This is a genomic window from Bacteroides sp. PHL 2737, assembly GCF_004115325.2.
Classification (GTDB): Bacteria; Bacteroidota; Bacteroidia; order Bacteroidales; family Bacteroidaceae; genus Bacteroides; species Bacteroides hominis.
The window spans coordinates 4,729,060-4,786,730 of record NZ_CP040630.1 but is presented as its reverse complement, the minus strand read 5'-3'; the positions used below and the strand labels follow the sequence as shown (position 1 = coordinate 4,786,730).

The following is a 57,671-nucleotide window of genomic DNA, read 5'->3' as shown; positions in this document are numbered from 1 at the left end:
AAAGGTGCTTCAAAAGCGGCAGTCCATCTCCATCAACCGGCAGGATGTTTCCACCTCCATCAACACGCAGATGGACGCGCTTATCCCGCCGAGCAAAATTTCCGGCTTGACGCAGGGGATGTTCGTCGGTTCGGTGTCCGACAACTTCAACGAGCGTATCAAGCAGAAGATTTTCCACTGTGAGATTGTCGTGGATGCCGAGAAAATGAAGCGCGAGGAGAAAGCCTACAAGCCGATACCCGTCATTACCGACTTCGCGGACGCGAACGGCAACGACTGCATGAAGGAAATGGTGAAGGCGAATTACAGGCGCATCAAGGAGGAGGTGAAACAGATTGTCGCCGACGAGTTGGAGCGCATCGCTGGTGACGAGAATCTGAAACATCTGTTGCAACAGAAATAATATATAACAACAAGATGTATCAGACTCCCGTTTTGAGAATTACTCCTGCTACAGCTATCTGTGACAGGAGTAATTTGTAATTCTTTATATTGAGCATTATGACTATATTAAGTTCAACTAACCATTGCGGCCGTGTTATTTGAAACTTCATTCATTACCTCATTTAATGATTGGGATTTAGATAAAGTGGCTCTTTCTATTTTGAGCTTATCAAGCAAATATTTCAGCCTACGTTCCACCTCATTTGTTATTTCACTCCATTTTTTTACATAGAGGCTATAATTACTGTCATTTTGGACTAAACCAGTAAGCTTATTTATGACCCTTCGACCTACAATATCATCATAGTCTTGTCCTATCAAAATGAAAGTCCAGAACTCATTAGCATCATTAAAACAATCTTGTTTTAGAATAACATCCATATATTGTTCTAATTGATTTAACTGTTCTGATTTTAATTGTTTTATAGTTGTCGGATTTTTGATTTCCACAACTATATTATGAGGTCTCCCATCCCTAAAATCAGTACCAGTAAGAAATAAATCCATTTCTTTGTATTTATTAGGGTGAGCAATATATTTTTTCTCGCTAACTCCACGCAGAATATAAATGTATTTTCTTAAAGCCTCTTCAAATTTGACCTCTTCCGCACATACCATTCTATATTCTTCGCCAAAAATCCAATAGTGTTTTTCTATGAACGACTGCAAATCACGAACTTCATTGGCTTGTAAAGTATGATTAAAAACAATCTTTTTTAGATTCTCCAGTGTCAGCAATCTGTCTGAAATAAGCTTAATCGTGGAAACGACTTGTTTTAACCTCGTTATTTCTAATATTTTTGCAAATTCTTTCCTATCGTTCGAGTCTAATTCAACAACTGCATCTAAAATCTTAAACAGACTATCGCGCTCACCGCTATCCATCACCAAATTTAGAAGTTCTAAGAAAACTCTTTTTTGTTCTTTGTTCAACTTCATGAAAACAGCAGGTTCTACTTCGTATAGTTCCTTTACGAAGTTTTCCAAACCTTCTCTACGCACTATATCCCAATCTTCAGTACCAAATTTAGGGAAAACATCTTCATTCTTATATTTGGTTACCATAACTTCTGCTTGCTCCTTTAGGAATGGGCGTCTTTTCTTTTTGAGAAACTCATTGAGTTGCGTAATTAGTTCCTTAAATAATTTTCTATCAGCAGAATTATCAAACAATTTAGGTTGAATAGCATTATCGTCTAATTCGTTATCACAATTGATTTCATTGAAGAAATCATCAATCACAATTACAGAATGCCAAAAATTATCTCCTTTTTTATTTAATAATGTCGTTTTGGTAAATTTTAACTCCAAGTCATTATTCAAGAAGTAAAATCGAGAATATTCATCATTCATCTTTACATTCCATCGGATATACTTGCATTGAAAGTTGATGTTATTTTTCTGGTTATGTGATAATATCGGTGATATTGATTCTTGTTCTGCTATTATAGAAGAATAATCTAATTCTTGCCCATTGATGTATATTTGATATTCGGATTTCAATTCTAAAAACCACGCAAATTCAGCCTTTAGATAAGGGATAAGAGTCTTCGTTATAAACAAACTGGAAATATCAGAAGAAATCTCATTAAAAACGACACAAGTACCTGTTGTTGTGTCATCAGATACAAGTGGCTCTGTTGTAGTGTAGTCTTTTAAAGTATCGCTATCAATTCTAATGTCATAAGACATTATTTGTGCATCTTTACTATAGCGTGTTTCCCAATTAGCAAATCTCGCAAATTTATAGAAAGTAAAACGACCATAACCGTTTTTTCCTCTTGTAAATTCAGTATTATTCTCGTTGGCTATTCTCTTTTGAGACTCATAGAATTTTTTGAATTTTATAGGTAATTCTTCATAGCAGATGCCTGTACCATTGTCTGTTATTCTAATATTTTTGATTGTGTCCAATTCTGCATTGTCAATTTCAAAATCAATATTTACAACGGTTGCTTTTGCATCAAATCCATTCCATACATATTCGGCAATAGCTCGCTCTGGAGTATATTTATTCAATATTTTCCTAATGCCAGCAGATGTTATTTCTACAGTTTGCGAGTTCATGACTATTTATTTTTAATTAAATCCAGACCTTTCTCCGTAAGACGGTATTTCTGTCGCGGGTGTTTCGGCTTTTCCGGATAAATCGGTTCTACTAAATCCAACCTTATTGCAGGATACAGATAAAGCTCCAGAAAATTGCTTTTGTCCTTCAATCCTATCATTTCCATAACATCTTTTGTCGATAGTGTCTGATTCCCGATTGCAGACAGAACTTTTCCCACTTGCGGGGTAACTGTCGGGTAACTATCGGGCGACTGTGGGGTGACTGTCGGGTATGACCCGACTGCTTTCCGGGTATAGCGGAAAACGACCCATACGCTGTTTCCGTCCGTGTGAAATTCGGGGTCCGGAATGCCGACACGCCGGCACTCGCTTATCATAAGCCCGATGCCCCGTCCCCAACTTTCCAAGACCTCGCTTTTATACAGCACGTTTGCTATGATTAGATTTTGCGGTTCTGAATTATGCCCGCTTAACAGTTTTTCCATTGTTATATCCGGCGGAAATGTCCCGCTGTTCTCTATTTCCACACGGTCGTCATAGATGGCGATTCCCACCGAACTGCCGGGACGGTGGTACAGGCGGTGGCACAACGCATTTGTGCAGCACTCTCTCAATGCCTTGTACGGGATTTCCAGTTCTTCCTCACGGTACAGCCCTTCTATCTTACCGGAAAGTGACAGATGTTTGAAAAAGAACGCCATTGCAGCATCCAGCAGCGCGTAGATATTCCCAGTGACACGTTGATTGTCTATAAACTCGTCTTTCGTCGTGCCTTTGAAACGCGCCAGACGGAGCAGGCATTGGGGATAATAATAAAAATCATGACCGAACAGCACTGCTGAAGCATTGTTAAGTTTCCCGTCATGCAACAGACTGAATTTTTCGAGAATGGTCGGCAAGTCTTCCCTTATGGTTGCTTCAGGTAAACGACCGCTTCTGATTCCCCCGCGAACAGCACTAATGACGGCATGTTCGTCAAGGTCGGATATTTTAAGGTCAGGATTTGCTATTGCCTCCCAAGCGTATTTCCCGCCCCGCTGTATCAGATATTGGTTATATATCTCCTGCGGCATGATGGATGTCGCGCTTTCCACCCGCAGGTAAGCCCGTCCTTTGTAAGAGAACGGACGCATATATCTTTGTTCTTCCGCAGACAGTGCGATGACACTTTTGCCAGTGTCTGGTATTTCAGTATAAGAAACTTCAACTGTGGCAAACGGCTCGATACGCCGGATCGCGTCCGCTATATCCCGCTTGGTTTTGTCGCTCACGTCTTGTCCGATGATTTTTCCCTTGTCGGTGACACCGAACAATACCGTGCCGCCTTCGCCGTTAAGGAAGGCGCAAAGCGTTTCCATGCCGCGCTCCAACTGTCCGGTGGTTTCCTTGAACTCCACCCGTCCGCATTCTTTTTCGGCTATCAACCGTTTTATTATGTCGAGGTTGTCTATGCTCATATACAATTCTGTAACGTGGGTACAAAGATAGTGCTTTTCGCTGGTTTTCGGGCGAATAGATAACGAAATGTATCTACACAGCAGGACAAAACCTACAAAAAATCAGAGAATGACATAACGTCACCCCCTGATTCATCATTGGTACAGGATTATTTTCTCAAACGTTCCATTTCCTCGTCGCGGAGCATCCTCTCGTTCAGTTTCTCCTGCATCCTGTCAAGGAAGTAAGTGCGGCTTTCGTTTTTCCGGCGTTTGATGTCGATATAGAAACGGTAGCAGTCCTTTGATTCGATACCGAAAATCTTGTAGAGGAGCGGGGCGAGCTGTTTGAGCGGCATGTTGCCGTTGTTGATGCAGCCCATCTCGTTGATGCCGTAGATAAGTTCCACGAGGTCGATGGCGTTGCCCGTCCATTGCAGGGGTGAGGCGGGATTTTCGGTTGTGTTGTCGGAGGATGTACGGATGGGGATTAGTGGTGGCACTTGGGGAGCGGCAAGGAACTTCTGCATCTTCCTCACTAAAGAGAGTGCCTTGCTGATATAGGCTGCAACCTCCCTCTTTTCTTCGGGAAGATTGCGCATGGGATGGTGCTGCAACTCGATTTCGATGTAAGCCAGTGCGATGATGGTGCGGTTGGTGTCCACATTGCCGCTGCATAGCTCGATTACTTGCGTGGCGAAAGCCGTATATGCCGTTTCCATATTGCAGTCCCCGGCTTCGTTTATACGGCGGAAGAACTCGGTTTCCGCCAATAAGAAATAATTCATATCCTGTCAATTTTGAAATTTTACACTCTGTTTTTCGGTATGCGCACATGAATATGATTGGCAAAAAGCGTGTTCATAAAATAAAAAATCCGGCACACTCTCTGCAAGGTGCTGGATTTCAGTGTGATAATTTTGCAATTTATTTGTCTGTCAGGAATTATTTTCGACTTAAAGTGTTCATTTCCTGAACATTCGTCCATTTTCCGGACATCAAACGCACGCTTTATAGATATGGCGGACCACTCCGTTGCGGTACACCTTCTGCGAGGTCAGCGTCCATTGTTCCTGTGGCAAGGCGGACTGGAAGAAACGCTTTCCCGTTCCGGCAATGAAAGGAAGCGTATAAAGTATGATTTCATCCACCACACGCATACGTAACAGCCCATTGATGTAGTCCGCCTTTTCAGGAGTGACTTCCGCCAGATAGCAGATGTCTGTTGCGGATTTCCGCCATTCGTCGAGCATAGAGATGGAATAGTCGGGTGTGATATGATAAAGGGCGTTTTCCCTTATCTCGTTGATACCGCAATCTTCAAGGCGCAGTTCCTTATACGCTTTGCAATATAACTCGGAGCTTTGACAACCGTCCATCGTGAGGACGGCAAGAATCTGTACTTTACCCATTAGCGTTTCCTTTCGTTGGGCAAGGGCAAAAAAGTAGCGTGCAATCCACGCTATCACTAATGGAGGCTCTGGAATGCCCTTAACAGGAATAGGTGAATGCACGCTATGCGTAGGCATAGCATAAGCAATCACGCAATAGTTCCTGTTAATGTTAATTTTCCAGATTCCCATTAGGACGCCTTGCGGTCTTATGTTATATATAGGCGGCAAAAGGCTCTGCCAATCGCCGTTACCTTCTGATATGTCATGCAAAGATAGCCATTTTCAGCGAATTGCGGGCTATGGTTGCTCAAATTTATACTTCAATCCATATTCTTCCAGTTTATTATAGAGTGTTGTCCTGCCTATTCCAAGCAATTCGGCAGCGACCTTCCGGTTCCCGTCAGCCTGCTTCAAAGCACGCAGAATCCGCTCTTTATCTTCCTCGTCGTTGCGTAGGGAGAAGCCGGTAACAGAGGTTGTTTCGGTTATCCCAAGTTCCAGATGCTCTTTTGTGACAAGTCCCGTCTGAGCCTGCAACACCGCACCCATGATTTTCTGTCGAAGTTCGCGCACGTTGCCCGGCCATGAATGGGTCAGCAACGCTTTCCGTGCTTCGGAACTGAAACCGCTAACCTTGCACTCCAATTCCTTATTGGCAATCTCACGGAAGAACTCCGCCAGCGGCATGATGTCCTCCTGACAGTCACGTAAGGGCAGAACGGTTATTTCAAAGTCATGTAGGCGGTATAACAAATCCTGCCGGAAACGCTTTTCATTGACCGCCTTTTCCAGATTCTCGTTGGTGGCGGCGATGATGCGGACGTTGAAACTGCGGTCGGACTTGTCGCCAACGGGACGGAACCGCCGTTCCTGTATGGCACGGAGTAACATCTGTTGAGTTTCTGGTGCGAGATTACCCACTTCGTCTAAAAACAATGTGCCGCCTTCCGCCTCGTGGAAATAGCCTTTCTTTGTGTTTTCAGCACCAGTGAACGCTCCTTTGACGTGTCCGAAGAACGCCGATGGTGCAAGCTCTTTGGTGAGTGAGCCGCAGTCCACCGCCACGAAAGGCTTGCCTGAACGCTTGCTTTTATCGTGCAGTAGATGGGCAATATGCTCTTTGCCAGTACCGTTCTCCCCGAATATCAGTACGCTCATGTCGGTAGGAGCTACCAGCCTTATCCGGTGCATGATTTTCTGAAAGGCTGAACCGTCACGGGCAAATACGGGCATGCGGCTTCGCCCGATATTCCGCTCTTTCAGTATGGTGCGGAGCAAAGGCACGAGTTTGTCCTCCACGAGTTGCTTGGGTATGTAGTCCAGCGAACCGAGTTTCATGCTTTCAACCGCCGTATGTACTTCGGCATAGTCGGTCATGATGATGAACGGCTGCGTCATGCCTTCTTTGCGCATCCAGCGCAATAGGTCGATGCCGTCACCGTCAGGCAAACGCAAATCAGAAACTACTATATCATTGTCAGTGGCTTGTTGCAGAAGTTTCTTCGCTGTCGAGAGGTGGAAAGCCTGCACGGTACGGAATTTCTCCCGTGCCAGCAGGTTGCAGACAAACTCGCAATATACGATGTTGTCCTCCACCACGATGATTTTTGTTTTATCCATTTTCGTATTTTCTCCTTTCTTCTTTTGCCAGCCGGATTATCTCCGAACCCTTATCCAATACGGCAGTCACGGCGTTGTTCAATGCTTCATAATCGGGAACGGCACTCCCATGAAGCTGTTTATAAAGTTCCCTTAATGGTTGGTCGGCACGCAGTATCTCCCACGAACTATGTAGGTGGTGTGTCAGGGCGTCCAGTTCTTGAAAGTCTTTCCGTTGTTCCGCATCCCTGACCGACTGCATTTCCTTTTCGGTTTCCGCTATCAGTTTATCCAACATGACGGATTCATTGCCGTAAGACAGTAGGGAGGAGAAATCAGGCTTTTCATTTTGTTTACCTTTCATGGCGCACTTGTCGGAAACTTCCATCAGCTCCGATATGGAAAACGGCTTGAGAAGGCAATCGGAAAATCCACGTTCTAAAAGTTCCTCTCTGTTGCAACTGCCCGAAGCGGTTGTTACAATAATCGGAATGATCCTTGAATTGCCCACATTGGAGGTGCGTAGCAGTTCCAACAGCTCGAAGCCGTTTATATCCGGCATATTCAAATCGGTCAGAAGCAGACTGTATTCTTTCCGGCGTATCATTTCCATCAGTTCCGCAACATCGCTGCAAGTGTCGCAATGTATCCCTTCTTGTGCATACATTTCTTTCAGCATTAGGAGAAGTACCTTGTCATTGTCGATGGCAACAATATCATGGAGTGTTCGGTTATGATGAATCTGTGTTTTATTTATCCGTTCCGGCAATTCCTCGGCTGACTGCATGGGTATCTCCACCGTGAAACGGCTGCCCTTGCCTTTCTCGCTCTTCAGCTGGATTGTGCCGCCGAGCATTGTCACAATGCGCTGAACAATGGAAAGACCTAATCCGAAGCCGTCCTTTGCGGCAGCGTTTGACAAACGTTCAAACGCACCGAACACACGTTGCTGTTCCTCTTCGGTCATACCCGAACCCGTATCTTTGACGATAAGTTTCAGCATACCGTTATCATACCCCATTGTCAGAGAAACGGCACCGTTCTCAGTGAACTTGATGGCGTTTGACAGCAGGTTATTTCCAATTTGTAGAATGCGTTCCTTATCGGTCAGTACAACAGCATCCGTGTGATTCGTCACAGTAAGAGCAAGTCCCTTGTTTATGGCAATTGGCATAAACTCTGATTCGAGCGTATGCGCTATTGATGAAATCCTACACGTGGAGAAATTAGGCTGTTCCTTGCCGTCGTCCAGCCGGAAGAAACTCAGAAGAGTATTAAGCATTTCACGCATACGGTCGGAGGATTGCTGAATATTTCGGATATACATCCCGGTTTTATCCGCATTGAAGTTTTTTTGTATCAGTCCGGCATAGCCCGTTATTGCAGTCAGCGGTGTGCGTAATTCATGGGTAATGGTATGTACGGCTTTCTTGCGGGAGGTTATCAGTGCCTCGTTTCGCTTTGCCATTTGTTGCAGTCGCTCGATTAAATCTGCGGTTTCCTGTTTATATCGCTTGATGCGGTTGGCATTTCGGTGTATGATGATATATGATATGACCAGTAGCAGTATAACGAACCCTGTCAAGCCCCCAATCTGAATGAACGACCGTTCCCGCATGGCTGTTATCTCGGCTTCCCGCTTTTGTAGGTCAGTTTGTACTTTCCCGTCTATTTGAACAACCAGTCCTTGCAGTTGCCTGTTAAGTTCCGCATTTCGTGCGGCAAGGCTATCGGCATGAACCGATAAGCGGCGGCTTTGTGCCTGTTGTTCGGTTCTCATATTCCGGTTAAAGGAACGGTGCATCGTGGTAGTCACAGTTGGTTTCGCTTCTTCCTTTTTGCCGAAGATGCCCAAGAAACCTTTGCGCTTGGACTTCTTGGGCTGTTCCTGTACACTCTTCTGCACGATTACAGGTACTTGACTGGTTATCTTATCGTTGATGGCTTGTTGTTGTTCAAGTATTTGAACGATTTGGCACATCTGCCGTTCCTTATCTTCGAGAAGATGGCGTACGCTGTCTATACGCTCTGCCGGATAGGTAGCTTTGAAACGGCAGAGCATACTATCCATTGCCATACGCTGTGCATGGTAATGTTCGATATCTTTATCGTTCCATTCCAGTATTGTTTCACCAAATAGAGAAAATTTTATCATTTGAATATTGATATTGTTTATCTCTTTTCGGAACTCGTCTATTTTTTTATTGTCAAGTTCTAATGCTTCTATCTCCTGCCATTCATAGAAGCTATTATATGCTATACATCCGATAAGAACGGAGATAAGTATATACCCCAACCGTATTGTCTTATAGAAATTCCTGGATCGTTCCATTATTTTGATGATACTGATTTTTCAAACATGAATAAAAGTTTATCCTTTTCTTCCATACGGGTATTATCAGAATAACCGCCTTTTGTTATTTGATACCCACACGGCTTAACCATAAAAGTGCCTAAGCCTTTAGTGTATGAACTTACTTCTGAAGCATAGTCTTTACTTGTATTTAATGGAACTTTCCCTTCAATAAGACACCACTCTTTATTACAACTGATACCTTTAATCTCAGACATCATTTTTTGCAGATCTGTAATAGCTTTGGAACTTGCTACTTGTGGTATCTGTAACTCAAAATAGAGCATCGGTTCGAGAATATCCACTCCTGATTGTTGCAAAGCCAACCTGAAGACATAAGGAGACAATTGTCTAAAATCGGCAGGGGTACTTATCGGACTATAATAAAGGGCATAAGTAAAGGTTACTTTCAAATCCGTCACTTCCCATCCATGCAATCCCGATTGGCAAGACATACGGATTCCTTCAAAAACGGCATTTTGAAAAGAATGGTTCAGATAACCAAAGGAGATTTCACTTTCGATTTGCACCCCTGACCCTATCGGTAAAGGTTCCAGAGTCAGTCCTATTGAGGCCCAGTAAGGGTTGGGAGGGACTTCGATATGGATAATCTTATTCACCTTCTTTTTAGGTCGTTCTTTGTAGATAGTCTTGATTTCATCAAAATGGGTCTTTACGGAGAATCGTTCTTCCAGCAATGTTTGTATGATTTCTTTTTGGGTTAAACCATATAACGAGATTTCCAATTCATCACTATATGAATTTATGGAAAAGGACAGAGACGGGTCTTCAATAAACAATACATTTAGAGCGGATATCAACTTGCTTCTCTCTTCGGGCTTGTCTGGTCGGACAGAAGATTTGAGGGCGGGATGCTGATGAGATAATCCTTGAATCAGACAAGGTTTAACACCTAAATAATCTCCGATTCTTAATTCTTCTATATCTTCTATAATTGCGATATCATTAGCAACCACTTCATCAACATTTATCTCTTTGCCCTGATAAATGGTTTTTAGATTTTTAATCTTGATGAATTTTTCCGAATCATTGACTTTTATAACGGTTCGAAGTCTCAGACTTCCGTCAATAATTTTTAGAAAACTTCTTTTATGCCCTTTGGGGGCATGTTCTATTTTATAAAGATAAGCTGAAAGTCTATTTGGGACTGATGCCGGAGGAAATATAAAAGAAATGATGGCGTCTAACAACTCATTGATGCCAATATTGCACATTGCTGATCCATGCAAGACCGGATAGGCTTTGGCTTTTGCCACAAGAGCGATTATCGCATTCCAATAATCTGCCGGTAAGATTTCTTTATCCGCCAAATATAGTTCTAATATATCGTCGTCATGGTTGCATACAAATTCTTTGTGTTCTGCCCTTATATCTGTTGAGGTGCAAATCGGGTAAACTACTCCATCGACAACCGTTTGCATAAACAAGACGTCTTGCGACAGATTTGTTTTTATGTCCAGATATAAACGCTCAAGATTTACGCCGGCACGATCAATCTTATTGATAAATATAATTGTCGGGATTTGCAGTTTTTGCAAAGTCTTGAACAGCAACTTTGTTTGTGCTTGTATGCCTTCCTTTGCCGATAATATGAGGACTGCTCCATCAAGCATTTTGAATGTCCGCTCCACCTCTGCAATAAAATCCATGTGTCCCGGAGTGTCAATGATATTGCATTTCACACCATTCCAAACAATAGATGTCGTAGAAGCCCGAATAGTAATTCCTCTACGTTTTTCTATATCCATAGAGTCTGTTATGGTGTCACCTTTATCAACACTGCCGCGCTTTTCCGTTGCTCCGCAGGCAAATAGCAGATTTTCGGTTACGGAAGTTTTTCCTGCATCAATGTGAGCAAGAATTCCTAAATTTATAATGTTCATTTGATTAAGCAATAATATACTACAATAGATGCATTGCCGAAACGCACCTTTTAATACCTCCTCGTAGCATGTGGAAAACTACAGGATTCTTAACTCGTATTAATATGTATATTATTACTGCCGCATAATTGAACGCAAATTTACGAAAAAAAAGTTCCCTGACAAAAGCACAAAGAACTTTTTTAATCTATACGTATTTTTATTTGGTATTATTAATTTGTTATGCGGCAGCTTAAAAGACGACACCAAACCAGAAAAATCATCTTGACAACCACCCGACTTTGAACTACGAAGGATGAAATTTTTCAGGGACAACTTCCAGCATTTCCAAAAAACAGTTTACCCATTGACTTGGAGACAAACAAACAATTTGAGCATTAAGGTTTAAACCGAATTTTTCCGAAATTGACCTGACCTGACTTTTCCTGAAAATCGACTTTAAAGCTGTTTTTACAGATAAATCAGGTTTCTCTAACAGACAGGAAATAAATGCTAAGTATTTGGCTTTAAACTTAAAATCAAAAAATAACTGTTTTCTTTTAATGTTTAACAGGGCTGATTTGACAGTTGGCGGTGGAAAGAAACTTTCAGGACCTACCTCATAGACAAGTTTCAAATCAAAAAAAGTATGATAGAAAACGGTATATGGATTGTAAAGCTTCCTCGAAAATAACTTTTGTGTAGGTTCTAACTGAAGGACAATGGAACCTCCCAGAAAATTTCCAAGACTCTCAAACATCAGGATTTTGAAAATATCGGAAGTAATGCCATAAGGAATATTTGACACCACTTTGAAAGGAAATTTCGGAACTGCAAAATTCCTAAAATCACAACCGACAACTTGAACATTTCGGGCATCAGAAAATAATTTTCGTAAATGTTCAACCAAAGCTGTGTCGTTTTCAATAGCAACAACATTGTTGGCGATTTTTAATAAATGAACAGTAAGAAACCCCTTGCCTGCCCCAATATCTAAAACCGTATCCTGATTACTTATATTTGCTTGTCTTATTGCATCTTTTATTAGCACTTTATCAATAGTAAAGTGCTGACCCGTAAAACGAACGGGCAATTTCTTTTTTGTCATTAGTAAACCCGTTGGCGGAATTAATTTAAGTTGATAAATATGAGTAAAAAGTTGTACATGTCGCTGATTTTTAGTAACTTAGTGGTGATTAAAACATTAAGTTCAAACCATCGTATGTACAACCTTTATGCAAAATTCGTCAAAATACTTGAGATATGCAAGCAATTCTCTGAAAATCTCGTCAATGATTCGGGTAATGTTCCACGTCGTGGTCCTGTTCCCAAGTTTTCGGATTTGGAAGTGGTGGCGCTATCCCTGACGGCAGAGACCGAGAGCATTGATAGTGAGAAGTGGTTGTTCGACTATAAATTGCAAGAATACAAGGACAGCATTCCCAATCTCATATCAAGGAGACAGTTCAATGACCGCAGGAAGAAAACGTCAGGCCTGTGTGAGGAACTGCGCAAGCGGATTGCCATGGAAATGGATGGCGGAGAGGAACAATTCTTTGTTGACTCCAAGCCGATAGAGGTCTGTAGGGTTGCAAGAGGAAAACGTTGCAAGATGGGGCGTGCCGGCAATTTCTCGCAAGCTCCCGACTTCGGCTTCTGTGCTTCGCAGAACACGTATTATTTTGGTTATAAGTTACACGCTCTCTGTGGGTTAAGTGGAGTTATCCATTCCTATGATCTGTCAAAGGCAAGTGTGGCTGACCTCCATTATATGAAGGATGTAAAACATACTTATCACGACTGTAGCATCTATGGTGACAAAGGGTATATTGGAGCTGACGTACAGCTTGACTTGTTCGAAACCGCACACATAAGACTGGAGTGTCCGTATCGGCTCAACCAAAAGGATTGGAAACCGACATTCATTCCGTTTGCAAAGGCAAGAAAGAGGATTGAGACAATATTCTCACAACTTACAGACCAGTTCTTGGTCATCAGGAACTACGCGAAAATAACGAATGGTTTGTTTGCCAGAATCATTGGCAAAATTAGTGCACTTACCATTCTGCAATACGTAAACTTCATTAACGACAAGCCCATTGGCAGAATTAAGTATGCACTAAATTAATTCCGCCAACAGGTTTAGTAACTTCTTACAGGTGAATACTTGAATTCAAATCGTGGAGAAGTGAATAGACAGTATTACCCGACAGAGCAACTATGACAACGTAACGCCTTTACAAAAAAGTCGGTACACGAAACCCATAGACTAATTGTCTTGACCTAAAAGAGATTGGAATTTTCAGGACTGCCTATCACTTAGATAGAAGTCCAAGGTCTGCTGAAATACATAATTCAAAAATTGAAATTGCTTGACTGCAAATTTAGTAACTTTGCTTGACAAATTAACGAGAAAGAAGAGAAAATGAAAACCGACCGCATAACATCACCTATACGCAAGCAGGGCTTTCGTGCTTCGTAGGACAGTTAAGTGGTAAATTTAAAGTTCAGTTCTTCGTAGGAAGTTCAGTGGTTAAAATCCCTGCCTGCGTATAGCTGAGAACCGTTATTTGATGATGAGGGCTATTCATATAAATGTAGGTTAAATTTTTCTGACCATTTCAAACTGTTGTCCTTTTGGGGTAAGTCCTAATGATGACAAGAAACCAGTGACTGATTCACAATCGCAATCAACATTAGTAAATTTGAGTACATCGCTTTGAAAATGACTGACAGCACTTTTAAGCAAGGACTTACCTATTCCTTTACGCCGGTAATCTTTTGCAACTGCGAGGGATGAAATATCGCCTGATGCCGGTTCAAAGATAACAAATCCGACAAGTTCTTCTCTTTCATAAGCTCCCAATATGTCCAAATTGTCGATTCCGCGTTCCAGTGAAGCCCTGTCATTTTGCCATGAAGGATGAAAATCGAACCAGGCCGTTTGGTTAAGGCAGTTTTTTAAATCCGATGGGAGTATGCGACATGCGGTATGGTTTACTTGCAATACAGGAACAATATCGCTCAGTTTGGCAGAGTAGTAGTTGAAATTTCTCTGTGTTTCAAAGCCTAATTTGCGATATATTTTTATTGCTTTGTGATTGTGTTGCAAAACTTCCAGTACATATTGCCGAACTCCTTGTTGATATATCAATTCGAGGCTGAAAGTGAATATTTTTTGGGTTAGGTGTAATCCCCGGAATGAAGGTACGGTTCCCGTCCCTGTGTCATAGGCCGTCAAGATGTTGTTGTACATGCCTGTTCCGTTAAACACAAAAGAAATCAGCCGTCCTTCGAAAAATGCTCCGAAAGATAGTTGTGGATTGTATCCTCGTCGGTCGAGCATGCGTCGCAATTCATCCGCATTCAAAGAGAAATCATAATCTTTGAATGCGGATGAGAATGCCGCATACAAATCTTTGAAAGAAACGGACTCTAAAGAATGAATGATGATTCCCATATCGGACGGTGTTATGTGTTTGGATTTTTATCACTATTCTCTACGGTTAAACCGTGCTGTTTGAGAAAGCTGAGCTTATCCCAATAACCTCTTTGGAAAACGATTTTATCGTTTTGCACATGGAAGAATCCGCATCCTCGCAACCCGAGCGGATCTTTCCATTCCATGATAGCCCATTCTCCATCCTCGAATATATGCTCAACAATACAAACCATTTTTGAGGTTGCAAATTCATTTACAAACATTTTATGGATAGCTGTTTTTCCTATAACCGGGGTGTTTGCGACTTGATGGTTTATGGCATCCTGAGCGTATAAGTTTGCCAAAGCGACTGCATCGGCGGCGTTGAAGCAGTCAATCCATTCTTGTAGTATCTCTTTTGGCGTCATATTTTTCGTATCTTTTATTCTTTAATATTTAATTGTTGCTTTTTCCTCTATAAGTTAGAATTAGACATTTTTTCTAATTCCTTTTGAAATGATCATCAAAAACAAAATTAGTATTTTTTTCTGTTTTACTGATGATTCTGTAGAAATATTCTCGTTCATATTATTGTGTCATAAGGAACGTGTCAAAAAAGCGGTTTCCACATTACAGCTTTATGGTAAAATGAGTTTAACCAACTACATAACGCAATCTGTTGTCGGTACTGTTATCTATTTCCCATTCGTATTCTATTTAGCCCCTTATTGTGGGTATGCAGCAAGTTATCTTATCGAATTCACTCTCTTTGGGAGTCAAATATGGTTGTGCAAATGGTGGCTGACAAAACATAAACAAGGTTAGTTGGAATGTTTTTGGTATAATGTTTATAAACATAAATCAAGAAAGAATAAATAAATTTAATAGAGGCTGCCCAAAAAGAAAGAAATTCTTGCAATCACTCTTCTACAGATACTTGCAGAGGGGATAAGATTTACTTTTAGACCTTTTGGATAGCCCCTATTAATATTTTATATAAAATTCATAATTTTAAATTTTTATCCCTTTCGATCGGTTTTCATCCTTAAACTGAAAACCCGGACGCCCGATAATGATATGATTGGCAATGAAATTGCCAGACGGACTTCGTTTATCCATCGGGCTGCGAATCTGCGGGACATCATCGGTTTGTTGTGGCGATATGCTCCGTACACCTTCCGCATCTGGCTTGATCTCCTGCCCGTTCTTTTCTTTTTCGGTGACTTCCTGCGCGGGCGGCGCAAGCTCCAACTGTATCTTGCGGTCAAGCGCGGCAAGTTCGGACTTCAACTGTTTCAGTTCGTCCTCTTTCTTCCACACCTTGCCCGCTATCTCCTGCAACTGCGGAACCTCCTTTTCCAGCACCTCGTTCTTCGCCTTATACTGGTCGATGATGGACGGAATCCTCTCCAATGCATTCAGGAAATTACGTGCGGCGGCTACCGGGTCAGCCATCGCCAGATGCCCGTTGTTATAGGTGTATTTGTAATTCCCTTCCACCACGAAGCGATTGTCGGTAAATTCCAGCCCCTCTTTGAGTATCCTCTCGCTGACCACCATTATCGGGAAACCGTAAATCTCCCCGACAGGCTTGTACAAACCGCCCGTCGTGGCGTTCTTGGCTATCTCCTGCAAACGCTTTCCAATAACTTTTTCGTCGGTTGAATCCACGCCGTCCACCTTGACAATATTAAGGCGACTACCTTCCTTATCAGTCTGCACAACGGAAAGAAAACGGTTCCAGTCCTCCGTCATGGCTTCGATGACAGCCGTGTTGTTGCGCAGTTCCCCCGTCTTGGCTTCCAGCTTGAACTCCGAATCGCGCTTGCCCTTGTTGAACGACTTGCGTTCCCCTTCAAGCGATGCGATACGCTTCTCCAGTTTCGCCTTGTCCAAAAGGTCGGTATTGCCGGAGAGCAACGCCATGTACTCCGAGAAGTTCATGCCCGATTTCTCGTCCATAGCCCCCTCATCGATGGTACGTGCGCCCATCGCCCCGCTTTTGAGCTGCGAGATGAACGTCTGCTTGCAGTGCAGCAGGTTGAACTTGTAGCTGTCCAACGACTTTTCCACCGCGTAGATGATGACATCCACATTGTTCCCGGCAAAACGCTTGGCAATCTCGTTGCCCGCCCTAACTCCGCGTCCGTCACGCTGTTGCAGGTCGGATGGACGCCACGGCGTATCCAAATGATGGATTGCGACACACCGTTTCTGCGCGTTCACACCCGTTCCGAGCATGGAAGTGGAACCGAACAGCACGCGCACCGTTCCGGCGTTCATGGCGTCTATCACCCCCTTGCGTGCCTTGTCGGTCTTGCACTCCTGAATGAAGCGCACCTCGCTTGCCGGGATGCCGTAGTCCTCCGTCAGCTTCCGCTTTATCTCGCTGTACACGTTCCATCCGTCGCCCGGCTGGTATGTTCCCAGATCCGAGAACACGAACTGCGTGCCTTTCTGCGCGTCGTATTTGTGGTAATACTCCGCAATCGTCTTGGCGCAGTGGGAAGCCTTGTTGTCGGGGTGGTCCTCATAATGCGGGTCTATCATGCGCATGTCGAGAGCCATCTTCCGCGCGTAATCGGTGGCGATAAGCATCTTCGCCTTCTCCTCCGTTTCCGACAGGGGCGGTCTGCCCAGCAGCGTGGCGTCACCCGTCTTGGCGAACTGCATCAGCTGTTTGATGAAATACTCTTGGTCGGGCGTGGGAGGTATGTGATGCAGTATCTCGTTCTTACGCGGACGATCCACACCCACGTCCTCCGCCGTGCGGTAATCGGTAATCTCGTTGTAGAAGGCGGCAAGCTCCGGCACTTTGATGAAATATCGGAAACGCTCCTTCTGAACCACATTGTTCGTCACGTTGAACTCGAAGTCGGTTGTCTTTTTGGCGAAAATTGCCGCCCATGCGTCGAAGCATCGGATATCCTGCCTTTCCAATTCCTTCGGACGCAGATACTTGAAGAGCAGGTACAATTCCGTCAGACTGTTGGAAATGGTTGTGCCGGACAGGAACGTAGCCCCCAAGTCCTTGTCCGTGCGCTCCTGTATAGTTCGTATGGCAAAAAGCATATTCAGGGCTTTCTGGCTTCCTTCCGAGTTTCCCAACCCCGCCACACGGTCATGCCGGGTGTTGAAAGTCAAGTTCTTGAATTGGTGGCTCTCGTCAATGAAGATGTGGTCGATGCCCATCTGCTTGAAGTCCACTACGTCATCCGTGCGGGATTTGATGGCGTGTTCCACTTTCTCCAACTTCGCCACAAGGTTGTGCTTGCGTTTCTCCAATCCTTTCAGCATCGCCCGCGACACGTTCTTGCCCTGCTGCCGCAGCACTTCAAGGTTTTCCTCCACCGTGTCAAGCTCCGCTTGCAGGATGCGCTGTTGCAACTCCGGCGACTGTGGTATCTTGCCGAACTGGTCGTGCGACATGATGACGCAATCGTAGTCGTTGTTCTTGATGTTGTTGAAAAAACGCACGCGGTTGGCAGTCGAGAAATCCTTTTCCGAAGCGTAGAGAATCCTCGCATTAGGATATGCCGCCTGATAAGTGGCTACTATCTCCGCCACGTTCGCCTTCAAGCCGATAATCATCGGCTTGTGCGCCAAGTTCAGACGCTTCATTTCATGCGCTGCAATACACATTATCAGTGTTTTACCTGTTCCAACTTCGTGGTCACAGATCCCGCCTCCGTTCTGTTTTATCATCCAGACGCAATCCTTCTGCGACGGATAAACGCTTTGAATACCCCGGCTTGCCAATCCTTTCAGATTGAGGTCGGGAAACGTCTGGTGCGAACCGTCATACTTCGGTCGCACGAAACAGTTGAACTTGCGGTTGTACATTGTCGTCAGCCGTTCCTTGAACTGCGGCGACTGCTCTTCCAGCCATTCCGAGAACCCGTTACGGATTTCGTCAATCTTGGCGTTGGCGAGCTGTATGCCCTCGCTGTCGCGCACCTTGATGTCATTGCCATGCTCATCCTTGCCGATGGACTTCATCATGTCGGGGCAGGTGTTGTGCAGGGCGTGTTTCAACAGGTGCATACCGTCATAGTTCCGGTAATAGCCCTTCACTAAAAACTCGTCCGTGATTTTCATGGTGCGGTAGCCGCACGCCACCGAATACTCGTCCATGCTTGCGGAGTAGGCGATTTTCACGTCCGTGTCGAAAAGATGGCTCATGTAGGCGGCGTACACGCCCGTCGGAATCCAGCGTTCCCCGAAATTGAAGTCGAGGTCCTCGAAGGCGATGCGCGGCGGCTCGGCTTCTTTCAGAGCCAACAACGCCTGCTTCACTTCCGGCATACGCCCGTTTTCTGGGTTGTCACCCATCCATGCCTTGATGCGCTCCGCCTTCTCTATCACGTTCCCGGCGATGAACCTGTCCTTTATCTCGTAACCGGTTACGAGCGGGTTGTAGAAGATGCGTCCTTTGAGGGCGTCAAGCAATCCCTCTTCCGTGCTGTCGGTTATCTCCCGCATATAGTCGAGATTGACCGTGCCGAACTTGTTGAGCGATGCGGAGAGTGCCTCTTCGGGAGAGCTTACGTTGGCATGGCTCTCCACCGAGAAGGAAACGGGACGCTCGAAGATGTCCGCCTTGACGAACCTGCCGTCTTCCGCACGTTCCAACGAAAGGATGTCGCGCCCGGCGGCATCCATCATCAACAGTTTCACGTTCTGCTTGGCATTGAGGTTGCCGTAGCGCATGACAAACTCATCGTAGCAGGTGTTCAACGCTATGCGTTGTGCAGACCCTTCATCGTGATACTCCGCCTCGTAGCGGTAAAGCCGCTCGTATGAATCACGGAGTGACACATACAACATCGCTTTCTCCTTCTGGTAGCCAGTCAGGTCAAGCGGTTGGAATGTCGCGCCGTAAGGCGTGAGGTCTTTCAAATAACCGAGATTGCGTGAAGCATCCAGTACCATAGAGCCGTCACGATAGTGCGGCTCCAGCATGCCGTTGAACGGACGGGGAGAAAGGTCGAGAGGTTCCTCCTCCGGTTTTTCCGCTTCCATTTCGGGGAAAAGGGAGGTTGCAGCCGTTTCCGTTGCGTGAGCGGCAGGAGTGGCGGCAACTTCCGGCTGCGTTTCGGGTTGCCGTGTTTCCTGCTCCGGTGCGGCTTTCACGTCCGGGACATGCTGCCGTTTCTCCTGATGCTGTGCCGCCAGCCTGCGAAGCTCCTTGCGTCGCTCCGGCGTGAGGTCCATCATCATTTCATAGAAGCCGTTGATGGGCGGGTTGGTATCCCAATCCAAAGTGGCGTAAATATCATCCGGATCGGCTTTGGCTGCGACACTCACCGGCTTTGTTTCTTGGCTGTCCCTGTTCTCCGTCGGTGGTGCGGCAGACGGCTGTGGCGGTGCGGTCGTAACCTTCGGCGTAACCTGCGCCTGCGGTTTGGGAGGCATACGTCTTGCCGGGCTTTCCTTTTTCGCCGTCTTTTTCTTCTTGGAGGGTGCTTCCTGCTTGCGTACCTCCTCGGTCATGCCCCAGAGGTCGAGCAGGGAGAGCTGCACGCCCTCCGAATAATCGGGACGGTGCGGCTCTATCTCCGGCTTTTCTTCCTCCGGCTGCGGTGTTACCGCTTCGGGCTTGGCTGCCATTTCATTACGTGGCTGTATCTCAGGAGTGACAACTGGTATGGAAATGGTTTCCGTAACCGTGCTTTTCCCCTGTGCCGGATGCAGGCTGTACATTTCATACAGTTCTTTGTCAAACTGATGCAACTCGATTTTCAGATGTTCCCGCAAGTCCTCCGCCATTTGCCCGATGCCGCCCCGGTGCAGGAGTTGATAGGCAGGTTTCCCGTAAGGGTCTGTGCCTCTGATTAAATCCGTATTGGAAAGAGAGCTGATGCTCCATACATACCCGTTCACCGAAGTGCCGATGGGCGTCTGTTCGGTCTGCATGAAAAGTTTCTCGTTGTAGTACAGTTCCCCGTTCTTTCCGCTGTTCTTTTGCAGGATAATCAGGTCGCTGCCCACCTCCGTACCCGCGTTGTCCGTGAAGAGATTGTTCGGCAGGCGTGCGACACCCACCAGATTGGCATTACGCATCATATACTCGCGTATGGGTGCGTTGGACGGTGCGTCCAGCACCCCCTGCGAGGTGATGAACGCCACGATGCCGCCCTCACGCACAGCGTCAAGGCTTTTCAGGAAGAAGTAGTTGTGTATTGCCTTCGGTGCGGAACGCCTTGCCGGGTCTTGGCTTCCTGTAAACTCCGGGTCGAACACAGCCACGTCGCCGAACGGGATGTTCGAGATGGCAAGGTCGAAATAATCCGTGAAGGGCTTCTCTATCTTCTCGAATCCCTGCACCCTTACCTTTTGGTCGGGATGCAGGTGTCCCAATATCTTGCCCGTCATCAGGTCTTTCTCGAAAGCCATGATGTCCGCGTCCGGCTTGTTTTCCAGCACGGCATCCACGAATGCGCCCACGCCCGCCGACGGCTCCAACACACGGTCGGGACGTATGCCGTGTTCATGCAGAGCCTCCGCAATCGTGCCGGTTATCTCCGGCGGTGTGTAGAATGCGGTCAGCACGGACTGCTTCATGGCATCCGCGTACCGCTTGTACTCCGTATCGTCCTTGCTGTTTTCACGCACCAGCCTGTGCAGTTCCACCGTAGGGGCAAACAGTTCGAGGTCCGATTTCGCCCAATGCACGGCATCCGTCAGTTCCTTTGCCGGGTTCAGTATGCACTTCAACCCGCCGAAACCGCAATACTTCCGAAGTATGGCTTGTTCCTCGGCGGTTGCCGTCCTCCGTTCCCTGTCAAGGATGAATGCCGTCCGTATCGCCTCGATGTTGTCCCGCAGCCGTTGTTTGCGGTTAAACGCCATATTCCCCGATATAAAGGACGACGGCTCCCGTCAGCTCCGTGTAGAGCAGGTCGTATTCGGGCGACAGGGCGAAGTTGTCGTCCGAAAGATCATAGGCGGAGAATACGTTGCCGACAGGCGGCAGCAGCTTTCGGATGAAGGCTTCGCGTTTCTTTTCCGGCACTTCGTCGGCAAACTCGTTTTCCACGACTTCGCGGAGGATGGCGTACTTGGAATAGCGAAGACCACGCAGGAGCGTGTCCATCGCCAACTCCTGCGCCCCCTCGGACGGATAGCCTTCGAGCCGCGCACGCTCATACGTTTCGGCGGCACGGTCGGCACGTTCCCGGATGAAGGCATCGTCGGAAGCCTGTTCAAACCTGTTCGTGCGGAGATAGTCCAGCAGGTACAGACCGTAATAGGAAAAGTCGGTCTGACCTTCGTTTTTCTTCTTGTTGTTCATTACTTTGGAATTTAGTGGGTTGATAATGATGGGGATAATCGTCTGAAAAGGAGAATGAAAAGGCACTCGGTATCCCTCCGAGTGCCACCACTAAATCCAAAGTATGAGTGTAATCCGGTATCGAAGAACAATTCATTACTCTGAACAAGTGGCAAAGTTAATACTATTTCTTCCGTCCTGAAAATTTCCTGCTCGTTTTCCTTTCGGGGAACACGAAAGTCGTGTTATAGTCCCCGTCAAAGGCGACTATGGCGTCGAAGCTCTTGCCCTGCTTGCTCTTGAAGCCTTTGAGCGGCTTCGTATGCCCATCGGTGAGCAGCTCTTTGATCTCGTCATCGGAAAGGGTGCGGTTCGCCTTCAGGCGGAACACGGGTAGCCCGCAGTCCGCGTTGTCGCAGCGGACGACCTTGCCGTAGAACTGCATACTGCCCGTTCCGCACTTGGGACACTTGCAGCCGGAATCCCTGCGGGCGAACAGCTTGTCGCACGAGAGCAGTTCGGAGGTAATCTCCTTTGTGTACGCCTCTATCTCCTTGCAGAAGGTGTCGGCGGGCAGCTCCCCGCGCTCGATGCGTGCCAGATTCTTCTCCCATTCGCCCGTCATGGCGACGTCGGCGATGCGCATCGTCTTCACGACAGAGTAAAGGGCAAGCCCTTTTTCTGTCGGCACAAGCGATTTCTTGCAGCGTTCCATGTAGCCGCGCTTGAAGAGCGTTTCGATGATGGCGGCACGGGTGGCGGGCGTGCCGATGCCGCAGTCCTTCAAAGCCTGACGGAGTGCGTCGTCCTCTATGTCCTTGCCCGCCGTTTCCATAGCCGAGAGCAAGGTTGCTTCGGTATGCAACGGCTTGGGTTTGGTCTTTCCCTCCGTGATGGAACAGCCTTTCAACGTCAGCGTGTCGCCTTCCCGCCAGCCGGGGATGGCGGTTTCTTCCTTGTCCTCCTCACCATATACGGCACGCCATCCGGCTTGCCTGATGACGCTGCCTTTCACCGTGAACTCCACTCCGGCACACTCCGCCGTGACGGTAGCGGTGTCCTTGACGCATTTCTCGGAGAACGCCTCGATCATGCGCCCGGCAACCATCTGATAGACGGTGTTGTCTTCTTTGGAGAGGAACAGCGGTTTCTCTCCCGTGACGAGCAGGGCGTGGTGGTCCGTCACCTTGCTACCGTCCACGCTTCTGCGTGTCGGGACGGCTTTCGGCTGCACCTTGCCTTTCCATTCGGGCAAAGCCCCGATGAAGGCGAGCAGCTTGGGGATTTCGGCGAACACGTCTTCGGGGATGTAGCGGCTTCCGGTTCTCGGATAGGTGATGAGCTTCTTCTCGTAGAGCTTCTGCGCGATTTCAAGCGTCTGTTCCGCCGTGAAGCCGTGCTTGGTGTTGGCTTCCTTCTGGAGCGTGGTCAGGTCGTACAGGAGCGGTGTTTCCTCCGTCTTCTCCTTGCGTTCGGCTTTCGTGACGGTGGCTGTGCCTGCCGACTTCACCTTATTATACAGTTCCGTCGCGGGCTCTTTCTCTTTCCATTTTTCGGAAGAGGAAAACTTCACAGTTCCTTCGTCGCAGCCGTCCGTTGCGATATGGAGCTGCCAGAAGGCTTCGGGCGTGAAGCGGCGGTTCTCCCAGTAGCGTGCGCACACCATCGCCAATGTAGGTGTCTGCACCCGCCCGACGGAGTAAGTGCCGTGTCCGGCGGCGATGGAGAGTGCCTGCGTGCCGTTGATGCCCACGAGCCAGTCCGATTCGCTCCGCGCTTTGGCGGCAAGATAGAGGTCGTCGTATTTGCCGCCCGCTTCAAGGTTGCGCAGTCCCTCGCGGATAGCCTTGTCGGTAAGCGAGCTTATCCAGAGGCGGACGAACGGGGTGGCGCATCCGGTGTAATGGTAGAGGTAGCGGAAAATAAGCTCACCCTCGCGTCCGGCATCGGTCGCCACGATGATCTGTTCACTTTCCTTGAATAGCCGGGTGACGGTCTTGATCTGCGTCACCACGCCGCTGTCGGGCTTGTAGCCCTTCTCCGTCTTTACCTGACGGGGGACGAGCGTGAAGGTGTCGGGGATGACGGGCAGGTTGTCACGGACGAAGCCGCGTATGCCGTAGCCGTCGGGCATGGCAAGCTGTACGAGATGTCCGAACGCCCAAGTCACGGCGTAGCCGCCTCCCTCGAAATATCCTTCCTCTCTCTTTGTCGCGCCCACGATACGGGCGATCTCACGTGCCACAGACGGCTTTTCTGCAATGATTGTCTTCATATTCTTCTGTCGTTTTGAATTTTACAAATGTTACTTCGGATTTAGTGGCGGACACCGGATTACATCTTCATGCCCTTATTGTTTCTTTTTTGCGGCTTCTCCTGCTGCTGTTGCTGCGCGGTGTCCTTCGGGGCGGTCTGTCCCTTCCGCAACGGCTCCTTCAGGTTCTTGGTAGCCTCGTTGGTCTTGCCCTCGCTGTTCACCGCCACCTGCGTGCGGCTCTCGTTGGAAGGCGCGACCTTCTGCGCGTTGTCGGGGTTGGTGTCGTAGCGGTACGGGCGTCCCTTCTCCGGGTTGAACTTGATGTACATCGTGGCGTGGAAGCCCTGCTTGTCGGTCACGTTCTCCAGTTTCACGGCTTTGCCCGCCACGTAGTCGGCTTTCTGCTGCTCGGTGAAGTCCACGCCGCTCCATTTGCTGATGGGGCGGATGCTGCCGTCGGCGTTCGTCCACGTGTTGCGGCGTTGCTCCTTGTTCGTGTTGGCTGTGTTTTCCGTACCTTGCGCCTGTTTCTCCTTATTTTCCTGTGTCTGGACGGCACGGGGCGACCTGCCGGTTCCCGGCACGAACTCCACGCCGCGCTGCTCCACGTTCACTTGCAGGGTGGTGACGAACTTCCTGCCGTCCTTGCGTTCGATGAGTTTGTCACGCACGGGCAGACCGGCACGCAGCATGTCCTGCTCCTGCTTGGTGATTTCCGTCTTGCCGATGCGTTCCGGTATGCGCACCTTGCTGGCCGAGACATCCGTGATTTCGTTCGTCTTGCGGTCGATGCTGACGAACGAGGGGATGATCTCGCCCGTTTCCCTGTCCACGAGGTCCACGACCCTGCCGAGGTTGCCCGTTTCGCGCAGGTTCTTCCGGTCATCGTCGGAGAACTTGTGTTCCTTGTAGTCGTCGAGCTTCTGCTCCTTGCGGATGAAGTGCGGCACAAGGCTGACGTTGCCCTCGCCGTCCTTCTTGAAGGAGAGGCGGGCGTCCAGTTCGAAAGCCTCTCCGCCGAAATTGGGCGACACCCTCACCAAGTCGGACTTGCCGTAGTTGAGCATCCTGTTAAGGTCGCCCGACTTTTCAAGGTCGTCGCGCTTCACGCCCCATTTCTCCTCCAACTTCTGCCAGTTGATCTTGCTCTCGTCGATGGGCTGGTAGCCCCGGTTGCCCTGCGTCTGCTGAGGACTTTCCTGATTCTGTTCGTTTTTCTGTTCCATTTCTTCCTGTTTTTTAGGTTCGTCATCTTGTTTCTGTTCCGGTTGTTCCTGTTTTTCGGCGGACTGCTCCTCCTGTACTTTCTTTTCGTAGCCGGAGGTGTCCACCTTGTGGGGCGCAAGCATCTCCTTGTTGCCGTCGGGATCTTTCAGCAAGTCCTTGATAACCTCCAGCAGTTTGTCGGCTTGGTCCGCCGCGACACGGTAGAAACCGAAGCGGCTGGGTTCCCTGCACTGCCGGAAGAAGTTCCTGAAGAAGTTGTCCAGCACGTCGCCGTGCCGGTCGAATTGCAGGAAACTCTGCGCGTTCTCCGCTTTCGCGGGGATACGCTTGGGGGAGCCGTCGGCGTTCAGCCCGGCTACCACGCTGATTTCGCCCGTCTTCTCGTCACGGACAACCAGCACGTCCTTTTCGTCTTTTTTCTTTGCCATCTGAAAAATGTTTTAATGGTTATTTTTGAAAGAAATTATGGATACGAGCCTTGTAGAAGGCTATGTCTTCCTTGCGGAAATCCTTTACATGTTCGGAGAGGAACGTCAGCACGTCCGCCTCGCTGTAATAGGTCTTTTTGCCGAGCGTCTTGTAGGGCAGCGCGCCGATGCTGCGGTAGCGTTGCAGGGTGCGCTTGCTGATCTGGAGCAGTATGCACAGGTCTTGGTTGTCGAAAAGCCTGATCCCGTCCATCGGGTTCGGGGCTTTGCCGGACGGCTGCATGGAGAGCAGCATCTCGTCCTGACGGTCGAGCCGTTCCATCACCTTCTGCATCCAGTTCTCGAAATTGTTGCGGGTAAGCAGTTCCATGTCTTACGTCCTCCTTCCTTTGGGTCTGCCGCCCGTGCGCAGCGTGTGGTTGCGTTTCAACTGTTCCGGTGTCGCGGCTTCGCCCGTAACGGTGCTGTCTTCGAGCAGGCGGTCGATTTCCGACTGCCGGTAGCGGCACTTGCCGCGCAGCACGACATAGGCGATGCGCTGTTCGCTGCGCATGCGCTGGAGGGTGCGGCAACTCACGTTCAGCAGGTGCGCCGCCTCGCGGGTGGTGAGCAACCTGTCGGGAGCTTCTTCCTTCCTACCGCCGGAAACGGCACGCACGTGTGCCGCTATCTCGGCTATCTGTTCCGTCAATGCGGTGAAGGCGGAACTTTCCATCGTTATCACTTTCATATTCAGTTCTTTCTTTTGGTTTATTTGCATGAACATAGGCTGCGCCTCGGCATACCGTTCAAGCGGGCTTGACGTTCTGCGCTCGGCTTGCGCTATGTTTCTGCGACAAAATTCGGCAATAAACCAAATGGGCTTTAACAGCTCACTACGTGGCTCACGTAAGATTTTTACGGATAATGGCTCCGTAACCCGGACAGACGGCGCAACAAGCTGCCTTTTAGCGGGAAACGGTACGTGTTCAAGGCGGCTTCGTTACCTTTGCGGCAAACTCTGAAATGTTTTGCTTATGGAAATAGTATCTATCGAGAAAAAGACCTTCGAGATGATGGTGGCGTCCTTCAACGCCCTCGCGGAGAAGGTAGCCGCCCTGAGGCGCAGGAGCGACGGCGGGCGGATGGAAAGGTGGCTCACGGGCGAGGAGGTCTGCGGGCAGTTGAGGATCAGCCCGCGCACGTTGCAGACTTTGCGTGACAGGCGGCTTATCGGCTACTCGCAGATAAACCGCAGGTTCTATTACAAGCCGGAGGAGGTCAAAAGGCTCATTCCGCTTGTCGGCACGCTCTATCCCGGCGGAAAATGATTTGATTTTTATTATTCACAACCCACTGAATCCGAAGTTATGATGAACGAGAACAATGAAGTGTTTACGATGGAGGACGAGCCGCTTGCCACCGTCGTGCAGAACATGCGCAAAGGCTCGAAATGGCTCTCCGCCTTTCTGGAAAGTTACCGCCCGCCGTTGGACGGGGAGCGTTACCTGACGGACAGGGAGGTGGCGGAACTGCTCCGTGTCAGCCGCCGCACCTTGCAGGAGTACCGCAACAACAGGGTGCTGCCCTTTATACTTTTGGGAGGGAAGGTGCTTTACCCCGAATCGGGGTTGCGTGAACTATTGGAGGCGAACTACCGCAAGCCGATGGAATAAGGCGGCTGCATGAAAAAAGGAAACGGGCAACTCCATACGGGCTGTCCGTTTCCTTTTTCTTTTTTCTTTTTATGCGTGTTTAGCAATACCCGGCTTTTCCGTTCTGTATGAACATCACGTATGCCTGCCGCTTTTCCTTCGAGAGTGCCTTGCCCACCAGCCACGTGCGGAACACGTGTGCATGGTAGGTGTTCAGCCGGAAGGCGATGGGGATGATGATTTCCAGCGAATACACGTCGGCTGAAAGCCCGTTTTCAAGCCGCATGTAGCGACACACCTCGTAGTCGTTCAGCACGTCCGGCTTGCGGACGGCTCTGATGGCGGCGTTCACTGCCGGGACGCCCGTGTGGAACAGTCCGGCGATTTCTGTGGAGGTCATCCATATCTCGTTACCGGTTACGCTGACCGCCTTGTCCTCTATGATGATTATGTCACGTTTCATGGCTTTTCTTTTTAGATGGTGCAACCTGCAAATTCCTCGATGCCGTTCAACCTTGCGGCAAGGTTCTCCATGTCTTGGTTGAGCTTTTCTTTGGTGATTTTCGCGTATATCTGCGTCGTTTTTATGCTCTTGTGTCCCAGCATGGAACTGACCGTTTCGATGGGTACGCCGTTGGAGAGGAACACCGTCGTGGCTGCCGTGTGTCGGCTCTGATGCCACGTGATGTGCTTGGTGATGCCGCAACGCTTGGCGACGGAACGGATTCCGGCAAGGCACGTGTTGTAGTGGGGAACGGGGAAAATCCTGCCGTTCCCGCACAGACCCCGGTATTTGTCGATGATGCGCTTTGCGATGTCGAGCAGGCGGATATTGGACACCACGCCCGTCTTCTGGCGGTTGATGTTTATCCACTCGTGTTCGTCGAAGTAGGTATGGATGTTCTCTTCCGTCAGGTTGCGCATGTCGGCGAACGACAGGCCCGTGAAGGCGCAGAACAGGTAGAGGTCGCGGTAAAGCTCCTGCTTGGCGTTTTTCAGCCTGCCCTCCATCAGCAGCCGGATTTCCTCTTTCGTCAGGAAACTGCGTGTCGTTTCCTCCTTCTTGATTTCATACTCCCGGAATGGGTCGCGTGTGAGCCACTCGTTGTTGATGGCGATGAACACCATCGTCCGCAAGGGGCAGACATACAGCCACACGGTGTTGGTGCAGCAGTGCTTGTCCGTGCGCAGGAACATCTCGAAGTCGGAGATGAAGGCGGGCGTAAGCTCTTTCAGCGCGATGTCCTTCACGCGGTAGCGGATGGTGAGGAACTCTTGCAGGTGCTTGTAAACGGTCCTGTACTTCAGGAGCGTGCCTTTGGCTTTCATGCCAGCATCCACCTGTTTCTCGTAGTCTTCGTTGTGCTGCCGGAACACCTGCATCAGCGTGTGATAGCGATGTTCCAGTCCGAGAAAGGCGTTCTTGACCTTCTCCGCCGTGACGAAGTTGTCACGCTCCATGATTTCCTGATAGTGTTTGTTGATGCGCACACGCATCTTGTCGAGCATGCGGTTCGTTTCGAGTGCCGCCGAGCTTCTGCCCGTGACACGTCCCCCTTTGGTGTCCCACAGCTTGGGATCGACGGTCAGTTTGCAGCTGAACTGCGTTTGGCTGCCGTCCACCGTAATGCGTCCCATGACGGGTACTGTCCCGTCCTTTTTCACTACCTGACGTTTGAGGTAGTAGATTACTGAAAATGTACTCTTCATCGTCCTTATTTTTTTAGGTTCAAAATTAGTTGGTGAAGAGTCCGTCGCCGGTACGCAAAACGGGGAGGAACGGCGCAATCTTTTTCCGTAACCGGATTTGTTGCGTGAGTTGTCAGTAACTCACTAATCCTTAACGCCTTGTTTCGTTATCCGTGTCCGTTTGTCGCCATTCCGTGCATGGTTACGGACAAGTAACGTAGCGGCGTCCTGATTTGGCTTCAGCGGTGATTGCGATGGCTTCACGAATAATCGGAAGCACGACTGAAACCCTTGTAACTCAATTCTATCACTATATCTTTCCGCATTTCTCTTTTTTGTAGTAACTTTGTGACTGCAATATACAATGAAAAGTTGTATATTATGTTATTTTGTGTCTTGTTTTTATATAAAATGTTGATTTTCTATGTGTATATGTGGTTGGAATAGTCAACTTTTGGCAGAATAGAGGCTGCGTATATACGAAACAGAGGCTCTATTCACTCGGAATAGAGCCTCTGTCTGTATAAAATAGAGCTTTCGTTTATTCGCTGATAACCTTTCTGTATTCTGCCACTGCCATTTTCTCTGCCAGGTAAGCATTAATCAGGCTGGTATGTGCCTGTGTCCACGAAAGTTGTGCCGAGAGTACGTCGACCATATTTGCTTTTCCTTCGTTGTAGGAGAAGGTGATCAGGTCCAGGTTTTCTTCTGCCAGCTCTTTATTTTCTTTGGCTGTCTTCACCTGCTCTTCCGTTTCCTGCAGCTTGGTCAGTGCGGCAGCCAGTTCCTGGTTGATCTGGTCTACTACGTAGCTTTGCTGCAACTTCTGTATACCCGTGTAGGCTTTCTGTTGCCGGTTGGTCTTGAACCTGGCTCCCCAGCGTAGCACGGGGATATTTACGCTCATGCCTACGATGGGGGTAAACTTCACGTCATATCCCATGTTGGGAGAAGCGGTGGCCCATCCGCCGGTGACGTACATGCTTACTTGCGGATTGTACTGGCTCAGGGCTGCCTTGCGTTGCGCCTCGCTTTTCTGGATGTTGACTTCTGTGCTGGCAAAGTCGGCACGGCGTTGCAGTACATCGTCCAGTGGGAGCAAGGTGACAGGCGGACACACGACACCGATGGAGCAAAGGCTGTCTACGGGAGCGTTGGGTTCTTCTCCCATCAGGATATTGAGTTTCTGTAGAGCCAGTGTATAATTCTGGCGTGCGCTGATGTATTGAAGTTCGGCTTCCTTACGGCGTGTCGAAATCATCAGCAGGTCGGTGCGGCTGATAGCGCCGTCTTTAAAACGGTCCTGGATGATTTCATATTGTTTCTCTACGATTTCCTGATATTGTGCCGAAGCGTCGAGCATGGCACGGGCTGAAGAGGCGTTCCAATAAAAGGCATCACTCTGATAGTGAATCTGGTCGCGTGTCAGCTCTTCGCTCAGCTGATCGAGTTTTTCGTCAGCTTGGGCTATACGGTTCTGGGCTTGCAGGGCACCGCCTGTATAGAGTGGCTGCGACACGACGAATACCCCTTGATAAGTGTGGTTGCGGTATTGTCCGGCCGGTCCGTCCCAGGAGTCCATCTCTTTCAGGTTCAGTGTTCCCTCGGCGGAGATGTCCACTTTGGGCAGGAATCCTGTAAAGGCTATTTTCCGTGCGTCCGTGCTTGCCATTGATTTCAGATGCTGCTGTTTCAGCACCTGGCTGTAAGCTTCCACACGGTCACGATATGCCTCACGGCTCAGATGCGGGGCTTGTGCCTGCACTTGTGTACAAAGTCCCAATGCAAACAGAAGTATAAGTTTATTCTTCATCATATACTTTTAAATTTTAGTTCATTTCTTTATCCCTTAATCCTGTGGATGGCGCAATAAGCTACCGGAAGCACAAACAGTGTCAGTGCCGACGCCACAAGCAGTCCGCCCATGATGGTAGCCGCCATTCCGCCGAACATGGCGTCGAACAGCAACGGAAGCATACCTAAGATCGTTGTACCCGAAGCCATGGCCACCGGTACGATACGGCTGACGGTTGCCTTTATCACGGCTTCGCGCGGATCGAGTCCCGATCGACTTTCGATGTCGATCTGGTCCACCAGTACAATGGCATTTTTGATGTTCATACCGATCAGTCCCAGCAAACCGAGGATGGCGAAGAAGTCGAACGACTTGCCTAACAGCAGCAATCCCAGTACGATACCGATAAATATCAGCGGCAGCATCAGCAAGATTACCGTCGGCTTGCGGTAGGTTTTAAACAGCAGCAGCAGGGTGGTGAACATCAGGAAGAAGGTCAGCGGCAGGTTTTTTGCCAGAGCTTCGTTCGATTCCACCTGGCTTTCCTGTTCGCCGAAGTATTTCAGGGTGTATCCTTCCGGAACCTTGATCTCTTTTTGCACCTGCGACCATATCTGGTTGAAGGCCGCGATGGCATTCACTCCCCTCCGGGGATCGCATTGCGCCATCATCACCATCTGGCGGTTGTAATCCTTCACATTTGAGAAGCGATAGCGGAAGTCGAACTCCGACACTACCTGCTCCAGACTGGTGGTTTCCGGCCCGTTGCCGAATACCGGTAATGTACGCAGGTCGTTGATGCGGAAGGAATCCGTCACACTGTTGCCTTTCAGCAGAATCGGCAGCACCTGGTCTCCTTCGCGGAATTCACCGAGAGTCATGCCGTTTGTCCCGATCTGGATGCTTTGAGCCATGCCTTGGCGGGAGACTCCCAGGGGTTGTGCCCGTTCCGGGCTGTAGATCGGTTTCCAGATGGGTATTTTATTTCCCCACGAGTTACGTATATTAATAAGGTCAGGGTTCCGGTGCATGATCTCCAGTGCCTGGTTGGTCAGTGCCACCAGCGTGTCCACATTGGGCCCGATGAAACCGATTTCGATGGCTGCATCCACAGCCGGCGACAGTTTGAAGAGGCTCGTACGGGTGATGGCATTCGGAAAGTTGGCTTTCATGTAACCGTCGAACTGTTCTTCATACTCTTTGGTATACTTGCTGTCGTTCAGTTCCACCAATACATTGGCAAAGTTCGGCTTCGGCCCTACGGAGGTAGACGCCAGGTAGTAACGCAGCGGAGTGCTTCCGAAGGTGATCGATACTTTTTTCACTTCCGGCAGTTTTTGCAGATGGGCTTCCACTTTCTTCATCTCCCGGGCCACGTCGTTCACCCCATATCCGTCCGGATAAAACACGTCGGCGCGGAAGTAGGGCTTGTCCAGTGACGGGAAGAAGTTTTGCGGCATCATTCCCATCACCACCAGTGAGACGATGAAGAGCACGATCATCGACCCTAACGTCACAATTTTGCGCCGGATCAGGACGCTCAGTATCTTTTCGAATTTGTGGTAGAACGGTTTGTCGTACGGATCTTTGCCTGCATTTTTGGCCTTGGCTTTCAGGATAAAGTTTCCGAATACGGTGGTTTGTGTCAGTGCCAGCACCCAGCTCAATCCCAGTGAGATGGCCAGTACGACGAAAAGCGGCTTCACGATTTCCGCCACGGACGAAGGTGCCAGATAAAGCGGCAGGAACGAGCAGATGGCGATGAACGTGGCTCCCAGCAATCCCCATTGTGGTCCGGTGGCTCCGTCGATCAATGCTTTCCGGCGGTCCACTCCGCGGGCGATGGCTATCTGCGCATTGTCCGTCACCACGATGGCGTTGTCCACCAGCATACCCATGGCGATGATAAATCCCGCCAGTGACGTACGGTTGAGTCCTACACCCATGAAGGACATGATAAGCAGCGTACCTCCGATGGAGAAGACCAGTGAAGAGCCGATCAATACTCCGGCACGCATCCCCATCACCAGCATGATGATGACAATTACGATCAGGATCGACTCAATCAGGTTGATGATAAATCCGTTGTTCGCCTCTTTGGCTATGACGTTTTCAAGATAAAGGCTTTCCAGGTTCAGTCCCACAGGCATCAGTGGGAGGAGTTCGGCCAATTTCTGGTCTACCATCTCACCCGTCAGCACCACGTCGCGTTGCGGGTCGGTAGATACGCCGATACCGATGGCACGTTTGCCATTGACACGCATGATGGTGCCCGGCGGGTCCATGTATCCTTTCTCTATGACGGCGATGTCACCCAGTTTTACCTGTCCGGCGCGGGTGGTGATTACCTGGTTCCGGATGTCGTCCACCGTGGTATACATACCGTTGGCTACTATGCGCAACTGCTGTTCGCCGGCGCTGATTTCTCCGGTGTTGATAATCTGGTTCTGCGATTGCAGCAGGCTTGCCAGCTGTTTGGGATCGATACCCATGCCTGCCAGCTTGTTCACCGAGACGAATATATTCACCACCTCGGTCTGTGTGCCGAACAGTGCGACTTTCATCACCCCGTCGGCAGTGACCACCTGTGTCTTGATGCGTTCGGCCCAGTCCCTCATTTCTTCGTAGCTGAATCCGTCGTCGGCTGTCAGGCCGTAGTAGATACCGAATACGTCACCGAAGTCGTCCGATACTGTGGGTACCGAAGCTCCGCTTGGCAATTGGGGTTGTATGTTGAGCACTTTGCGCCGCAGTTCGTCCCATTTCTGGGGGATGGAGGAGGCCGGTAGCGAGGGGAGCAGTTCGAACGTGATTTTGGAAATGCCGTACATGGATTCGGACTTGATCTTGTATACTCCGCTCATGCTCTGTATCTCACGGGAGATGGGCTCAGTGATCAGCCGTTCCACTTCGGCGGGCTCGGCACCGGGATAGCGCGTCATGATGACGGCCGATTTGATGACAAAAGGAGCATCTTCCTTCTTGCCCAGGCTGCTGAAAGAGGAGATACCTCCGATCAGCAATACAGCCAGAAAGAAGTAGATGACTTTGGTATTGTCTAATGAATATTTGGCTAAATTCATGATTGTATATGGTTTTGAGTGCACCACAGATTACACGGATTTTCACAGATTAATGATTTATATTATTGATAATAAGATTAAAAAATCTGTGTTAATCCGTGTAATCTGTGGTGAAATTAATTATTGCGTTGAGTGGGCACTCTTATTTCAGTTCCTTCACCGTTTCGCCTTCCACCAGTTGTGTTACGCCGGCTATTATTACCGTTTCCCCTGCTTTCAGTCCTTTCGAGATAAAGGCCTGTGCGTCTCCCGTCGGAGAGTAAACGGTTACTTCACGGCGGTTTACCTGATTCCCGTTCAGTACCCACACGTAGGTTTTGTTTCCTTCGCTTTCACCGAATATGGCACTCAGGGGCACTACCGTCATGGTTTCTTCCAGAAACGGACCTACATCGGCCGAGAAGCGGATGCTGCACGTGAAACCCGGTTTCACCTCATACAGGGCATGGTCGAAAGCGGGATCGTCGATGGTGATCGTCACCGGGATACCCGTACCGTCCGTCGAGATGTCGAGATATTCCTCCAGTTTGGCATTGAAGATGTGTCCGCGGTATGTATCGAACTCCACGCGGAAGTGTTGGTCTTTGGAACGGAGCAGATAAAGGTAAGCATCGGGGATGGTGAACTTGATGCGCAGTTTCTTGGTGTTGACCAGCTGCACAATGCCTTCGCCCGAGTTCACGCGCTGATAGTTCTCCACTAACCTTTTCTCGATAGACCCGTCGAAAGGGGCGGTCAGTTTGGTGTCGCGCATATTGTTGCTCGAAAGTTCGTAAGCCGATTTCTTTTGTTGGAAAGTCGATACGCTGATTTCATATTCTTGTACCGAGATAGCCTGCCGTGCCAATAATCGTTTGTTACGTTCCACTTGGGCAGCGGCGGTTTCGTAAGCCGATTTGTCTGCTGCATACTGTAAGGCCAGGTCGCGCGGGTCGATGGCCGCAATCAGTTGTCCTTTTTTGACCCGCTGGCCTTCTACCACCGGCAGGTTGATGATCTGTCCGCTCACGCGGAAGGCCAGTTTCACATAATCTACAGCTTCTACAATGCCCGAAAAGTCCTTTCTGATTTCCGACCGGGACTCTACCCTGGCCGTCTTTACGGGGCGTACTGTTGCCGCATTGTCTTCTTTCTTTTGTCCGCAAGCCGTTAATAGAATAAGTGCTGCGAGGATACATCCATAGTTTTTTCTCATATTTCCCATTGATTAAGAGTCTGTTTAGTCTCATTTTGAGGGGGCAAAGATATGAAACTGAAAAACTATAAACAGTTTTCCGGTTTGATAATTTAATATTATTAACAACCTGAGGCGGGTGTGGCGAGGCTTGGCGACGTCGATCGTTTATTTCTGCCTCGGTACAGTCAAATCTTTACCCTTTTTCAGGTTATAAACAACTTCGGAGATACGGATGTTCAACTCACATCCTTCTAAAAGAGAGATTTTTATCGCCTGTTTTTCGACTTTCATCTGCAGGGTGCATCCACGGAAATTTACTTTGAATGTATAGCTGTCCCACGCTTGGGGGATGATGGGGTTGAAGTCGAGCTGTCCGTCCAGTATTTTCATTCCCGCAAATCCGCGTACGATGACCTGCCAACTTCCCGCCATGCTTGTGATGTGCAACCCTTGGTGCACCTCATTATTATAGTCGTCCAGATCCAGGCGCGTGGCATGCAGGAAGAGGCGGTAGGCTTCTTCCGTGTCGCCTATCCAGGCAGCCAGAATGGCGTGGACAAAAGGTGACAGGGATGATTCGTGTACGGTACGGGGTTCGTAGAACCGGAAGTTCCGGAGAATCGTTTCACGGTCAAAGTTTTCGTAATACAGGAACAGTCCTAACAGCACGTCGCTCTGCTTGATGTAGCACGAACGCAGGATACGGTCCCATGACCACCATTGGTTGATCGGCCGTTCGTTTGCCGGGATATCGTCCACCGTGGTCAGCTCCTTGTCCGGATAGCCGTCATCCTGTATGAAGATGCCCTGTTGTTCGTCCCGGGGGAGATACATTCCGTCGATGATCTTCTGCCAGCGCGAAGTCTCTTCGGCATAATTGAAGCGGGTGACACGGCGCACCCGTGCATACTCTTCCGGAAATTCGTGGGCCACCATCTCGATGCTGTCTATGGTGCTTTGCAGGCATTGCACGCAGGAGAAGTTGGTGTACCAGTTGTTGTTGACGTTGTTTTCGTATTCGTTAGGCCCCGTCACTCCCAACAGCACAAATTTTTGCCGTGCCTGCGAGTAGGATACCCGCTGGCTCCAGAACCGGCAGATGGCAATCATCACCTCCAGTCCGTAGCGGGCAATGTACTCTTTGTTGCCTGTCACCCTGGCATACTGCATGATGGCATATACTATGATGTTGTTGCGGTGTATCTCTTCGAAAGTGATTTCCCACTCGTTGTGGCATTCTTCTCCGTGGATGGTCACCATCGGATAGAGTGCCGCCCCGTCGGTAAATCCCAGTTTACGTGCGTTTTCGATGGCTTTGGGCAACTGGTTATAGCGGTAGAGCAACAGTTTGCGGCACACTTCTCTCGGGGTGGACAGCAGGAAGTAGGGCACACAGCACAATTCTGTGTTCCATTGCGTGTTGCCGCCGTATTTTTCTCCCGTGAATCCCTTCGGACCGATGTTCAGCCGCTCGTCGTCTCCCTGATAGCTCTGGTTCAGCTGGAAGATGTTGAACCGTATGCCCTGCTGTGCTTCCGGGTCTCCTTTGATCTCCACGTCCGTCTCCTCCCAGATTTTTGCCCACCGCTCCTTATGGGCTGCCGTCAGCGATTCCCATCCCTGCTCCCTGGCTGCTTTGGCTTCGTTCACAGCGCGCTCTACCAACTCCTGACGGTCACATTGCAGCGACGACACGATGGCGGTGTACTTGATAAGAGTCACCTTCTCGCCGGGCTTCACGTCTGCTCCGGCGCTGAATCCTGTCAGTTTTTCTTTTTCTATCTTGATGGGGCTGACGCTTATCTGTTTGCTGTTCCTGAAAAAACGGTACGTCAGTGCGCAGCAGATTTGTGAATCTTCCCGCCGGGTTTGCGCCCAGAGGTAAGCGTAGTCGTTGGTGGTTTCGGCGCGCAGGATGTTCCACATCTTTTCGTCGAAATTGGCGCTTTCGTGCTTTACGTCGCCGTTCAGATAGGGTACCAGCGAGATTTTGCCTTCATAGTTCACCGATGTCACACTGTATTTTATCAGACACAGGTTCTGGTTGTCCATGCTGTTGATATGCTCTACGTGCACTTCCAGCGTGTTGCCTTTGGGCGAAGTCACCCTGAAGTCACGGTACGAGATTCCCGCCTTCATGTCCAGCCTGCGTTCATAGCTCTCCACATCCCAGTGTGCCAGATCCAGTTCCTCGTCGATCAGGCGCACGTAGATGCCGCTCCAGTCCGGAGTGTTCGGTATGCGTGAGAAGAATCGCGGGTAACCGTTTTTCCACCATCCCACACGGGTGCGGTCCAGAAAAGTGATTCCTGCTACGTATGATCCCTGCAGGGAGTCGCTGCTGTAGGACTCTTCAAAATTGCCTCGCTGTCCGAAACGTCCGTTACCGAGGCTGAATATACTTTCCGAAGCGCGAAGGTTGTCGGCGTGAAAACCTTCTTCTATGATGTTCCATTCGTCTACCTTGAGGAATTTTTTCATGGTCATTGGGATTGTGTTTTTTAGATCGGCACCTAAGATACAAAAAAAACTTCTGATGCACAATCATTGTGCATCAAAAGTCTTTTTTTTACCGTGGAGGGACACAGGGTCCCGCAGGGTATTCATGTCGATAATCGATCGTCTAAGGATTCATTGCGTTGACTCCCAATGCTCCGAGTATGGCAGTAGCCACGGCTATCACCACTTTCAGCACTTTGTGCCAGATTGTTTTTTTCATTGCTTCGTGTGTTTTAAAATATTCATTTTTATGCCGTCGGATCATCTACAATATCTCCGTCGCCGGAGGGCGTTTCACTCTTGATGTAGAACGACACATTGTTCTCTCCTCCGCGGGTGGTAGCCGTGCTGTCGTTTGCCAGTCGCAGGCTGTTGTCCACGGCAAAGCGGATATGCACACGCCTGATACCCTTTACGGTACACTCTTTTTCCGTTTCCGTTCCGGCGGAAGTCAGCGTGATGTAGAACGTACCGAGCCCGTCCACCTTCACTTTGTTTCCCTCCACCAGCGACTTTTTCAGTTGCCGGACGAATGCCTGCATGACGTGTGTCACGTCTTCCGCGCTCAGGGCTCCGGTGATTTCTATCTCTTTGGCGATGGAGGCGATGGTAGCTGTTTTGGAGCTGCCCGGCTCTTGTTTCAGATAATACTTTTGGGGCGACGATTTGTCGCTCAGATCTTTGTAGCGCTGATAGCGCATCACAGGTACTGCCATAATAAAATGTTTTTTGGATTCATAAAATGTTTTCTTTCTGTAATACATCAAGGCCTTTCTGATTACGATGTAAAGGTAGTACTTATGCTTTATCCCACAGGCTGTCCGGGGCAAGATGCGGGCATTGGCGGCTCTTTGGTCCCGTAAGTGCCTTTTTGAAGATAAAAACGGACAAGAAGCCTTGCCCGTCCACTGCTTTTTTAGTATCTTAGTACTCTGAATCAATAAGTGTCACAAAGCAAAAATGAATCCGGTTCACCACAGAGTACACGGAGGACACAGAGTTTTAAATTCTTGTTTATTAAGATATTTAAGAGAAAAATATTCTCTGTGTCCTCTGTGTCCTCTGCGTCCTCTGTGGTGAACCCAACTCAAAAAAACAGTATGGAAAAGAAACCAGAAACCACAGAGAAAAAGTTCCGGATAAAGAGTTATGGCAAGTCCGAACTGGCCTCGCTCTATATGCCCGAAATCAGTCCTAAGAGTGCCGCAAGCGAATTGCGCAAATGGATCGGCAAGTCTCCCGGTCTGACGGAGGCCCTTTCCGCTACCGGGCTGCGTACTAAAGACAAGCGCTATACGCCCGCCCAGGTGGAACTGATCGTAGAGGCGATCGGCGAACCGGGATGACGATGGCGGGGCGGCCTTTCACGGCAGGAAATCGAGTGTTTTTTCAGTCTCCGCATTTCCGCCCATTCCGAACCAGTGTTTGGAGTCGAACTGTGTGTTCCGTATCCGGTCGCCGGTGCGTTCCGCCGTGGCGTCCTCTTCGCAGGGTGAGTATCGCCCGTTGACCGGGTTGAACACAAAGCTGCACTCGCCGATATTCCCTAAATGGCGGAATTTCACTTTTTTCACGTGTACCCGTGTCACCCCTGCCTGCCGGTCGCGCTCTATCACCAGTCCGAAGTCACATTTATTGACGAATGCCGCCGATCCGTTGATGTCCTGCAGCGTGGGTACGGGCAGGCGTTTCGTCAGCGGGTCTGTCTGCATCTTGCGTGGATGTGCCACGAGGATGACGAGGCATTGGTGCCTTTGTGCGAAGTTTGCCAGCAGGTCGAGGAATGCCGAGATATATTGCGTTTCCGTCTGTCCGCCCGGGATGCGGTGTTCCAGCCGGTTGAAAGGGTCCAGTACCAGTATGCGGATGCCCCGCCTCCTCACCAGTTGGCGTGCCCGTTCCAGTATCGATTCTACGGTGAAATCTTCTTTGGGCAGGATGCTCGAAATGTTTTCCGCCAGATAGCGTTGCGCTTTCTCGTAGAGCATTTCGGTCATCAGTCCCTTGCGGAAACGCTGTCCGGTCAGTTTTTCGGTCAGTTTGGCCAGGTGATAGGGGAGGGGTTGGTTTTCGGGGCTGAAATAAGCTGTCCGCCATTGGTGGTTGAGGCAGAGGCGCAGCACCAGTTCGTCCGTGAACTCCGATTTTCCGTCGCCCGGGTGTCCCGTGATGACGCAGAGCCTTCCGGTCTCGAAGGTGCAGAGGTCGTCCAGGTTCTTCAGTCCCGTTTCCGCTCCCCGTGACAGTCCGTTTTCAAAAAGTATGCGCATCTCTTCGTCCACATCGGCCGCTGTATATACGCCTTCCAACGGCATCTCCGGAGCGTCGGCAAGCGCCTGCGACAATGCTTCCGGACCTGCCTTTACCAAGAGCTCGTTGGCGTCTTTGCACCCTTCGCCGTAGCTGACCACCCTGCAACGTTCGCGTCCCAGGCGGCGGAGCAACTCCTGTTTCAGTTCTTCCCCTTTCGGGTCGGCATCGCCGGCTATGTAGATCACCCGCTTATCTTCGAAATGGCTGTCCACAAAGCGGTCCATCCACTTCAGGTTACGGTTGGCACCTCCGGGCACCGATATCACGTCAGTGCGCCCTGCCGTGACAAAGGCGGCTGCATCCAACTCTCCTTCGGTGATGATACATTCCGGGGTGCCTTTGATGCCGTCGATGTTGTAGGGAATCAGTTCCGCTCCGGTGAGCATTTTGAAGTGTTTATGGAGCGTGGCACGGAACTTGATGTTTACCAGCCGTCCCTCTTCCAGATAGTTGAAGCAGAGACAGGGTTCTTCAAGTCCGCTTTGGGGCATGTATTGCACCGACGAGGTGATGTGCAGTTGTTCCGCCGCGTGTGCACTGATGTGGCGTTCGTCCGCCAGCCATTTCAGTTGCACCGGAGTGAGAGGGGTTTCGTTGGCAGGTTTTTGGGGATGTTGGGGGGCAGCGGTGCCGTCCGGGGCTGTTGGCCGGGGGCTTGTCCGGTTTCTTTCGGCGGGGAAGTCCACCAGCGGATCTCCTGTCTTTCGTCCGCCATGCTTTCCGCTTCCGTCGTCTGCCACTCCGCTCCATCCGCAGTAATGGCATTTGTAGAGTCCTGAGTCCAGGTCCACCGAAAGGGACTTGTCACTTTTGTTGCTTCTCTGCCCGATACATCGGGGGCATTTGGTCTTGATGTGGCCTGCTGTGCGGCCGTAGGCATCAAATTCGATGCCGAGTTCACGAAAATTAAATGATTTCATGGTCGATTTCCATTTGTTTTTAGGCGTTTGCTCTAAACTTGCCGGAAACGGAAATCTGGGTAATGGTTTTGATTTCACCACAGAGGACACAGAGGGCACAGAGAGATTAATTGGCTGCGCTCTGTAGTAAGTTTTCAGACAAAAGAACATAAGAACACATAAAGGATAATTTGTTCTTTTGTTCTTATGTCCAAAAAACTTGGTGATACTTTGTGGTGAGTTTTCAGACAAAAGAACATAAGAACACATAAAGAATCTTTTGTTCTTTTGTTCTTTTGTTCATCTGTCTAAAAAAAACTCTGTGCTACTCTGTGTTACTCTGTGGTGAGTATCCTTAAGATAGCTTTTCTATTTCTTCAATGGGCAGGCCCGTTATTTGGTGAATGGTTTCGGGCGGGAGGTTCAGTGATTTCATCTTTCGGGCGTTTTCTCTTTTCTCTTCGATCCGTCCTTTCTCAAATCCTTCCTGTCTGCCTTCCTGTCTGCCTTCTTGTCTGCCTTCCAGTGCGGCTGTACTCAGCACGTCATTTTGTATCATGACAGCATTGATATGCTCGTCATACGCCAATCGTTCTTTTTTATCCATGTTGTAATAAATCAGTTTCCGGCGTGCCTCTTCCAGTCCGGGTGCTTTTGTATCCGGGCGGATGATACCGGTTTTGAGATATTCAATCCATTCTTCGAGGGGAGTGACGGCTACTTTGTTGAATTCGTTCACCCGGATCAGGAAGTATTCGGGGAAGATTTCGGCAGGCAGTTTCCGTATGATGGCGTTCTTCTCTTTAGTGGTCACTTCAAGGAAGTCTCCTGTATGTACCCCCACGAAAGTGTTCTGCCCGTGATACAGGTAGTCGTTTCCCCGTCCGATGTCGAAATAGAGTATGCTGACGGAGTACACCTTCTTCACCTCGGAGTAGAGTTCTCCCAGTTCGATATGCTCTGTGATGGCCTTTGCCACTCCGAAGAGGATTCGCTCCAGATAATAGATTTCGCGGGTGTTCTGCACCTCTACGATGATGATTTCGTCTTTGCTGTTCCGGGCCTTGATGTCCACGCGGTTGAATTTCTCGTTTTCGCACTGTTGGTTTCCTTCACTTTCCAGTATCTCTACGATGCGTATCGGTTCGTTCAGCAGCACTGTGAGGAAACCCTCCAGCACGCCGAAGTTGGCTTTATTGCGCAACAGCCGTTTCACCGCCCAGTCAAATCGGATATATCTGTCTGTATAATCCATTATCGTACCTCCTCTTTGTATTCATATCCCGCAAATATAGCTTTTAAAAGGGATGATTCCAAATTAGAGCCTGTTTAATTTATCACAAAGTCTCACACAGAGATTAATTGGCTGCGCCCTGCCTGTTTTCAGACAGAAGAACAAAAGAATACATAAAGAATAATTTGTTCTTTTGTCTAAAAAAACTCTGTGTTACTCTGTGGTGAGTTTTCAGACAAAAGAACATAAGAACACATAAAGAATAATTTGTCCTTTTGTTCTTTTGTCTAAAAAAAACTCCGTGTTACTTTGTGGTGAATGTCCGTTTCCGATAAGTCAAAGAGCGATATTAGTTTTCTTTACGTTTCCTGCCGGCAGAGACCGTTCTCCCTGCCGCCATTAGTCTCCGGTGGTGCCGTCATTCCGTCCACTTCCCCGACTCGGAGCTCCACACGGCGTTCTCCGACGGGCGGGGCGGTGCTTCGTCCGGGATGTGCTCTCCGCAATAAGAGCGGGCTCCTGTCAGCGGGTCGCGCTGCTCAAAGCGGTAAGCGTCTGCTCGGCGTTCGGTTGTTTCCAGGCGGTTCAGCACAGTGTCCAGCGCCTGCCGGGTGGCAGAGCCGCGACGGATGAAGTTGCTGAAGTAACTTTTGGCGTCGGCTATGGAGAAGAGGGTTTGCTCTTTGCCATACGTCACGATATGTTGCTTGAAGAATGTCCGGATGTGTGGCAGCAGCTCCATGAAGCGGAAGCCCATGCCTGAGTGCATGGCCTGCACCTCCAGCCACGACTGTTCGCCGAAAGCACTCTCCACGTATGTTTCCCAGCTTTGCGGCGAGGGCTGTCGGGGCGGTTCCGTTATTGGGACGGAAGGAGGCTCGGGGGCAGCCCTGATTATCTCTTCTTCTTCTTTTTCTTTTAATATATTCTTTTTCTTACACCGTGTTGCGGTGAAACGCCCGTTGGCAGCACGTTTCACGGTGACTTTCACCCCACCCGCGGTGGTGGCTCCGGCAACCGCAGTCCCGGTTGCAGCGGATTCTCGACGGTCCGTCCCGGTTGAAATGCGGTTCCGGACGGGGGTATCCGGTTCGGTGTTCATCTCTTCGTCGAGATAGATGCTTGAGAAGCTGCGCCCGCTTTCGTCTTCCGCGTAGAGGCGGAACAGGCGGAAGTCGCACACTATCTTTTGCAGCTTTTCCGGGGATACATTCCAGCGGCGTGCCAGTGCAGGCAGTGAAGCAAAGGCGCAGCGATACCCCTCGTGTTGTCGTAACTCGGCCAGCAGGACGGTATAAATACCTATGCCTTCTATGCCGTTCTGTTCGCATAGGGCGATCACCCGGTCGTCGGACATCATGCTGACGCGATAGCGGAAAAATAATTCGTATTTCATAATAGTGCAAGTTAAATGATTTGATTCTGTGCAGAATGCTTTCTTTCAAACCTATTCTGCAGCAGCAAAGGTAGGGCTTCGGGTGCGTATTTCCATATAATCCTCCGGGGCCGTTCTACGCCTTCCGGAGTGTTTCTTCATTGTTTTTCTCTTTCATCTCGTTCCAGAGCTTAAACAGCTCTCTTTCAATGTATTCCTCCGATACGGACTGTTGGGGACGGTAGATGCTCCGGAAGTCATAGGCACGGCATAGCTGGTGTGTCAGATGGGGGATGAACGGCTTGTCCGGATCGAAGGTATCAAGACTGACCGCATTCCGGAGAGCAAACGTAAGTAACTGATTTCTTTCTCTTTGTATGACAATTCGATCCTCTTTCGTAGAGTAAATCTTGTTACATACTTCCAGAATCTCTTCCGGGTCTTCAAACACTAATTTCAGGCTTCCTTCGTTGATTTCAGCCTCACATTTAAAAAAAATTCTTTCTTCATTCTTTTATTATTATTTACAATAAATGAAGCTGCAAAATTAAGGTATATTAGTGAAATACGAACATATTAAGAGAGACGATAACGTTGTTTAACAATTTTGGAAACTTCATATACATTATTATATATCATTGATTATAAGTGTGGTATTGAAGTATTAGTGTTTCAAAAAACGTACGTCTTTTGGCACAAAAATAATGTCTTCTTTTTGTTTATCCAAATAATTTATAAATAATATTTTTTGAAAAATATGTTTTATTCTGTCAAAAGCCGTGTTGGTGGGTGCTTTCGCTTGTTTGGAACTTCTGCTCAATGGCCGATGGACTTGAAAAGCTGATACATAGAGATACAGGCGAAAAGACGAAAAAACAGTGTTTCAAAAGACGTACGTTTTTTGAAACACAAACGAAACGGTATGAATTATAGTTTTGAGACTAAGTGGATTGAATATCAAGATGTTAAATCCGATTTTCGATTCTGTGAATACACTTGTCCTGCACAAAACTGCATGGAAGAGAACTCAGGTGAACAGTTCCTCCTGCTTTTTCTGCAGCGGGGAGTGGCAGTGGTGTCTTTGCCGGATAGCGGCATGGAGACGGAAGTCAGATCCAAACAAATGGTATTTATTCCTTCGTATACCCGTTGGTTGGTTTCTGCCCAAGAGTGCTGTTATTTTCTTTGTGTCAGTTTCCGGCATTTGCGTCATGCTCCTTTCCGTCCTTTTTTACAAGCACTTGAAATGGTGGCCGATCAGATAACCTATCGTTTTGGAGTTTTGCGTATGTGCCCTGCAGTGTGTGAACTGGTGACCGATTTACGCCGGCAACTTTGCACCGGCAGTTCCGATTGGCCCTTTGACCCTTTCGATATGTTTCTCGCAGTGTATGTGCACTATCCTTTCGAAGACTTGGCACGTTTTCATTATCCCTATCTGAAAAATCTGAAAAACGAGTGAATATGAACCGGATACTTATCTCTATTCTTATGTTGGCAATCGGGGTGTTACCCTTTCGGGCCCAGCAACGGTTGGCGTTGAAGGTGAACTTGCTGCATGCGGCTACCACCACGCCTAACCTCGGAGTGGAGTATGCCTTTTCGCCTCGTATGAGTGCGGAGATCTGGGGCGCCTACAATCTGATTGATTTCCGGGGAGACTTCAGTTTGAGGCATTATCTGGCTGAAGTGGAGACGCGTTATTGGTTCGATCGTCCGTTTAGCCGCCACTTTGTGGGGGCACATGCTTTGGCGGGGCGGTTCGATGTGGGCGGCATCCCTTTTATACATGCGCTGAAACACCATCATTATCGGGGTACTGTCTATGGAGGCGGGCTCACTTATGGATATTATCACCGACTGGCGGGACGTTGGGGGATAGAGGCGTCGCTCGGTGTGGGATATGCCCTTCTGAAGTACGATCGTTATCGTTGCCGGGGATGCGCTGTGATGGAAGCACGTTTTAAGCGACATTATTGGGGGCCTACCCGTGCGGCGGTTTCCCTGGTTTATCGTCTGGGATGCCCGCCTGCCGCTACGGCTCCGTCCGATGCACGTACTGCCTACGAAATGTCGCTCCGCAACCGGCGCGAAGCGGATAGTCTCCGCCTGGTGCTGAGTCGGATAGAAGAACAGAACGAACGTTATCGCCGGGCATTGGACAGCCTGCACGCCGGACGCGATACACTCACGGCATCGGGCAACCTGCGGTTAGAGTCGGGGCGGGGCGTGATGTATATCCAATACCCGGTCAATGTCACCCGGGTGTTGCCTGCTTTCTCCACTAACCGGAGGGAGCTGGCGCGCATCGACAGCCTGCTGCGTCCTCTGCTGGCGGATACTACAGTGACGGTGCGCTCCATCCGGCTCACCGGCTATGCTTCGCCCGAGGGACGTTATGATCATAATGTGAATTTGGCTAACCGCCGCATTGTGGGTGTGATGGAATATCTGAGCGAGGTATATGATTTGCCTAATCATTCGGTATTCAATCTGAAAGCGGTTGCCGAGGATTGGGAAGGGCTTGAAGAGATGGTGATCCGCCGAAATCCGTCGTGGGCGGCGGATGCCTTGCGTATCATCCGCGAAGTGCCTCTTTTTGACGGACGTGAACTGCGGCTGATGGAGATAGGACACGGTGATCCTTACCGGACGATGTTGAAGGATTGGTTCCCCGGACTGAGGCGCACTGAGTTTGTGGTGGAATGGGAAAGAAAAAAAAGTGAGCAACCTTGAAAACAACGACAGACATATTTGCAACTTTAAGCGCTTCTCCTTCTGCTTTCCTGCGGCGGAAGGAGGTGTGGAGGCATTGGAAGTGGCCGGCTTTTGTATACCTCCTCTTCCTGGCTTCATGTACCCTGGAGTATGAAATGCGGACATGTCCCTACAATGTGCTGATACATTATGTGACTTCCGACGGGCGCGGCTTTGCTACGGGAGATTATCCGGTGGAGGACTTCCGCCAGTTTGTTTATACCGAGGACAGTGTGCTGGTGGGAGAGTTTCCGGGTGATTCGTGCGAGGCGGGGGTGGGCATGCTTACACTGCCGCCCGGCACCTACCGGCTGGTGGTGTGGGGCAATGCGCCCGGCGGAAGTTGCCGTATGGAGGAGATAAATCCGCACGGTAGCCGTATGGAGGACGGCAGGCTGCATGCCTTGCCCTATGGTGGCAAAGAGGCTTCGGCGGAGTATGCCAACGTAGGCAGGCTTTATTATGGAACCGCTACATTCAAGGTATCCGAATATGGAGTGAACGAGTTGACCGTGGGGCTGATGCATGCCCATGCCCGGCTTAACCTGACAGTGGAGTGGAAAGACGACATCCCTGCGGAGGTACGTTCGGCCCGGTCGCCGGTGATGCGCCTGCGCGGATTGCATACCGCCTACCACTTCTGCGGCGGCGAAACCTGGGGAGATTATACCTTCCCGAAGCAGGATACCGGTGTACCTCTGTCGGTCTATCGGGCTGCTGCCGTCATCGAGTCCGGTTTTCAGGTCAAGGCATCCTTTGTCACCCTCCGCCTCACCGACGGGAGCCGTCTCGTACTGGAGCTCACCGAACAAGGAGAAGGGTTGATGAAAGAGATAGACCTCAGCCGCTATTTCGATGTCATGGGCATCGGGCTGAGCCGGAACATTTGTCAGGAGTTCGATCTCACGGTGCGGATCGGCAAAGACCAGACGCTGATTATGCAAACCCACCCCTCCGGATGGCAGGAGGGAGGAAGCATAGGGGCCAATTAGACGGAATGGAAATGAAAAACTAAAATAGAAATGAATAGAGTTCACCACAGAGTACACAGAGGACACAGAGTTTTAATCTCTTGTTTATATGGATGTTTAAGAGAAATATATCCTCTGTGCCCTCTGTGTCCTCTGTGGTGAATAATACTCAAAACCAGATGAAAATGAATACGAAACGATCTTTACTAACATCCCTCTGCTGTTTTCTGCTTGCCGCCTGTACGGTAGAGGTGGAGCAGGGGGGAGCGTCCGGGAGCGGACAGATAACGTTGCGCCCCGGAGAGATGGAAGCCAGTATCCGGCTCTCCGGCCTGGGTGGAGGTGGCGGAGTGCCCGTCAGCCGGGCGGCTACGGATGCGGTGGTGCTGCCGGGCGAAAACGAGGTGAAAGAATTGCTGGTGTATTGCTTCGTCAATATCCGGCAGGACGGGACGGTATTCTCCGAAGAGGAGATGGAAATGCTGAGTTCTTCCGGGGAATCGACCCTGGAGCGTGTCTACCGCTATACGGAGGGAGCGGCGGACAATGACCTGTTGCTGACCTCCGACGGGGATGGCTACCGGGTCACGTTCGGTGTGCCCAGAGACGAATACCGCCGTTGCTTCAAGCTGGTGGCGAATGGGGGCGGTGTGCCTGCCGATGTGGTGGCGGTCTCCATTAAGGACAGCGGCACGGGTGCGCTTGCCGACCGCAGCACGGCCACCCGTTTCGTGAGTGTGGGTTGCCCGCAGTTCTTCCCGGCCGGAGGGCGGGAGGGCACCCCGCTTAGCCTGGCCCCCATCGCCTGCCCCCTCTGCATGATGGGAACCGGATACTGGCGGCAGGAACTGACGGGAGGAGGCTATCAGGAGAAAAACTACTTTACCGCCGAAAAGCTGGCGCAAGGCGTCTGGGTGGATCTCGCCCGGCAGGCGGCGCGCTTTGACATTGACAATCCCGCCGCCTCCGGTTTCGAGCTCCGCTCGGTCAAGGTCAGCGACATCGGTGAGTGGATGTTCAACGCGGAAGGGAGAGAACAGATTTCCACCCGCGGATACTATCCCGATCTCCCTGTGGAGAACGCCGAATTTCTCCCGGCGGTGTTCTATCTGCCCCAGCTTCAATATTGGGGCGGAACAGGCAATGACGGCGGCACGCTCAAGATCGAACTGGCGGGCGTGCTCTACGGGGTGGAGACGACGCTGGTCATTACCGACGGCCGAAGCTGGTTCAAGCCCAACACCCGCTACCTGATAACCATTAAGAATTCCGCCGGAAACGCGGTGGCGTCTCTCCGTGCCATGCCCTGGGACGATGGGCACGGCATCGAGGGCGATGTCTTCGGGAAACTGAACGCCGGGGTGACGGTGGCGCTGAATGCCGATATGCCCGAGGCCGGCAGCATAGCGGAAATAGATGCCGACAACCGGGTGATCCATTTTTCCCGGCTTTCGGGCAGCCGCGGAAGGGCAGCGACAGACCTTTTGCCCCTGATCACCTTTACCGGAGCTGCCGGAGACGCGAACCCTATCGGCGTGATCATGCCGGCGGATGCCCCCCTGTTTTCGATGGGAACGGCAAGTACCGCTACAGGCACCTACGTCGTGCCGTTGAGGCTGGCCAAGTCGGATGCCGCTTCGGGAAAGCAGTTGATGGAAAGTTTCCGGGCTCCCGAAACCTATAAGATCAGCCTCGTGACTCACCGTACGGACGCCGCTACCGGGGCGAAAACCCAGCAGGTGGACGAATATACCCTGAAGGTGGACTATCTGCTGCCATCCCTGCTGAACACTGTTTTGGGCGATGCTGCGGGGGCTGCGCAATACTTTCCGCCTGTCACCATCACTCCGCCCGACGACACGTGGCGGGTGGACGAGGTGAATCATAAAATCACTCTTCCCGTCTTTCCCTATTCGGGAAGCATGCCTTTCGTGCTGGAAGATGCGGGATTCGCGTCCGGCTGGACAGAACAGGCCAGATGGCTGGAGTGGCAGAGGAAGATAATGATGGGTGAGGGTCAGAGTCAGAACTTTCTCCTGATGTCCGACAATTTCCACAGCTCCGTGCCCCGCACCGGGAGCCTGACACTCCGGTGCTGGAACAGTACTACCAACCGATTGGAGACTACCGTCTATACCCTGGAGCAGGAGGCGGGAGGGGGAGACACGACGAAGCTCACCTCCGCCGGCTATGAAGTGGATTGTTCCCAGACGGCGAATAGCGGAGCGGTCACCGGTGTCTCCTGCTCCGGAAATACGCTGAGCATTGCCAATAATGGAGGGGTGGCTAATTCTGATGGATACTGCGTAAGTATCCGCAGCAAAGACCGGAATCCCATCCTGGTGGAGATTGTGCAGGGGGCCGCGTGGATGAAGTTGGTACCTTGTTCGCGAAGGATAGACGGAACGTCTGATGGCGATACTGCCGATGTCGGCCACTACATGATGGGGCTGTATATAGATGCCAACAGCGCGTCCTCAGCCCGCACCGGACGGATCAACATCAGCTACCACGACGGGAGCGGCGGACTGAAAACCGAAACGCTCACCGTCAGCCAGGGGAAGAACAGCGGGCCCCTCGGTACTTGGAGCGGCTTTTAACGCTAATAGAAATGAATACGGTTCACCACAGAGGACACAGAGGACACAGAGTTTTAATCTCTTGTTTATTAGGATATTTAAGAGAAATATATTCTCTGTGTCCTCTGTGGTGAACATCAAAAACATACATATTATGAAACAAACTACGATGGCTCTTCTGGCAGGTATCTGCCTGCTGCTGTCCGGGTGCACTGCCGACGGCATACCCGGATCGGAAATCAACGGGGATGTCCGCCTGCGTCCCGGAGAGCAGGCGGTGATGTTCAGCCTCGACGGAATTAGCTCCGGCGGAGGCGTGCCTGTCAGCCGTACGGAGGCGGATGCGGGAGAGACGATCGCCGGCGAGAACGAGATACAGGCGTTGCGGATATACAGTTTTGTCAATACTTCGGGCAGCGAGTCCGATGCTTCGACGCTCACTCTGGAGCGGATTTACAGTTATGAGCAGGGCGGGGCCGCCAATGACTTTACGCTCAGCCCCCAGGCGGGTGGCTATAGGTTTGGTATCGGGGTGCCCGAGGATGCCTACGAGCGACGCTTCCTGATGTTGGCTAACACGCCTGCGCCGGCGGACCTCACCGCGGTGGCCGCTACGGAGGCCGACCGTTCGTCGGCCACCCAATTGAGCGGGGTACTGACACGGCAGACCGCCGTCGCCGCCGGGCCGCCCGCCGCGCTGGCGGCTCCTTTCCCGATGTCGAGCAACGTGCCCAAACCGGTGCTGATGAACGACGGAACCTATCGGTATGACGACGGGGCAGTCTTCACCGCGGCCGACCTTGCCGGGGGGCTGAAGGTGAAACTCAGGCGGCGGGTGGCACGCATCGACATCAGTAACCCGTTTGTCAGCCGGTTTGTCCTGAGCGGGCTGAGCTATACCCGGCAGGACAAGGCAAATTTGTTCGACAGAGCAGTGGGAAGTACGTCAGCCACTGCCGCCATAGAGTTGCCACTGACGGATGCCGAATGGCTGCCTGCGGCGGTATACAGTTTTCCGGGAGCCTTCACGCTCACCTTGAAGGGGACTTATCTGGGCGCGGAGACCACCGTGTCCATCCCTGCCGCTGTGCTGGAGGCAAATTCCCGTTACGTGGTGCGCGTCAAAAGTGCCGAAAACAATGTGGCCGCCACCCTCGAGGTGTTGCCTTGGGACGAGGGGGCGGATATCGACGCCGAGGTGACGGCGACGACCTACAATACCGAGGTGGCCTCCGTCACTGGGCGGTTGCCGACCGGGACCGGGCTCGGGCCCATCGTGTCTTGCTTCGGGCTGGTAGAGCTGCCGACGCGGACGGTCCGTGTGGCGCAGGAATCGTATACCTGCGTTGCCGGGCGCGGGGGATTGATGTCCGAGGCGCTGTCCGATGCCGTCCCGGCCACCGAAGAGTGGGTGGCGAAGGAGTTCGTGCCGGCCGGATCGGACCGCACGTACCAGATCGTGAGTTATCCCTTCGTCCGCTTTACCGGCGCATCGGGCAATTCCGACCCGATAGGTGTCATCCTCTCGGCGCCGCTACAGGGCCGCGTCAAGGTGGTGCACAGTCAGACCGATGATAATACCGCCGAAGTGAGGCTTTACCTGATACCCACCGAAGAAGAGGTGGCCGACCTGAGGGAAACGGGAAGCGGCCCGATGCGTTCCGTCTCCGTGTGGCAGAGGAGAGTCCCGACGGCTCCCGCCACCTTCACCCTGGTGCTGCAAGACGCGGCCACCGGCGCTTTGCGCTACGAAGACTGGAGGGTGGTGGAAGACTGCTTCAGCTATGGGGCGGAGGAAAACACGTCCATTCCCCGGGAGTGGCCCGCGGGGGGGAGCCTGCGCGATACCCCTTCGTGGCTATCCCGGCCTTGGACACTGGACGAAGCCACTCCCATCCTGCTCTCTCCCTATATGGGGGAGGTCAGCCTGTGCCTCGACCCTGAAACGGCGCAGGGTGGCGTGGGGACGGCAAGGACGGCGGCGGAAGCGGCTTTGAGCCCCGAGTCCGACGGATCGGCCTACGTCGAGACGCTGGGCGACCCATGGGCGGCGGTCTTCCTGGAAGATGTGCTGGACATCGGCGCCCTGATACCCCGGCGGCGGATACTGACCGCAGTGCGGGATAACCTGACCGGTGCGGAACGGCGGGCCGTGCTTGTGGTGCGCCGTAACACGCATTCCGGGTCCTCCGGCACCGGTGGCGGGGGTGGGGACATAAGGCCTCTCTCGACGACCGTTGCCGACCCGACGGTGCTGGATGGCGCACAATTGGAGGAGCGGCGCTACACGCTGGTGCAACCCCCGGTGTCTGCCGCGGTGTACGCGCGGATGGCGTCGTCGGCCGGGCTCCGGTTGGGAAACGGCTATCCGGTGGACGAGCTCTACATGGATGGAAACACCATCTACGTGGGCAAGAGGAATACCCGGTGGACGATATCCGATCCCTGCCACGTGGTCAGCGAGGGCCGGAAGCCGGTGAGGGTCATCATCCCCACGGGGTGCGGCTGGCTGTACGAGAGCCTTGTATATGCAGGCCGGGGGGATGTCTTGATGGGTGGCGGAGGCGAGGGGGACGGTCCCCCGCCCGGCTTTGTCCGCCAGCTGCGGCTGCTGCCCAACGAGACGGGCGCGGACCGCAGTGTCAGCTTCAGTGTGCAGACTTATGAAGGAGGAGCAATCCGGACATCGACTTATACGCTGGTGCAACGCCCCATATATCAGGCGGATTCTTCGGGAGGCGGAAGCTTGCTTTCTCGGTAACGGAATAGAAATGAATACAACTCACCACAGAGGACACAGAGGACACAGAGTTTTTAATCTCTTGTTTATATGGATGTTTAAGAGAAAGATATTCTCTGTGCCCTCTGTGCCCTCTGTGTCCTCTGTGGTGAATAATACTCAAAACAATTATGAAACAGACTATACCTATTATTTTTCTCACCGCTTTGCTCACCCTGGGCGGTTCCGCCTGTTCCGACGTATCGGAGCAGGATGGTTTCCTCCCGGTCTCCCCGGCGGACGGTGAGCGGATCGTGAATCTTTCGCTTACCGGGCTGGCAGGTGGAGGCGCCGTGCCTACCCGTGCGGGTAACGAAAGCCTGACACTGGCGGGAGAGTGTGAGGTGAGGTCGCTCACCGTCTATTGCTTTGTGAGCTGGGACGGAACTACGGAGCAGACAGATGTGACGAACTTCAAGCACGAACGGACGTACCGCTATGAGGCGGGCGGAACAGACAATGACTTCCTGTTGCTGCCCGATGCCGACGGATATCATGCCGGTATCGGGGTGCCCGAAGGGGACGCGCACCAACGGGCCTTCCTGGTGTGCGCCAACCGCGGGATAGCCAACCCGCCCGGGGATTGGGCAAACCTGACTTATGGCACTGCAATCAGCACCTTCAAGTGGATACCCGATCGGGAATCGGGCGGGACGGCGTATCTGCCTCCGGCATGTCCGCTGCTGCCCATGAGCGCGAAAGTGACCCACCGGGTGATCAGTTCCGACGGGGTGATAAGCGATGATCCCGTTTTCAGCCCGCAGCAACTCGATCGGGGGCTCTCGGTGCGGCTGGTGCGCGGGGTGAGCCGCATCGATATTGTGAATCCCGACATTACGGGATACCGGGTGGAGGGGATACAGGTGAAAGCTGCGGCGGAAATGGCTCTTTTCGCTGAACCGGCGGGCGCTGCTGTAACGGAATATAAGGCCGTTCCGCTATCCGTCACTGCCGTACAGACTGCCGGAGCCTGCTACCTTTTTCCGCTCAAAGCAGATACGGAGGTGGAGATCGGCCTCACCGGGAAGTTGATGAACAACGAACTGCCGCTGACGGCACGGGGCATCATGAAGCCCAATACCCGTTACTTGCTGCGGGTGCGGAACGACGATGCCAACCTGGGGGTAAGCCTCGAGGTGGCGGACTGGGACGAAGGGAACGGAATAGATACCGGCGATCTTTCGGACAGGCTCAACGCCGGATGTACAGTGGAGGTGGCACCGTCGGCAACGGGTGTGACGGTGGCAGGTACCACTATCACACTGAGGGACGGTATTCTGAGGGAAGCGAATCCTGCCATTGTCACCCTGACCGGAGCCTCGGGAGATACGAAACCGATCGGGATTCAAATTCCCGAGGGATGTGACTGGCTGGCGGCCGGGACGGGACAGGTAACCGGCAACCCTTCATCGGAAACGTTTCAAACTACTTTAGAGATGAAGCAACCTGCCGTAACCCGTACGGTTAGAGCCGGAATAGGCGGAGGTTCTTTTGTTACCGTCGGCAACGATTATCCGTTGCGTGTGCCTGTCAGCTTTGTGTACGAAAAAGACGGGAAGACCTGCTTTGTGGAGTATACAGTCTGTCTGGAACCGGCAGCGGCGCACAGTCCTGCGTTGGCTTCGGTGGAGGTCCGGGGAGTGGGGCTGATGAAGGATCTGTGTCGTGTCGATCCGGACGCGCGGGTCATCCGCTTGCCGGCGTTTGGAGGTGCTGCGTTCCGGGTGATCGGGCACGAGGTGGTTACGAGAGCGACAGGCGGGGGCGGCGATTCCTATCTGGAATTTTTTGCCCGGGAAGATTATGACTGGGTGAAGAAGGTATCGGTGCCATCACCCGGTGCGGTTAGCTTATACTTCCGGGTGGATGAAAACAGGACCGGACACCCTCGTGAAGCCACCTTCCGGATGCGCTATCGGGATGCGAACAACGGTGACGCACCGGTGGAGGCCGATTGGCTTGTGGTGCAGGAAGCCGATCCGGACCCGGCACAGATGGCCGATGACGTGGAGGTGAGACTCCCGCTGCGCGAAGCCGGCGAACTCCGGATGGAGGGAAGTGAAATCCGGGTTGCCATGCGTGACCCGATCCGTGTGGGAGATGATGAATTCAATAAGGTAAAATTCTATGAAACGTACATCCAGATCCTTCGGGAGAGTGGGCCTGCCGCAGCCGGAAAGCGATTAAAGGCCATTGTGAACAGGATTGAGTTGACTGTCACCGAGGGTGGGGTGAATGATAATCCCTTCTGTGTAGGCTTGCTCTATCCGGCGCTGTCCGCACCGGTGAAGGTGACTGTCGATGCGTCCTGGCTGCATGCCGGTTACGAAGTGACCGCTCCTTGCATCAGCCTGAAGGCGGATTTGTATGTGCCTGTGACGGTAGAGGAGATAGGCAACCTGCCTCCCCGCACGGCGACGGTCAGCGTGGAGCTGCGCAATGGTGAAACACGCAAGCTGACTGTGAGGCAAGAACCCCACGGTGTAAAATGATTCTTTTACAACAGATAGTATTAACACACTAAAAAACGAACGTGTATGAAAAGAAGTTCTTTGTTTAAATGGATGGCTTTCACCTTTTTATTGGGATTGGCATCTTGCAGCAACGAAGAGTTGCAGAATGAAAACCGGCCGGATGTCCCGCTGAAGAGTGGCGAACAGTTGGTAAGTATGAAAATCAATGGGTTAGGAGGGACTGTGGTCACCCGTGCGGCAGGCGACAACATCATCGCTTTGCCCGGTGAAGTGAAAATCGAAAAGCTGGACCTGTACAGTTTTGTGGACCTGAACAACCAGAGTTCAAGTGCGGCGATTACCGGGACCGGTGCGGATGACTTGAAGGGATATACCCTGGAACGTATCTACCGGTATAAAGCTTTGGGCGACGAAAACGACCTGGTGCTCACCCCCGTGGGCGACGGATACCGGGTTTCGTATGGCGTGCCTAAGGGCGACGGGCGCACCCGCAGATTTGTGCTGGTGGTGAACGACGGTGAGCGTAACACTTCAAATCTGACTGCTCTCGCCGTCACCACCGCCGGGGTGGGGAATGACCGCAGCACTGCGTCGGTCTTTTCCGGCTTGGATAACTTGAAAATCCTTGAAACCGCACTCAGCGCAAATGGCAATAACATCACTGCTGAGAAGGGGCTGCCTATGACCGCCGTCATCGGGCGCAACGAATACGATGGCTCAGGGGCGCAGAATTTCAATACATTGTATACCAATCAGGACGTTGCCGAAGGCACGGCTCTCAATGCCACGCTGGTGCGCCGTGTGGCCCGTATCGACATCAAGAACCCTGTAGGTACAGGCTTCACGGTGAAAAAGGTAACACTCTCGGGAGCGGGGAACTCTACGATGTTCGGCAAAGCGCCGCAGGCAACCACCTCCGGGGACTACGATATTGTAGCTTTGGCGGCGGCAGACGTGGTGAACGCGGAACTGATTCCTGCCGCACTGTACGCTTTGCCGATAGAGGCGGAGACTACTAATAATTATATCCCAAGTGTCAAAATTACAGGCAGCATAGGCGGTAGCGGTGATATCGAGGTGGAAGCCAAGTTCGGTAGCAGCATGACCGGTACTTTCAAAGGTATGGATGTCAATACCCGCTACATTGTCAACCTCAACAACAGTGCCGGTAATGTCACTGCCGACATCACCGTTGCCGAATGGAACTACGGAGAATCTGTAGATACGGAGGACGTGATGGGGAAATTGAATGCGAATGCCCAGTTGACAGCGGAATCTACTAATGCGACTTTGGATGCCGCTGCAAAGACGCTGACCATCAAGTATCCTTCTCCAAGTTTCTCAGCAGTGAAGATCGCCACTATCGAAGGCACGAACAATAGCGATATCAATCCGATCGGTATCGTATTGCCGGAAGATTGTGATTGGCTGGAAGTTGGGTTAGAGAGTGCCGGATCTTCGGGAATGAGCAATATCTCTTACAACCTGAAAGTCACGGAAGCGAACAATACCGGACGTCCGCGTACGGCAAAGCTGTCCCTCGTGACGTACAATACTACTGATCGCAAGCAGAAAGTTGATGAATATATCGTTTACCAGGATTATCTGGACATTACGACGTATACGGAAAATTTCAATAGCTTTGGTCCGCTGGTGGGGAACATGTTTTTAAAGCAGGGTGAGGACGTTTACAAATGTTCGCCTTTTGGCCTGGACGTAGCGTTCGTGCATGGATTGGAAGAAGGGGGAGTCCTGACAGCAGTGGATGTGGTGATTCCCGAAGATTGCGACTGGATACAGAAATCTAATATTCTATTAGGCTCCCAAAGCATACATGCCCTTTCCATGACCGATAATATCGGTAAAGAAGAGCGCCGTGCCACGCTGACGCTGAGACATTGGGATGCGTCCGCCAACATGGGCAGCGGAGCAATGGAGACCAAGGACATGACCATCATTCAGAGCGGCACGGTAGACAAGGCGACGCTTTGCCAAAGCGCCGAGATACAACTGAATGCCGATCTGGCAGCGGCCGGCTGCATCAAGATGGACGGAAACACGATTATTATAGCGGGAGAGATTCCTGATAATCTTGGGCTTTCTGTAGAGCAAAAAAAATATATGTTTACCATCAGCGGCACTCCTTCTACCGATAAAAGTGAGATACGTCCGGTGCTTGTCTCGTTTGGAGAGGCAGATAACCGATGGGTAGAGTCGGAAGGAAAAGTCAATATGGTAACAGCTAACGGTTCGTATAATGTAAAGGCACGTTTCCCTCAGAATTTCGGAAATGCCCGCGAAATGAACTTTACCGTGACTACGTATGCCAATGGGGCGCCGGTAGTGAAGACTTACCGTCTGATCCAGAAAGAATCGGGTATTACCCATGTGAATTAATGGCATTCATGCAGTCCGATAATTGACTTCCCAGTCGGGGAGACACGGACAGTATTTGTTTTGTTTGTATAATTCCTCCGGACAAGTGAGTCCGGAGGAATTACTTTTTAGGGCCTTTCCCCCGATTGCCAAGTATTTATCGCACAGCCTCTCCGGCTTACCCTTCGTGATGCACCACCGTCTCTTTGATGAAATAGACGCAAACGGCTCCCACGATCAGCAGTACGCCCG

At 50.7% G+C, this 57,671-nt stretch carries 41 protein-coding genes and 1 pseudogene (2 of these 42 only partly in view); 13 read left to right on the top strand and 29 right to left on the bottom strand.

The window, feature by feature from the left end:
* Positions 1 to 403, top strand: the 3' end of a protein-coding gene (mobC, locus tag DBK98_RS19820; RefSeq protein ID WP_128900024.1) for a conjugal transfer protein MobC. It extends 1,607 nt beyond the left edge of the window; only the last 403 of its 2,010 coding nucleotides appear in the window; its start codon lies off the left edge, out of view; the stop codon is at positions 401 to 403.
* 113 nt (positions 404 to 516) lie between these two features.
* Here mobC and DBK98_RS19815 read toward each other — a convergent pair whose 3' ends face one another.
* The 8 genes from DBK98_RS19815 to erm(F) all read right to left on the bottom strand — a co-directional run bounded on the left by DBK98_RS19815 (position 517) and on the right by erm(F) (position 12,287).
* Entirely contained in the window at positions 517 to 2,511 is a 1,995-nt protein-coding gene (locus tag DBK98_RS19815; RefSeq protein ID WP_008645594.1) for an ATP-binding protein, read from the bottom strand.
* A gap of 2 nt (positions 2,512 to 2,513) precedes the next feature.
* Positions 2,514 to 3,971 carry an ATP-binding protein gene (locus tag DBK98_RS19810; RefSeq protein WP_008645592.1) on the bottom strand — a complete coding sequence of 486 codons (1,458 nt, stop codon included), beginning with the start codon at positions 3,969 to 3,971 and terminating at the stop codon, positions 2,514 to 2,516.
* A 149-nt stretch (positions 3,972 to 4,120) separates the two neighbouring features.
* The gene (locus DBK98_RS19805) at positions 4,121 to 4,738 is read right to left on the bottom strand and encodes an RteC domain-containing protein (protein ID WP_008645591.1); all 618 of its coding nucleotides are present in this window, start codon (positions 4,736 to 4,738) and stop codon (positions 4,121 to 4,123) included.
* Between the two features lie 210 nt (positions 4,739 to 4,948).
* Positions 4,949 to 5,362: a dihydrofolate reductase family protein gene (locus DBK98_RS19800; protein WP_008655868.1), complete on the bottom strand. Its 414-nt coding sequence runs from the start codon at positions 5,360 to 5,362 to the stop codon at positions 4,949 to 4,951.
* A gap of 279 nt (positions 5,363 to 5,641) precedes the next feature.
* Complete coding sequence (locus DBK98_RS19795; RefSeq protein WP_008645588.1) at positions 5,642 to 6,964, bottom strand: sigma-54 dependent transcriptional regulator; 1,323 nt, start codon at positions 6,962 to 6,964, stop codon at positions 5,642 to 5,644.
* On the bottom strand, positions 6,957 to 9,275 hold the full coding sequence (locus DBK98_RS19790) for an ATP-binding protein (protein WP_128900023.1): 2,319 nt from the start codon (positions 9,273 to 9,275) through the stop codon (positions 6,957 to 6,959). Before DBK98_RS19790 ends, DBK98_RS19795 begins: the two co-directional genes overlap by 8 nt.
* A complete protein-coding gene (tet, locus tag DBK98_RS19785) occupies positions 9,275 to 11,200 on the bottom strand; it encodes a tetracycline resistance ribosomal protection protein (RefSeq protein WP_008645586.1) in 1,926 nt (641 codons plus the stop codon). The genes DBK98_RS19790 and tet overlap by 1 nt, the downstream gene beginning before the upstream one ends.
* Before the next feature lie 286 nt (positions 11,201 to 11,486).
* A complete protein-coding gene (erm(F), locus tag DBK98_RS19780) occupies positions 11,487 to 12,287 on the bottom strand; it encodes a 23S rRNA (adenine(2058)-N(6))-methyltransferase Erm(F) (protein WP_004295323.1) in 801 nt (266 codons plus the stop codon).
* Positions 12,288 to 12,326: 39 nt separating this feature from the next.
* Here erm(F) and DBK98_RS19775 point away from each other — a divergent pair, with 39 nt between their 5' ends.
* Complete coding sequence (locus DBK98_RS19775) at positions 12,327 to 13,307, top strand: IS982-like element IS1187 family transposase (protein ID WP_032536584.1); 981 nt, start codon at positions 12,327 to 12,329, stop codon at positions 13,305 to 13,307.
* A gap of 474 nt (positions 13,308 to 13,781) precedes the next feature.
* Here the strand turns inward: DBK98_RS19775 and DBK98_RS19770 are convergent, their stop codons facing one another.
* Together DBK98_RS19770 and DBK98_RS19765 are read right to left on the bottom strand one after the other, a co-directional pair.
* Positions 13,782 to 14,639, bottom strand: a complete 858-nt coding sequence (locus DBK98_RS19770; protein WP_007366527.1) for a GNAT family N-acetyltransferase — start codon at positions 14,637 to 14,639, stop codon at positions 13,782 to 13,784.
* Positions 14,640 to 14,650: 11 nt separating this feature from the next.
* The gene (locus tag DBK98_RS19765) at positions 14,651 to 15,028 is read right to left on the bottom strand and encodes a nuclear transport factor 2 family protein (RefSeq protein ID WP_007366528.1); all 378 of its coding nucleotides are present in this window, start codon (positions 15,026 to 15,028) and stop codon (positions 14,651 to 14,653) included.
* A 118-nt stretch (positions 15,029 to 15,146) separates the two neighbouring features.
* On the opposite strand from DBK98_RS19765, the pseudogene DBK98_RS19760 reads away from it, so the two are divergent.
* Positions 15,147 to 15,425: pseudogene (locus DBK98_RS19760) on the top strand (DUF418 domain-containing protein); the annotation flags it as partial.
* Between the two features lie 186 nt (positions 15,426 to 15,611).
* Here the strand turns inward: DBK98_RS19760 and DBK98_RS19755 are convergent.
* From DBK98_RS19755 to DBK98_RS19730, 6 genes are all read right to left on the bottom strand, one after another.
* Positions 15,612 to 21,452: an N-6 DNA methylase gene (locus DBK98_RS19755; RefSeq protein WP_008655861.1), complete on the bottom strand. Its 5,841-nt coding sequence runs from the start codon at positions 21,450 to 21,452 to the stop codon at positions 15,612 to 15,614.
* Positions 21,442 to 21,894, bottom strand: a complete 453-nt coding sequence (locus tag DBK98_RS19750; RefSeq protein ID WP_008645575.1) for a DUF1896 domain-containing protein — start codon at positions 21,892 to 21,894, stop codon at positions 21,442 to 21,444. Before DBK98_RS19750 ends, DBK98_RS19755 begins: the two co-directional genes overlap by 11 nt.
* A gap of 163 nt (positions 21,895 to 22,057) precedes the next feature.
* Positions 22,058 to 24,148, bottom strand: a complete 2,091-nt coding sequence (locus DBK98_RS19745) for a type IA DNA topoisomerase (RefSeq protein WP_008645574.1) — start codon at positions 24,146 to 24,148, stop codon at positions 22,058 to 22,060.
* Between the two features lie 59 nt (positions 24,149 to 24,207).
* A complete protein-coding gene (locus DBK98_RS19740; protein WP_008645573.1) occupies positions 24,208 to 25,785 on the bottom strand; it encodes a DUF4099 domain-containing protein in 1,578 nt (525 codons plus the stop codon).
* A gap of 19 nt (positions 25,786 to 25,804) precedes the next feature.
* Positions 25,805 to 26,155: a helix-turn-helix domain-containing protein gene (locus DBK98_RS19735; protein ID WP_008655857.1), complete on the bottom strand. Its 351-nt coding sequence runs from the start codon at positions 26,153 to 26,155 to the stop codon at positions 25,805 to 25,807.
* Between the two features lie 3 nt (positions 26,156 to 26,158).
* Complete coding sequence (locus DBK98_RS19730; RefSeq protein WP_008655856.1) at positions 26,159 to 26,551, bottom strand: helix-turn-helix domain-containing protein; 393 nt, start codon at positions 26,549 to 26,551, stop codon at positions 26,159 to 26,161.
* A gap of 250 nt (positions 26,552 to 26,801) precedes the next feature.
* Here DBK98_RS19730 and DBK98_RS19725 point away from each other — a divergent pair, with 250 nt between their 5' ends.
* Together DBK98_RS19725 and DBK98_RS19720 are read left to right on the top strand one after the other, a co-directional pair.
* On the top strand, positions 26,802 to 27,095 hold the full coding sequence (locus DBK98_RS19725; RefSeq protein WP_032535412.1) for a helix-turn-helix domain-containing protein: 294 nt from the start codon (positions 26,802 to 26,804) through the stop codon (positions 27,093 to 27,095).
* A 39-nt stretch (positions 27,096 to 27,134) separates the two neighbouring features.
* Complete coding sequence (locus tag DBK98_RS19720) at positions 27,135 to 27,440, top strand: helix-turn-helix domain-containing protein (protein ID WP_008645571.1); 306 nt, start codon at positions 27,135 to 27,137, stop codon at positions 27,438 to 27,440.
* A gap of 79 nt (positions 27,441 to 27,519) precedes the next feature.
* Here DBK98_RS19720 and DBK98_RS19715 read toward each other — a convergent pair whose 3' ends face one another.
* The 8 genes from DBK98_RS19715 to DBK98_RS19680 form a co-directional block, all read right to left on the bottom strand.
* Positions 27,520 to 27,882, bottom strand: a complete 363-nt coding sequence (locus DBK98_RS19715) for a hypothetical protein (RefSeq protein ID WP_008645570.1) — start codon at positions 27,880 to 27,882, stop codon at positions 27,520 to 27,522.
* An 11-nt stretch (positions 27,883 to 27,893) separates the two neighbouring features.
* Positions 27,894 to 29,129, bottom strand: a complete 1,236-nt coding sequence (locus DBK98_RS19710; protein ID WP_008645569.1) for a site-specific integrase — start codon at positions 29,127 to 29,129, stop codon at positions 27,894 to 27,896.
* A gap of 520 nt (positions 29,130 to 29,649) precedes the next feature.
* The gene (locus tag DBK98_RS19705; RefSeq protein WP_032530678.1) at positions 29,650 to 30,924 is read right to left on the bottom strand and encodes a TolC family protein; all 1,275 of its coding nucleotides are present in this window, start codon (positions 30,922 to 30,924) and stop codon (positions 29,650 to 29,652) included.
* 26 nt (positions 30,925 to 30,950) lie between these two features.
* A complete protein-coding gene (locus DBK98_RS19700) occupies positions 30,951 to 33,986 on the bottom strand; it encodes an efflux RND transporter permease subunit (RefSeq protein ID WP_032535708.1) in 3,036 nt (1,011 codons plus the stop codon).
* Between the two features lie 142 nt (positions 33,987 to 34,128).
* On the bottom strand, positions 34,129 to 35,181 hold the full coding sequence (locus tag DBK98_RS19695; protein WP_005807695.1) for an efflux RND transporter periplasmic adaptor subunit: 1,053 nt from the start codon (positions 35,179 to 35,181) through the stop codon (positions 34,129 to 34,131).
* Between the two features lie 147 nt (positions 35,182 to 35,328).
* Positions 35,329 to 37,644: a family 65 glycosyl hydrolase domain-containing protein gene (locus DBK98_RS19690; protein WP_005780672.1), complete on the bottom strand. Its 2,316-nt coding sequence runs from the start codon at positions 37,642 to 37,644 to the stop codon at positions 35,329 to 35,331.
* Between the two features lie 142 nt (positions 37,645 to 37,786).
* On the bottom strand, positions 37,787 to 37,882 hold the full coding sequence (locus DBK98_RS19685; RefSeq protein ID WP_005807693.1) for a smalltalk protein: 96 nt from the start codon (positions 37,880 to 37,882) through the stop codon (positions 37,787 to 37,789).
* Positions 37,883 to 37,910: 28 nt separating this feature from the next.
* Positions 37,911 to 38,381, bottom strand: coding sequence for an HU family DNA-binding protein (locus DBK98_RS19680; protein WP_232307380.1), 471 nt, complete (start codon positions 38,379 to 38,381; stop codon positions 37,911 to 37,913).
* A 381-nt stretch (positions 38,382 to 38,762) separates the two neighbouring features.
* Here DBK98_RS19680 and DBK98_RS19675 point away from each other — a divergent pair, with 381 nt between their 5' ends.
* Positions 38,763 to 39,008: a DUF4248 domain-containing protein gene (locus tag DBK98_RS19675; protein ID WP_005807688.1), complete on the top strand. Its 246-nt coding sequence runs from the start codon at positions 38,763 to 38,765 to the stop codon at positions 39,006 to 39,008.
* Between the two features lie 18 nt (positions 39,009 to 39,026).
* Here DBK98_RS19675 and DBK98_RS19670 read toward each other — a convergent pair whose 3' ends face one another.
* The 4 genes from DBK98_RS19670 to DBK98_RS19655 form a co-directional block, all read right to left on the bottom strand.
* Positions 39,027 to 40,895 (bottom strand): bifunctional DNA primase/helicase, encoded by a 1,869-nt coding sequence (locus tag DBK98_RS19670; protein WP_032530680.1) that lies wholly within the window; start codon positions 40,893 to 40,895, stop codon positions 39,027 to 39,029.
* A gap of 334 nt (positions 40,896 to 41,229) precedes the next feature.
* Positions 41,230 to 42,132 (bottom strand): Rpn family recombination-promoting nuclease/putative transposase, encoded by a 903-nt coding sequence (locus DBK98_RS19665; protein WP_032535710.1) that lies wholly within the window; start codon positions 42,130 to 42,132, stop codon positions 41,230 to 41,232.
* Between the two features lie 394 nt (positions 42,133 to 42,526).
* A complete protein-coding gene (locus DBK98_RS19660; RefSeq protein ID WP_032535711.1) occupies positions 42,527 to 43,504 on the bottom strand; it encodes a Lin1244/Lin1753 domain-containing protein in 978 nt (325 codons plus the stop codon).
* Between the two features lie 115 nt (positions 43,505 to 43,619).
* Entirely contained in the window at positions 43,620 to 43,934 is a 315-nt protein-coding gene (locus DBK98_RS19655) for a hypothetical protein (protein ID WP_005807684.1), read from the bottom strand.
* A 564-nt stretch (positions 43,935 to 44,498) separates the two neighbouring features.
* On the opposite strand from DBK98_RS19655, the gene DBK98_RS19650 reads away from it, so the two are divergent.
* From DBK98_RS19650 to DBK98_RS19620, 7 genes are all read left to right on the top strand, one after another.
* Positions 44,499 to 44,945: a hypothetical protein gene (locus DBK98_RS19650; protein WP_137570179.1), complete on the top strand. Its 447-nt coding sequence runs from the start codon at positions 44,499 to 44,501 to the stop codon at positions 44,943 to 44,945.
* A 2-nt stretch (positions 44,946 to 44,947) separates the two neighbouring features.
* Positions 44,948 to 46,219 (top strand): DUF3575 domain-containing protein, encoded by a 1,272-nt coding sequence (locus DBK98_RS19645; RefSeq protein ID WP_050503169.1) that lies wholly within the window; start codon positions 44,948 to 44,950, stop codon positions 46,217 to 46,219.
* Positions 46,216 to 47,232: a FimB/Mfa2 family fimbrial subunit gene (locus DBK98_RS19640; RefSeq protein ID WP_032535713.1), complete on the top strand. Its 1,017-nt coding sequence runs from the start codon at positions 46,216 to 46,218 to the stop codon at positions 47,230 to 47,232. Before DBK98_RS19645 ends, DBK98_RS19640 begins: the two co-directional genes overlap by 4 nt.
* 164 nt (positions 47,233 to 47,396) lie before the next feature.
* Entirely contained in the window at positions 47,397 to 49,811 is a 2,415-nt protein-coding gene (locus DBK98_RS19635) for a hypothetical protein (protein ID WP_137570178.1), read from the top strand.
* A gap of 133 nt (positions 49,812 to 49,944) precedes the next feature.
* Positions 49,945 to 52,551 (top strand): hypothetical protein, encoded by a 2,607-nt coding sequence (locus DBK98_RS19630; RefSeq protein WP_033572582.1) that lies wholly within the window; start codon positions 49,945 to 49,947, stop codon positions 52,549 to 52,551.
* 149 nt (positions 52,552 to 52,700) lie between these two features.
* Positions 52,701 to 55,061, top strand: a complete 2,361-nt coding sequence (locus DBK98_RS19625) for a hypothetical protein (RefSeq protein WP_032535716.1) — start codon at positions 52,701 to 52,703, stop codon at positions 55,059 to 55,061.
* A gap of 45 nt (positions 55,062 to 55,106) precedes the next feature.
* Positions 55,107 to 57,440: a hypothetical protein gene (locus DBK98_RS19620; RefSeq protein WP_032535717.1), complete on the top strand. Its 2,334-nt coding sequence runs from the start codon at positions 55,107 to 55,109 to the stop codon at positions 57,438 to 57,440.
* Between the two features lie 157 nt (positions 57,441 to 57,597).
* On the opposite strand, the gene DBK98_RS19615 is transcribed toward DBK98_RS19620, so the two are convergent.
* Positions 57,598 to 57,671, bottom strand: partial view of an SLC45 family MFS transporter gene (locus DBK98_RS19615; protein WP_032535718.1) — the 3' portion only. 1,243 nt of this gene lie beyond the right edge of the window; the window shows 74 of its 1,317 coding nt (coding positions 1,244–1,317); its start codon lies off the right edge, out of view — the gene reads right to left on this strand; it ends in the stop codon at positions 57,598 to 57,600.

Coding starts and splice junctions, on each gene's coding strand:
- DBK98_RS19635 (WP_137570178.1), top strand. CDS start 47,397: ATGAATACGAAACGATCTTTACTAACATCCCTCTGCTGTTTTCTGCTT.
- DBK98_RS19670 (WP_032530680.1), bottom strand. CDS start 40,895: ATGAAATCATTTAATTTTCGTGAACTCGGCATCGAATTTGATGCCTAC.
- DBK98_RS19630 (WP_033572582.1), top strand. CDS start 49,945: ATGAAACAAACTACGATGGCTCTTCTGGCAGGTATCTGCCTGCTGCTG.
- tet (WP_008645586.1), bottom strand. CDS start 11,200: ATGAACATTATAAATTTAGGAATTCTTGCTCACATTGATGCAGGAAAA.
- DBK98_RS19620 (WP_032535717.1), top strand. CDS start 55,107: ATGAAAAGAAGTTCTTTGTTTAAATGGATGGCTTTCACCTTTTTATTG.
- DBK98_RS19685 (WP_005807693.1), bottom strand. CDS start 37,882: ATGAAAAAAACAATCTGGCACAAAGTGCTGAAAGTGGTGATAGCCGTG.
- DBK98_RS19650 (WP_137570179.1), top strand. CDS start 44,499: ATGGAAGAGAACTCAGGTGAACAGTTCCTCCTGCTTTTTCTGCAGCGG.
- DBK98_RS19790 (WP_128900023.1), bottom strand. CDS start 9,275: ATGGAACGATCCAGGAATTTCTATAAGACAATACGGTTGGGGTATATA.
- DBK98_RS19705 (WP_032530678.1), bottom strand. CDS start 30,924: ATGATGAAGAATAAACTTATACTTCTGTTTGCATTGGGACTTTGTACA.
- DBK98_RS19700 (WP_032535708.1), bottom strand. CDS start 33,986: ATGAATTTAGCCAAATATTCATTAGACAATACCAAAGTCATCTACTTC.
- DBK98_RS19645 (WP_050503169.1), top strand. CDS start 44,948: ATGAACCGGATACTTATCTCTATTCTTATGTTGGCAATCGGGGTGTTA.
- DBK98_RS19770 (WP_007366527.1), bottom strand. CDS start 14,639: ATGGGAATCATCATTCATTCTTTAGAGTCCGTTTCTTTCAAAGATTTG.
- DBK98_RS19765 (WP_007366528.1), bottom strand. CDS start 15,028: ATGACGCCAAAAGAGATACTACAAGAATGGATTGACTGCTTCAACGCC.
- DBK98_RS19715 (WP_008645570.1), bottom strand. CDS start 27,882: ATGAAACGTGACATAATCATCATAGAGGACAAGGCGGTCAGCGTAACC.
- DBK98_RS19800 (WP_008655868.1), bottom strand. CDS start 5,362: ATGGGTAAAGTACAGATTCTTGCCGTCCTCACGATGGACGGTTGTCAA.
- DBK98_RS19815 (WP_008645594.1), bottom strand. CDS start 2,511: ATGAACTCGCAAACTGTAGAAATAACATCTGCTGGCATTAGGAAAATA.
- DBK98_RS19725 (WP_032535412.1), top strand. CDS start 26,802: ATGGAAATAGTATCTATCGAGAAAAAGACCTTCGAGATGATGGTGGCG.
- DBK98_RS19750 (WP_008645575.1), bottom strand. CDS start 21,894: ATGAACAACAAGAAGAAAAACGAAGGTCAGACCGACTTTTCCTATTAC.
- DBK98_RS19695 (WP_005807695.1), bottom strand. CDS start 35,181: ATGAGAAAAAACTATGGATGTATCCTCGCAGCACTTATTCTATTAACG.
- DBK98_RS19675 (WP_005807688.1), top strand. CDS start 38,763: ATGGAAAAGAAACCAGAAACCACAGAGAAAAAGTTCCGGATAAAGAGT.
- DBK98_RS19730 (WP_008655856.1), bottom strand. CDS start 26,551: ATGTTCATGCAAATAAACCAAAAGAAAGAACTGAATATGAAAGTGATA.
- DBK98_RS19795 (WP_008645588.1), bottom strand. CDS start 6,964: ATGGATAAAACAAAAATCATCGTGGTGGAGGACAACATCGTATATTGC.
- DBK98_RS19710 (WP_008645569.1), bottom strand. CDS start 29,129: ATGAAGAGTACATTTTCAGTAATCTACTACCTCAAACGTCAGGTAGTG.
- DBK98_RS19690 (WP_005780672.1), bottom strand. CDS start 37,644: ATGAAAAAATTCCTCAAGGTAGACGAATGGAACATCATAGAAGAAGGT.
- DBK98_RS19740 (WP_008645573.1), bottom strand. CDS start 25,785: ATGGCAAAGAAAAAAGACGAAAAGGACGTGCTGGTTGTCCGTGACGAG.
- DBK98_RS19775 (WP_032536584.1), top strand. CDS start 12,327: ATGAGTAAAAAGTTGTACATGTCGCTGATTTTTAGTAACTTAGTGGTG.
- DBK98_RS19720 (WP_008645571.1), top strand. CDS start 27,135: ATGATGAACGAGAACAATGAAGTGTTTACGATGGAGGACGAGCCGCTT.
- DBK98_RS19755 (WP_008655861.1), bottom strand. CDS start 21,452: ATGGCGTTTAACCGCAAACAACGGCTGCGGGACAACATCGAGGCGATA.
- DBK98_RS19745 (WP_008645574.1), bottom strand. CDS start 24,148: ATGAAGACAATCATTGCAGAAAAGCCGTCTGTGGCACGTGAGATCGCC.
- DBK98_RS19660 (WP_032535711.1), bottom strand. CDS start 43,504: ATGAAATACGAATTATTTTTCCGCTATCGCGTCAGCATGATGTCCGAC.
- DBK98_RS19625 (WP_032535716.1), top strand. CDS start 52,701: ATGAAACAGACTATACCTATTATTTTTCTCACCGCTTTGCTCACCCTG.
- DBK98_RS19805 (WP_008645591.1), bottom strand. CDS start 4,738: ATGAATTATTTCTTATTGGCGGAAACCGAGTTCTTCCGCCGTATAAAC.
- DBK98_RS19735 (WP_008655857.1), bottom strand. CDS start 26,155: ATGGAACTGCTTACCCGCAACAATTTCGAGAACTGGATGCAGAAGGTG.
- DBK98_RS19810 (WP_008645592.1), bottom strand. CDS start 3,971: ATGAGCATAGACAACCTCGACATAATAAAACGGTTGATAGCCGAAAAA.